40 protein-coding genes and 1 pseudogene are annotated in these 48,440 nt (G+C 67.3%); 25 read left to right on the top strand and 16 right to left on the bottom strand.

Going from position 1 to position 48,440, the window contains the following annotated elements; translation table 11 throughout:
• The 3 genes and pseudogenes from ABIR74_RS12175 to ABIR74_RS12165 form a co-directional block, all read left to right on the top strand.
• Window positions 1–201, top strand: a pseudogene (locus ABIR74_RS12175) (argininosuccinate lyase); the annotation flags it as partial.
• A gap of 171 nt (window positions 202–372) precedes the next feature.
• Window positions 373–738, top strand: coding sequence for a hypothetical protein (locus ABIR74_RS12170; RefSeq protein ID WP_348178485.1), 366 nt, complete (start codon window positions 373–375; stop codon window positions 736–738).
• Entirely contained in the window at window positions 735–1,430 is a 696-nt protein-coding gene (locus tag ABIR74_RS12165; RefSeq protein ID WP_348178483.1) for an SIMPL domain-containing protein, read from the top strand. Before ABIR74_RS12170 ends, ABIR74_RS12165 begins: the two co-directional genes overlap by 4 nt.
• A 91-nt stretch (window positions 1,431–1,521) precedes the next feature.
• On the opposite strand, the gene amt is transcribed toward ABIR74_RS12165, so the two are convergent.
• From amt to ABIR74_RS12150, 3 genes are all read right to left on the bottom strand, one after another.
• A complete protein-coding gene (gene amt / locus ABIR74_RS12160; RefSeq protein WP_348178481.1) occupies window positions 1,522–3,216 on the bottom strand; it encodes an ammonium transporter in 1,695 nt (564 codons plus the stop codon).
• Window positions 3,213–3,563 carry a P-II family nitrogen regulator gene (locus ABIR74_RS12155; protein WP_348178479.1) on the bottom strand — a complete coding sequence of 117 codons (351 nt, stop codon included), beginning with the start codon at window positions 3,561–3,563 and terminating at the stop codon, window positions 3,213–3,215. Before ABIR74_RS12155 ends, amt begins: the two co-directional genes overlap by 4 nt.
• 163 nt (window positions 3,564–3,726) lie before the next feature.
• Window positions 3,727–4,791, bottom strand: a complete 1,065-nt coding sequence (locus ABIR74_RS12150) for a glutamine synthetase beta-grasp domain-containing protein (RefSeq protein WP_348178477.1) — start codon at window positions 4,789–4,791, stop codon at window positions 3,727–3,729.
• Between the two features lie 307 nt (window positions 4,792–5,098).
• Here ABIR74_RS12150 and ABIR74_RS12145 point away from each other — a divergent pair, with 307 nt between their 5' ends.
• The 5 genes from ABIR74_RS12145 (at window position 5,099) to ABIR74_RS12125 (ending at window position 10,670) form a co-directional block, all read left to right on the top strand.
• On the top strand, window positions 5,099–6,361 hold the full coding sequence (locus ABIR74_RS12145) for an MFS transporter (protein WP_348178475.1): 1,263 nt from the start codon (window positions 5,099–5,101) through the stop codon (window positions 6,359–6,361).
• A gap of 118 nt (window positions 6,362–6,479) precedes the next feature.
• Complete coding sequence (gene glnA / locus ABIR74_RS12140) at window positions 6,480–7,907, top strand: type I glutamate--ammonia ligase (RefSeq protein WP_348178473.1); 1,428 nt, start codon at window positions 6,480–6,482, stop codon at window positions 7,905–7,907.
• A gap of 286 nt (window positions 7,908–8,193) precedes the next feature.
• Window positions 8,194–8,667, top strand: coding sequence for a CopD family protein (locus ABIR74_RS12135; RefSeq protein WP_348178471.1), 474 nt, complete (start codon window positions 8,194–8,196; stop codon window positions 8,665–8,667).
• Between the two features lies 1 nt (window position 8,668).
• A complete protein-coding gene (locus ABIR74_RS12130; protein ID WP_348178469.1) occupies window positions 8,669–10,114 on the top strand; it encodes a GAF domain-containing protein in 1,446 nt (481 codons plus the stop codon).
• Window positions 10,095–10,670 carry a response regulator gene (locus tag ABIR74_RS12125; protein WP_348178467.1) on the top strand — a complete coding sequence of 192 codons (576 nt, stop codon included), beginning with the start codon at window positions 10,095–10,097 and terminating at the stop codon, window positions 10,668–10,670. Before ABIR74_RS12130 ends, ABIR74_RS12125 begins: the two co-directional genes overlap by 20 nt.
• 23 nt (window positions 10,671–10,693) lie before the next feature.
• Here ABIR74_RS12125 and ABIR74_RS12120 read toward each other — a convergent pair whose 3' ends face one another.
• From ABIR74_RS12120 to ABIR74_RS12110, 3 genes are all read right to left on the bottom strand, one after another.
• Complete coding sequence (locus ABIR74_RS12120) at window positions 10,694–11,755, bottom strand: DUF4349 domain-containing protein (RefSeq protein ID WP_348178465.1); 1,062 nt, start codon at window positions 11,753–11,755, stop codon at window positions 10,694–10,696.
• On the bottom strand, window positions 11,742–12,245 hold the full coding sequence (locus tag ABIR74_RS12115; RefSeq protein ID WP_348178463.1) for a sigma-70 family RNA polymerase sigma factor: 504 nt from the start codon (window positions 12,243–12,245) through the stop codon (window positions 11,742–11,744). Before ABIR74_RS12115 ends, ABIR74_RS12120 begins: the two co-directional genes overlap by 14 nt.
• Before the next feature lie 117 nt (window positions 12,246–12,362).
• Entirely contained in the window at window positions 12,363–13,403 is a 1,041-nt protein-coding gene (locus ABIR74_RS12110) for an LLM class flavin-dependent oxidoreductase (protein ID WP_348178461.1), read from the bottom strand.
• A 189-nt stretch (window positions 13,404–13,592) separates the two neighbouring features.
• Here ABIR74_RS12110 and ABIR74_RS12105 point away from each other — a divergent pair, with 189 nt between their 5' ends.
• Complete coding sequence (locus ABIR74_RS12105) at window positions 13,593–16,295, top strand: GNAT family N-acetyltransferase (RefSeq protein WP_348178459.1); 2,703 nt, start codon at window positions 13,593–13,595, stop codon at window positions 16,293–16,295.
• Window positions 16,296–16,319: 24 nt separating this feature from the next.
• Here ABIR74_RS12105 and abc-f read toward each other — a convergent pair whose 3' ends face one another.
• A complete protein-coding gene (gene abc-f / locus ABIR74_RS12100; protein WP_348178457.1) occupies window positions 16,320–18,197 on the bottom strand; it encodes a ribosomal protection-like ABC-F family protein in 1,878 nt (625 codons plus the stop codon).
• Window positions 18,198–18,350: 153 nt separating this feature from the next.
• On the opposite strand from abc-f, the gene ABIR74_RS12095 reads away from it, so the two are divergent.
• From ABIR74_RS12095 to ABIR74_RS12065, 7 genes are all read left to right on the top strand, one after another.
• On the top strand, window positions 18,351–19,508 hold the full coding sequence (locus ABIR74_RS12095) for a hypothetical protein (RefSeq protein ID WP_348178455.1): 1,158 nt from the start codon (window positions 18,351–18,353) through the stop codon (window positions 19,506–19,508).
• A 281-nt stretch (window positions 19,509–19,789) separates the two neighbouring features.
• A complete protein-coding gene (locus ABIR74_RS12090; protein ID WP_348178453.1) occupies window positions 19,790–20,581 on the top strand; it encodes a trypsin-like serine protease in 792 nt (263 codons plus the stop codon).
• 44 nt (window positions 20,582–20,625) lie between these two features.
• Entirely contained in the window at window positions 20,626–22,626 is a 2,001-nt protein-coding gene (gene tkt / locus ABIR74_RS12085) for a transketolase (protein ID WP_348178451.1), read from the top strand.
• Window positions 22,626–23,078: an RpiB/LacA/LacB family sugar-phosphate isomerase gene (locus ABIR74_RS12080; RefSeq protein ID WP_348178449.1), complete on the top strand. Its 453-nt coding sequence runs from the start codon at window positions 22,626–22,628 to the stop codon at window positions 23,076–23,078. The genes tkt and ABIR74_RS12080 overlap by 1 nt, the downstream gene beginning before the upstream one ends.
• Window positions 23,071–24,180 (top strand): transaldolase, encoded by a 1,110-nt coding sequence (gene tal / locus ABIR74_RS12075; protein ID WP_348178447.1) that lies wholly within the window; start codon window positions 23,071–23,073, stop codon window positions 24,178–24,180. Before ABIR74_RS12080 ends, tal begins: the two co-directional genes overlap by 8 nt.
• Window positions 24,177–25,682: a glucose-6-phosphate dehydrogenase gene (gene zwf / locus ABIR74_RS12070; RefSeq protein WP_348178445.1), complete on the top strand. Its 1,506-nt coding sequence runs from the start codon at window positions 24,177–24,179 to the stop codon at window positions 25,680–25,682. Before tal ends, zwf begins: the two co-directional genes overlap by 4 nt.
• Before the next feature lie 132 nt (window positions 25,683–25,814).
• Window positions 25,815–26,666, top strand: a complete 852-nt coding sequence (locus tag ABIR74_RS12065) for a glucose-6-phosphate dehydrogenase assembly protein OpcA (protein ID WP_348178443.1) — start codon at window positions 25,815–25,817, stop codon at window positions 26,664–26,666.
• A 69-nt stretch (window positions 26,667–26,735) separates the two neighbouring features.
• On the opposite strand, the gene ABIR74_RS12060 is transcribed toward ABIR74_RS12065, so the two are convergent.
• The 4 genes from ABIR74_RS12060 to ABIR74_RS12045 all read right to left on the bottom strand — a co-directional run bounded on the left by ABIR74_RS12060 (window position 26,736) and on the right by ABIR74_RS12045 (window position 32,358).
• Window positions 26,736–27,467, bottom strand: a complete 732-nt coding sequence (locus tag ABIR74_RS12060) for an inositol monophosphatase family protein (RefSeq protein ID WP_348178441.1) — start codon at window positions 27,465–27,467, stop codon at window positions 26,736–26,738.
• 52 nt (window positions 27,468–27,519) lie between these two features.
• Entirely contained in the window at window positions 27,520–29,400 is a 1,881-nt protein-coding gene (locus ABIR74_RS12055; RefSeq protein ID WP_348178439.1) for a hypothetical protein, read from the bottom strand.
• 122 nt (window positions 29,401–29,522) lie between these two features.
• A complete protein-coding gene (locus tag ABIR74_RS12050; RefSeq protein WP_348178437.1) occupies window positions 29,523–30,743 on the bottom strand; it encodes a heme o synthase in 1,221 nt (406 codons plus the stop codon).
• The gene (locus tag ABIR74_RS12045) at window positions 30,733–32,358 is read right to left on the bottom strand and encodes a cbb3-type cytochrome c oxidase subunit I (RefSeq protein ID WP_348178435.1); all 1,626 of its coding nucleotides are present in this window, start codon (window positions 32,356–32,358) and stop codon (window positions 30,733–30,735) included. The genes ABIR74_RS12050 and ABIR74_RS12045 overlap by 11 nt, the downstream gene beginning before the upstream one ends.
• A gap of 55 nt (window positions 32,359–32,413) precedes the next feature.
• Here ABIR74_RS12045 and ABIR74_RS12040 point away from each other — a divergent pair, with 55 nt between their 5' ends.
• Entirely contained in the window at window positions 32,414–32,713 is a 300-nt protein-coding gene (locus ABIR74_RS12040) for a hypothetical protein (protein ID WP_348178431.1), read from the top strand.
• A gap of 7 nt (window positions 32,714–32,720) precedes the next feature.
• Here the strand turns inward: ABIR74_RS12040 and ABIR74_RS12035 are convergent, their stop codons facing one another.
• Window positions 32,721–33,881 (bottom strand): 4-alpha-glucanotransferase, encoded by a 1,161-nt coding sequence (locus tag ABIR74_RS12035; RefSeq protein WP_348178429.1) that lies wholly within the window; start codon window positions 33,879–33,881, stop codon window positions 32,721–32,723.
• Between ABIR74_RS12035 and ABIR74_RS12030 the strand changes: the two genes are divergently transcribed.
• Genes ABIR74_RS12030 through glgX form a run of 6 tightly spaced genes read left to right on the top strand, consistent with a single transcriptional unit; the run spans window position 33,880 to window position 42,235 of the window.
• Window positions 33,880–35,736, top strand: a complete 1,857-nt coding sequence (locus tag ABIR74_RS12030) for an alpha-1,4-glucan--maltose-1-phosphate maltosyltransferase (protein WP_348178426.1) — start codon at window positions 33,880–33,882, stop codon at window positions 35,734–35,736. The two genes, ABIR74_RS12035 and ABIR74_RS12030, sit on opposite strands and share 2 nt — an antisense overlap.
• Complete coding sequence (glgB, locus tag ABIR74_RS12025; RefSeq protein WP_348178424.1) at window positions 35,733–37,592, top strand: 1,4-alpha-glucan branching protein GlgB; 1,860 nt, start codon at window positions 35,733–35,735, stop codon at window positions 37,590–37,592. Before ABIR74_RS12030 ends, glgB begins: the two co-directional genes overlap by 4 nt.
• Before the next feature lie 10 nt (window positions 37,593–37,602).
• Entirely contained in the window at window positions 37,603–38,577 is a 975-nt protein-coding gene (locus tag ABIR74_RS12020; protein ID WP_348178422.1) for an ATP-binding cassette domain-containing protein, read from the top strand.
• On the top strand, window positions 38,574–39,353 hold the full coding sequence (locus ABIR74_RS12015) for an ABC transporter permease (protein ID WP_348178420.1): 780 nt from the start codon (window positions 38,574–38,576) through the stop codon (window positions 39,351–39,353). Before ABIR74_RS12020 ends, ABIR74_RS12015 begins: the two co-directional genes overlap by 4 nt.
• Window positions 39,350–40,117 (top strand): ABC transporter permease, encoded by a 768-nt coding sequence (locus ABIR74_RS12010; RefSeq protein WP_348178418.1) that lies wholly within the window; start codon window positions 39,350–39,352, stop codon window positions 40,115–40,117. The genes ABIR74_RS12015 and ABIR74_RS12010 overlap by 4 nt, the downstream gene beginning before the upstream one ends.
• Before the next feature lie 9 nt (window positions 40,118–40,126).
• On the top strand, window positions 40,127–42,235 hold the full coding sequence (gene glgX, locus ABIR74_RS12005) for a glycogen debranching protein GlgX (RefSeq protein ID WP_348178416.1): 2,109 nt from the start codon (window positions 40,127–40,129) through the stop codon (window positions 42,233–42,235).
• A gap of 16 nt (window positions 42,236–42,251) precedes the next feature.
• Here the strand turns inward: glgX and ABIR74_RS12000 are convergent, their stop codons facing one another.
• The gene (locus ABIR74_RS12000) at window positions 42,252–44,939 is read right to left on the bottom strand and encodes a diguanylate cyclase (RefSeq protein ID WP_348178414.1); all 2,688 of its coding nucleotides are present in this window, start codon (window positions 44,937–44,939) and stop codon (window positions 42,252–42,254) included.
• A gap of 104 nt (window positions 44,940–45,043) precedes the next feature.
• Here ABIR74_RS12000 and ABIR74_RS11995 point away from each other — a divergent pair, with 104 nt between their 5' ends.
• Window positions 45,044–46,057 carry a L,D-transpeptidase family protein gene (locus ABIR74_RS11995; RefSeq protein WP_348178412.1) on the top strand — a complete coding sequence of 338 codons (1,014 nt, stop codon included), beginning with the start codon at window positions 45,044–45,046 and terminating at the stop codon, window positions 46,055–46,057.
• A complete protein-coding gene (locus ABIR74_RS11990; RefSeq protein ID WP_348178410.1) occupies window positions 46,054–46,935 on the top strand; it encodes a transporter substrate-binding domain-containing protein in 882 nt (293 codons plus the stop codon). Before ABIR74_RS11995 ends, ABIR74_RS11990 begins: the two co-directional genes overlap by 4 nt.
• A 6-nt stretch (window positions 46,936–46,941) precedes the next feature.
• Here ABIR74_RS11990 and ABIR74_RS11985 read toward each other — a convergent pair whose 3' ends face one another.
• Genes ABIR74_RS11985 through ABIR74_RS11975 form a run of 3 tightly spaced genes read right to left on the bottom strand, consistent with a single transcriptional unit; the run spans window position 46,942 to window position 48,274 of the window.
• On the bottom strand, window positions 46,942–47,469 hold the full coding sequence (locus tag ABIR74_RS11985) for a phosphoribosyltransferase (RefSeq protein WP_348178408.1): 528 nt from the start codon (window positions 47,467–47,469) through the stop codon (window positions 46,942–46,944).
• Window positions 47,450–47,641, bottom strand: a complete 192-nt coding sequence (locus tag ABIR74_RS11980; protein WP_348178406.1) for a hypothetical protein — start codon at window positions 47,639–47,641, stop codon at window positions 47,450–47,452. Before ABIR74_RS11980 ends, ABIR74_RS11985 begins: the two co-directional genes overlap by 20 nt.
• A gap of 3 nt (window positions 47,642–47,644) precedes the next feature.
• Window positions 47,645–48,274, bottom strand: coding sequence for a hypothetical protein (locus ABIR74_RS11975; RefSeq protein ID WP_348178404.1), 630 nt, complete (start codon window positions 48,272–48,274; stop codon window positions 47,645–47,647).
• Window positions 48,275–48,440 lie beyond the last annotated feature (166 nt).

Raw genomic sequence — 48,440 nt, 5'->3', positions numbered from 1 at the left:
CTCGCGACGGATGCGGCCGAAGCCCTCGTGCTCGAAGGCGTTCCGTTCCGCGAGGCGCACGAACGCGTGGCTTCGAGCGTGCGGGACGGCTCGTTCGTGCCTGTCGGCACGGCCGCCGAGAGCGTCGCGTCCCGGGGCGCCCCGGGCCCCGGCGGAGTGCGTGAGGCGCTCGCCGAGGCGCGCTCCCGCTGGAGCCGGTGAGATCCTGCCCGCTGGCCCGTCAGAGCCGGCCCCGCATCCTTCTCGCTCGATCCGCAAACGAGCGGCGCAACCGGCTGTGACGCGAGACGGGTGCGGCGGCGTAGTAGGGGCATGAGCACCCTGACACCCGGAGGGAGATCGATGAAACGCGCAACCCTCGGAGCGATCCTGGTGATCGCGATTGCGATCGCGGCTGGTTTCGGCGTTTACGCCGCTATAGCCGGAGACGACGACGAGCCGAACGCCGGAGGAACGCCCGCCAGCCTGTCCAAGTGCAGTGCCGACGATCCGAACTGCCTCGCCCGGATCGGCGGAAAGGAAGGTAACTCAGCCGGAGATCCGGAGCCTTCAGGCGGCGGCGCAGCGGCAGGGAGTTGTCTCGTGGGCACCAACTGCGAGGACACCCCGGAGACGCCCACGAAGCCCGAAGACTCCGACACGGCCACCACGCCATCTACCTCGCTCGGCGTCTGTGCTCCCGATACGCCTGACTGTGTCGATACGTCTGTCACCACAACATCTGGAGGAGACGAATGAAACGCATAGCCCTAGCAGCCATCCTGCTCGTCGCCGCTGCGGCCGTTGCCGGCGTCGCCCGTCCCGAGGGCGCCCGCGCCGTCGAGGGTCCCTCCCAGACGGGTGACTCGATCACCGTCTCGGGGAACGGCTCTGTCTCGGCCGTCCCGACGACCGCCGTCTTCTCGTTTGGCGTCGACTCCCGGGCCGCGACGGCCAAGGGCGCGCTGGCAGCGAACTCACGGGAGATGCGATTGGTGATTGCGGCCGTCAAGGCGGCCGGTGGCAAGAACGTCACGACCCAGTCCGTCAACCTCTCGCAGGCGTTCGGGGCTGACGGTGCACCGAACGGTTTCGCCGCGTCGAACGTCGTCACCGCGACGATCGGACTCGACCAGGTCGGCGCCGTGATCGACGCAGCCGTCGAAGCGGGCGCGAACCAGGCCAACGGCCCCTCGCTCGGCGTCGCAGACCAGGAGAAGCTCTACCGGCAGGCGCTCAAGGCGGCTGTTGCCGATGCCCGCGAGTCCGCGCAGGTGCTCGCTCAAGCGGCTGGTCGGTCGCTCGGGAAGGTCACGGCGATCGTCGAAGGCGGCGGGACGTATCCCGTGCCGATGTACGAGAAGTCCGCGGTCTCCGACGTAGGAGTCCCGATCGAGGCAGGCACGCGCGAGACGACCGCGACGATCTCGGTCACGTTCGCGCTCATCTAGGTCGTTGCCGTAAGGAGCTGTCCCGGTGACCGGATATCGGTCACCGGGACGGCCTGTGCTCGTTCGGCCCCGTCTCAGACACAGGCGGCTTTCACTCGGCTGCCGCCGTACCGTCCGCCTTACCCCGCGCGTCCGCCGCCCGCAGGCGTGACGACATCGTCTTCAGCATGTTGACGGCGAGCTGGGGATTGTCCTGGAGCCGCCGCTCCACACTCTTCTTGTCGACCTCGAGGATGCGGGCGTCGCCGACCGCGCGCACCGTCGCCGACCGCGTCTCGTCCTCGAAGATCGCCATCTCCCCGAAGAACTCGCCCTCCTCGAGCGTCGCAAGTTGCTGCTCGGCGCCGTTCCCGTCCTTCTGGACGACCTCGACCTTTCCGGTCTGGACGACGTACATACTGTCGCCCCGCGCACCCTCGGAGACGATGATCTCGTTGTTCACGTATTGCTGGCCCACCTTGATGTTGTGCTCCGAGCCATAGCCGCCCGGCACCGGAATATAGAACTCGGGATAGCCCCACATGCCGTGCTCGGAAACGTCGAGGCCCATCTGCTCGTCCTCCGAGTGGGTGCGGATCCCGATCGTCACCTTGAAGAGGAACAGCACGAGGAACGACAGCGTGAACGTGAACGCGCCCACTGCTGCGAGGCCGATCACCTGCGTCCCCATCTGATGGAGGCCGCCACCGTAGAAGAGGCCGCCCTGCCCCGTTTCCAGATTGGCCGCAAGTGCGGGAACGGCGAAAAGGCCGAGCGAGAGCGTCCCCCACACACCGGACATGCCGTGGGCGGCCATGGCGCCGACCGGGTCATCGATCCCGACCCTCTCGACGAGAAGCGATCCGAGCACGACGATGATCCCGGAGATGAAGCCGATCACGATTGCGGCCCAGGGCGCAACGAAGGCGCACGCGGCGGTAATCGCAACGAGCGCCGCGATGGCGCCGTTCAACATCATCGAGAGGTCAGGCTTCTTGACGACGATCCATGACGTCAGGACAGCACCGAGAACGCCTGCCGCTGCCGCGAGGTTCGTCGTCAGAGCGACGTAGGCGAAGAAGCCGACGCCACCGAAGTCGACCGACAATGTCGAGCCCGGGTTGAAGCCGAACCAGCCGATCCAGAGGATGATCACGCCGAGCGTGGTGAACGCCATGTTGTGCCCCGGAATCGCGTTCGGCTTTCCGTCTGATCCGTACTTCCCGAGCCTCGGCCCGAGCAGGATCGCGCCGGCGAGGCCGGCGAGGGCGCCCTGGTAGTGGACGACGGTCGAGCCCGCGAAGTCCTGCATCCCGCGCGAGAAGAGCCAACCGTCCGGGCTCCAGACCCAGTGTGAGACCACCGAGTAGATGAGCGTGAAGACGGCGCCGAAGGCGAAGTAGACCCATAACCGGGTCCGCTCCGCCATCGCGCCCCACACGATCGCGAGCGAGACCGCCGCAAAGGCGACCTCGAAGAGGTATCCCGCCGCTGCCGGGATCGCGCCGAACCAGGAGAACGGAGCCTCCCCGATCGTGAGGAGCTCGTCCACCGTAGGGAAGAAGCCCGAGCCGCCGACGATCCCGTTGCCGCCGTCGCCGAACGCGATGCCGAAGCCGACGCAGTAGTAGACGATCGACGCGATCGCGAGAATGAGCACGTTCTTTGCGGCGATATGCCCGACGTTCTTCATTCGCGTCAGGCCCGCCTCGAGGAAGGCAAACCCGGCCTGCATGAAGATGACGAGGATCGCTGCGAAGATCACCCAGATCGTGCTGGCGGCGAACCCAACTTCCTCGAGACTCATAGCGCCTCGACCTCCTCGAGCTTCGCGCCGGTGCGGTTGTGGGTCACGTTCATGACGGGAGACATCCAGCAGATGCCGTCGCCGCTGACATGGCCGGTGCGGGCGGCGTCGGCGACGGTCACGAGAACCTTCTCGGCGAGCTCGTCGGCGACGACGAACGTCAGGTGCGCCTTCGGGAGGAAGCGCGACTGGAAGACGCGGCCCCGGTACTCGTGTGTGATCCCACGCTGCTTGCCGTGCCCGACTGCCTCGATGACCGTGACGCCGACGTGCCCGGTCTCGGACTCGACAGCGTCCATCACCGTCTCGACGCGGTCGCGTACCACGACCGCCTCAACTTTCATCATCTCACCCTCCTCGTTGGTCCAACGGAAGTCCCCACCCAGGGGGAGCGCTGAGGCGTCATTGCCTCCCGGGTGGAGCCTTCATCGGCCCCGCGAGGACGTGGTCCTCGATCCTCGCCCGCCGGGCGGAAAACGGCTCCGGCGGGCGTTCGTCCTTCGAGCTCGTCTAGCCCGTCTGGGCGAGGGCGAGCGGTCGCGTCTCCTCGAGAGCCGACTCGTCGGCCATCGCGATGGTCTCGACGATGCGCCCGGCGATGCGATACGGGTCGCCCTGCGAGTTCGGGCGACGATCCTCCAGGTAGCCGCGCCAGCCGTTGTCGACGAAGCTGTGTGGCACCCTGATCGAAGCGCCGCGATCGGCGATGCCCCAGCTGAACGTGTCGATCGACTGGGTCTCGTGGAGGCCGGTCAAGCGCAGATGGTTGTCCGGGCCGTACACCTCGATGTGGTCGTGCATGTGCCGCTCGAAGGCATCCATCAGGGCGAGGAAGTACTCCCTGCCGCCGACCTCGCGCATGCTCCGGTTGGAGAAGTTCGCGTGCATCCCGGAGCCGTTCCAGTCGACGTCTGCGCCGAGCGGCTTGCAATGCCAGTTGACGTCGACACCGTAGCGCTCGCAGAGGCGGAGAAGCAGGTAGCGGGCGATCCACATCTCGTCGGCTGCTCGCCGCGAGCCCTTGCCGAAGATCTGGAACTCCCATTGGCCCTTCGCCACCTCGGCGTTGATGCCCTCGTGGTTGATCCCCGCGCCGAGGCAGAGGTCGAGATGCTCCTCGACGAGCTGGCGCGCGAGCGAGCCGACGTTCTTGTGGCCGACGCCGGTGTAGTACTCGCCCTGGGGCGCCGGGAATCCCCCGCCTGCCGGGAAGCCGAGTGGAGCGCCTTCGACGTAGAAGAAGTACTCCTGCTCGAACCCGAACCACGTCTCCGGGTCGTCCGGGATCGCCGCCCGGCTGTTGCTCGGGTGGGGAGTCCCGTCGGGCAGAAGCACCTCGCACATCACGAGCGCACCGTTTCGGCGGGCCGGGTCGGGGTAGAGCGCCACCGGCTTGAGGACGCAGTCGGAGTCGCTGCCGTCGGCCTGCTTGGTGGAGCTGCCGTCGAAGCCCCAGAGCGGGAGCTCCTCGAGCGTCGGGAACTCGTCGAACGCCACGATCTTCGTCTTGCCGCGTAGGTTGGGAACGGGCTCGTACCCATCGAGCCAGATGTACTCGAGCTTGAATTTCTCCATCAGATACTCCTTCCTGTCGAACACGAAAACGCGCACAAAAAAAGCCCCAGGGCTCCCGAAGGGCACTGAGGCGTCGTCGCCACCCGAAGCGCCATCGTCGGCGACTCCGAGTACACACTGTAGAGGCTATTGCCCCCGGTGCGCAAGGGGCAAGCGTCGCGGCGCTCGTGTAGCGTTCGGTGCGAAGTGTCAGTCTCCGTCTAACAGCAGGCACGGCTCCGGCAGTCACGTTCTTCACGCCTGGCTCCCGCAGCGCCAGCCTGCTCCCGGGTCACCTTCCTGATGCGAGATCGACTGGAGCCGTTCCATGCACCGCCTTTCTGCACGCACCACCTGGTACGCCTACGAGGCCGCCACCTCGTTTCTGGCCATGCTCGCGTTCACGGTGACGGCCGTCTACTACGTCACCGAGGTCGGCATGAGCCCACTTCAGCTCGTACTCGTCGGAACGTCCATGGAGGTGGCGATCTTCGTCTTCGAGATCCCGACGGGGATCGTCGCCGACGTCCACTCGCGACGGCTTTCGATCGTCGTCGGCACGTTCGTCATGGGCATCGCCGTGACGCTCTTCGGAGCCCTGGATACCGTGTGGCCGATCCTCGCCGCAAACGCACTCTGGGGTGTCGGTTACACGTTCACGAGCGGGGCAGCAGATGCCTGGATTGCCGATGAGGTGGGCCAGGAGCGGCTCGCCCGCGTCTATCTGCGAGGCGCTCAGGTCGGACGCGTCGCCGCACTTGCCGGGATCGGTGCAAGCGTTGCACTGGCCGTCGTCGACCTCCGGTTCGCGATCGTCGCTGCCGGAGCCGGGACGATGCTCCTTGCCGCGTTCCTCGCGGTCGTGATGCCGGAGACGGGCTTTTCGCCGCTCCCCCGCGAGGAACGCGGGTCGCTCTCGCAGATGGCGCACACCGGTGGGCAGGGCGTCCGGCTCGTGCGGGCACGACCTGCCCTGCTCGCGATCCTCGGGATCGCCGCGTTCGCCGGCATGTGGAGCGAGGGGTACGACCGGCTCTGGCAGGCCCACTTCATTCGTGACATCGGCCTGCCTTCGTTCGGAGGTCTCGACCCCGTCATCTGGTTCGGAGTCTTTGGCGCGGGAACGATTCTGCTCTCGATCGCGGTCGCCGCACCACTCGGCAAGCGGGTGGAGGCCGCCGGGCTCGAGACGATGGCGAAGACGCTGTTCTGGCTCGATGCGTCGCTCCTCGTCAGCGCGCTCGTCTTCGGGCTGGCCGACCAGTTCTGGCTTGCCCTTGCCGCCTACTTTGCGGTCGGCCTCGGCCGGAACGTTGCCAACCCGATCTTCCAGACGTGGCTCAATCGCAACGTCGAGGAGCCCGGGGTCCGAGCGACCGTCCTGTCGATCACGAGTCAAGCCGACGCCGTCGGCCAGTGGACGGGCGGGCCTGCGATCGGGGTGATCGGCAACGCCTTCTCGCTTCGAGCGGCGCTTGCGGCTGGAGCCCTCTGCATGGCGCCCGCCCTAGGCCTCTATCGTCGAGCGGCACGACACCACGGAGAGGCGCCGGCGCTCGAGTCGCTCCCGCCGCCGGTTTCGGAGCGGTAACCGGTCGGCCAACGGCGGCCGACCCTGCTAGTCTCGGGAGGTCGATTTTCGAGGCAACGAGGCCTCAGGCGCTTGCTTGTGCCTGGGGCTTTTTTCGTTCTCAAGGGAGGAGCATCAGATGGCGCGACCCAGAAACGCAGCAGCGCCCGCGGCACCGAAGCGGGCGACGCAGGTAAAGAGCAAGGATCGGGCAACGTCGAACGTCGCCGCGCGACGCGCAGTGTTGAAGCGGATCAAGGACGAGGGCGTCGAGCACGTTCTCTTCTGGTTCACCGATCTCGAGGGCCACCTCAAGTCGTTCGCGATCACGCCGAACGAGATGGCGGATGCGCTCAACGACGGGATGGGCTTCGACGGCTCGTCGATCACGGGGTTCAACCGGATCGAGGAGTCGGACATGGTCGCGATCCCCGACCCGTTGACGTTCGAGATCATGCCGCGACCAGTCGACGATCACGGGCACGCGCTGGGGTCGAAGGTGGGCCGCATGATCTGTGACGTCGTCAAGCCCGACGGCACTCCGTACGAGGGTGACCCGCGCTACATCCTCAAGCTCGCGCTCGAGCGGATGCAGAAGATGGGCTTCGACACGTTCAACGTCGGCCCGGAGCTCGAGTACTTCCTGTTCGAGGACGACAAGGGCACCGAGACGATCGACGAGGGTGGCTACTTCGCGATGACCGTTCAGGATGCGGCGACCGAGGTGCGGAACGACACGATCACCGCGCTCGAGTCCGTCGGGATCCAGATCGAGTACCACCACCACGAGGTCGCCCCCTCGCAGCACGAGATCGACATGCGGTACGACAACGCGCTCTCGATGGCGGACAAGACGATGACCTACCGGATCGTCGTCAAGGAGGTCGCTGCCTGGCACGGCTACTACGCGACGTTCATGCCCAAGCCGCTGTTCGGCGAGAACGGGTCCGGCATGCACACGCACATGTCGCTGTTCAAGGGCGGCCGCAACCAGTTCTTCGACGCGAAGGACCCGAATCACCTCTCCGAGACTGCGAAGTCGTTCATCGCCGGGCTGCTCGTCCACGCGCGGGAGCTCTCGGCTGTGCTTGCCCAGTGGGTCAACTCGTACAAGCGGCTCGTGCCGGGCTACGAGGCACCGGTCTACGTGGCCTGGTCGCAACGCAACCGTTCTGCGCTGATCAGGATCCCGCTCTACAAGCCGGGCTCGGAGCAAGGCACGCGCGCGGAGATCCGCTGCCCCGATCCGGCATGCAATCCGTACCTTGCGTTCGCGGCGCTTCTGCACGCGGGCCTCGAGGGAATCGAGAAGGGCTACAAGCTCCCGCCCGAGATGACGACCAACCTGTATCGGCTCTCGGAGGAGGAGCGCGTCGAGCAGGGCGTCGAGGCTTTGCCAGGCTCGCTCGGCGAGGCGATCGAGGCGTTCGCGGTGTCGGAGCTTCTCCAGAAGGCGCTCGGGGAGCACATCTTCCCGCGCTACGTCGAGCTCAAGCGCACCGAGTGGGACGAGTACCGAACGCAGGTCTCGCAGTGGGAGCTCGACCGCTACCTCGCGGCACTGTAGATCCGCATTTCACGGGCGGCATCTCGCAGTTGCGGGATGCCGCTCGGCGGCAATTACGTGTCTTGACTGGACAACTGCGCCGAGAAGGAGCATTATCGTTCGTGCAGGCTGAGCCGCTAGGCGAGTGGCTCGCTTGCGACTGACGGCCGATCGCGGGACCCGAGAGGGGCCCGTGGTCGTTGTGGGGTCAATCTGCCGCTCCGCGACCGCGCCGACGAGGAGCATCCAGCCGATCAGCCGGTTTCGATCGTGACGACGAGACCGCCCGCGACGATAGCCTGCCTCTGTGCTCACCGTTCTCCGCATCGTCCACGTGATGTCCGCCATGGTCTGGGTGGGTGGGACGATCGTGCTCGTCTTCGTAGGAGTGCCTGCGATCCGCAAGCTCGAAGGCGAGGCGAGAGCAACCGCGATGAAGGCGCTCGGGCGGCGTTGGCGACCGCTCGGCTGGAGCGCGATGGGCGTGGCGATTCTTTCGGGCCTCTGGCTCACGGAGTTGCACGGCGGCTTCAACTCGGCGGCGCTTTCGACCGACTTCGACAAGACGGTGATCGTCAAGTCCGTGCTCGTCGTCTTCCTCGTCATCGGCGCGCTCATCCACGACTACATCCTCGGGCCGCGATTGCAGCGGGAGATGCGGGCGCAGGAGCCGCAGGCGCCGGCGACCCGACGCCGCCTGATCATTGTCGGCTGGTTCAACTTCTCGCTGACGATCGCGATACCGATCCTCGGCGTGATCGTTCTCGGCTATCTCGACTGACGTGGAGGACGCGGCTCGGCACCTCGCGCTCCTCACTCGTACGACCGAGGTCGTCAACTCCTCGCTCGACCTGCAGGAGGTCATGGAGGCGATCGCACACGAGGTGGCCGCAGCCCTCGAGACCGACTCCGCCTACGTCTACCTCTACGACGAGCGCACCGACGAGCTCGTGCTGCGCGCGACGCACGGGACGAGCGTCGCGGATGCCGGAAGGGTGCCGCGTATGCGGCGCGGCGAGGGCATCACCGGCGCCGCAGCTGCCGAGCGCGCCCCTGTGATGATCGCCTCCGACGCGCATCTCGACCCACGCTTCAAGGCGTTCCCGAACCTGCCCGAGGACGACTACGCATCGATTCTCGCCGTGCCGATTCTCGCCCGCGAGAAACTCGAAGGCGCGCTCAACGTACGCACACGCGAACCGCGAGCCTTCACGCAGGCCGAGGTCGATCTGCTGATGACGATCGCGGGTCAGGTGGCGCAGTCGATCGAGCACGCGAAGCTGTACTCCCAGGCGCAGCGGCGCGTGCACGAGCTGGAGGCACTCGCGCGGATCTCGGAGGCCGTCTCGGAGTCGCTCTACCTGGAGGAGTCGCTCCAGGCGATCGTGCAGACGACCGTCGAGTCGACGAATGCAACGGGCGCAGCGATCGTTCTCGAAGACGGGCGCATCGCCTGGCCTGAAGGGCGTGCCGGCAAGCACGCAGTGCGACTGCCGCTGCGCTGGCGTGGCCGGACGATCGGCGAGCTCGTCGTCGACCGGGATTCCCGGTTCTCCGACGACGACCGCCAGCTCCTCGAGGCGATCGCGAGCCAGGCGGCCGTGGCGCTCGAGCACGGTCGCATGGCCCTTCGAGGGGTGCTCGCCCAGGAGATCCATCATCGGGTCAAGAACAACCTGCAGACCGTCGCCTCGCTTCTGCGCCTCCAGGCGCGCGCCGAGAACGTCGACCCGCAGAAGGCGCTCGGCGACTCCGTCAACCGTATCCTGGCGATCGCAGCGGTACACGAGGTGCTGACGGAGCATCGCGAGGACGACGTCCAGCTCGACGAGCTGATCGACCGGCTCCGCGCCATGCTCGTGCAGGGGCTCGTCGCCGGGAAGGACGTCAGCTCATCCCTCGAGCCGGTATCGCTCGCGGGGCAGAGGGCGACGTCGCTCGCGCTCGTCTTCAGCGAGCTGTTCGGCAACGCCCTCGAGCACGGCGGGAACACGATCTCGATTACACTCACGGGGCTCGACGGTGAAGTCGTGCTCTCGATCGCCGACGACGGCGATGGCATGCAGGCTGCGGATGACAGCACCGGCCTCTCGATCGTTCGCGCGCTCGTTCGCGATGAGCTGCACGGTGAGCTGACGCTGGTCAACGATCCCGGGTTGCGTGCCGACGTCAGGTTCCCGGCACGCATTGAGATCGGAAAGGATGACCATGCGAATCCTGATCGCTGAAGATGAGACGATCATCAGGCTCGACCTGCGGGCGATGCTCGAGAAGGTGGGTTTCGATGTCTGTGCCGAAGCGAAGGACGGAGAGGAAGCAGTCACGCTTGCGCGCACCCTCGAGCCGGATCTCGCGCTCCTCGACGTTAAAATGCCGCGCCTCGACGGGATCGACGCGGCGCGTCGGATCCTCGAGGAGCGGCCAATTCCGATCGTCATGGTGACCGCGTACGGCGAGCAGGAGCTCGTGTCCCGGGCCGTCGAGGCCGGGGTGTTCGGCTACCTCGTGAAGCCCTTCCGCGAGACGGACCTGCTGCCTGCGATCGCGACCGCGCGGGCACGCCACGACGAGCTTGCAGCCGTGCGCGAGGAGGCGGACTCGCTCGCCGAAGCGCTCGCAGCGCGGAAGGCGATAGAGCGGGCCAAGGGTCTGCTCATGGAGCGGGAAGGTCTGAGCGAGCAGGATGCCTTCGCGCGCCTGCGCAAGGCGAGCCAGATCTCGGGGCGCCCGCTCAAAGTCGTGGCGGAGGCCCTCATCGCGACGCTCGACCCGAATGCTCCGTAGACCCACGACGCGGACGCCGCCGGCTACGAGTTCGAGAGCAACTGCTCGTCCTCGTGCTTGCGGATCCCGCGGCGCGTGAGCCACGCGAGTAGCGCGATCAGCGCCAGTGGGCCGACGATCACGAGGGCGTACAGCACGACCATCGCCTCGATTGCGAGGATCTCGACGGCACGGTCGACGGCGTTGTCGAACCGTGACGGGGCGGGGACGACGGCCGCCGACTCCGACGTCTGAAGCGTCAGCTGGATCGTCGCGTAGCGACCTTCGGCGGCGACCTGGGCGCTCGCGACCCGCACCTTCCCGAGCTCGCTGCGGGCAGCGTCTCGGCGGGCTTCGAGCGTTGCCCGGGTCTCGGCGCTGATGTCGGTCGAGGCGAGCCGTGCGGAGAGTCGTGCGATCTGGAGGCGGAGAGCGTTCTCTCGCTTCGTCAACTCGTCGACCTGACCCTGGAGGTCGTCGATCTGGATCTGCTGCCCGACGATCTTGCCGAGGTCCGAGAGCCGTACGATCGCCTGCTGTACGTTCGCGGTCGGCACCCTCAGCGTCAGAGACGACATGCCTGACTCGGTCGTCGCGTACGACGCCGTGACGAGATAGCCGCGGAGGTCACGCGTGATCCGGAGAGCCTGCTGGGTCGCATCGGAAAGCGCGTCGATGTTCTTCACCGATAGCGTCAGCTGCGCCGAGTAACGCTGGGCGCGGCCGGGCACCGGCCCCGGGGTAGCCGCATCCGCGCCACCCGTTCCGGCTTTGAGCGACGGGGCGGCCTCGTACGCCGGGGTCGTAGTCGCCCCCGGGGCGGTCGCGCTCTGCGAGGAGAGATCGTTGCGAACCGCCTCAACGCCACCGGGCCGCGAGCCCGAGTCGAGCAACCCGGCGACCCCGGCCACGGCGAGCAGCGCCACCGCCGTTGCGGGAACGGCGACCAGCGCAAACCGGCGTGGCGAGTAGTGCAGGAACCGTGCGAAGGGAGACGGCCGACGCACGGACTCGGCAGCGGCGATCGCCCGGACGCGCTCCCTCAGCGCGCCGTCGGCGGCGGGCCTCGTAGCCTGCAGCTCGGTCATCAGCTCAGCGGAGGTCATCGTTCCTCACCTTCTCTTCGAGTTTATGGAGCGCCCGGCTGAGCCGTGTCGAAACGGCCGTCGGGCTGATGCCGAGCACGCGGGCGGTCTGGTCGCCGTCGAGCTCGATCACGATGCGGAGTACAAGCACTTCGCGCTCTCCGATGCTCAGCGTTGCGAGCCCGGCTTGTAGTGCGGGCGAGAGTCCTTCGACAAAGTCTGCTTCGTGGGCCTCGGGCTCGGCTGCCGCCTGCTCGCGCTTGCGGCGGCGCGAATCGGCGCGGAAGGAATCGAGGGCTGTGGTGCGGGCGATGCCGAGCAGCCAGGTTCGGGCGGTACCTCGCCGCGGGTCGAACCGCGACCACTGCCGGAGGGCTTTCTCGAATGTCGCACCCGCAAGGTCGTCCGCGGCCGCGCGGTCGCGCGTGAGGTAGAGGAGGTAGCCGAAGACGTCGTCGAGATGTCGCTCGGCCGCCTCTGTGAAGGTCACGGGGGTGGCGGTGTGCGTCAAGGGTCTCGTCAGTGTCGCAGTGTGCACACCCGTTCTACGCCGCCGGGTGGCTGTCGCGTCACATGAGGAAACGGGTGATGGGCGAGGAGTGCCGCAGTGGAGGAGCGTACCGCGGAACTACGACGGCGCTCGGGGACGGCTCGGCTCGCTGCTCGGCATCGTCGACGGATCCGTTGTCAGGGCCGCCGCCAGGATCTCGTAGGAGTGCAGGCGCGCTTCGTGGTCGAAGATCGCCGAGACGACCATGACCTCGTCGATGTCCGCAAGCTCAACGAACCGCTCGACGCCGGCGGCGACGGTGGCGGACGATCCGACGACCGAGTGCGTGAGCATCGCGGAGGCCTGGGCCTTCTCGGCCGGGCTCCAGAACGCCTCGATATCGTCGATCGGGGGTGGATAAGGCCCTGAGAGCCCCCGGAACCGGTTCGCCCACGACTGTTGTGGCGTCGTGAAGAGTCGCCGTGCCTCCTCGTCGGTAGCGGCTGCGAAGACATTGAGTCCCGCCATCGTGTAGGGCTCTTGCAGCTGTCGCGAGGGGCGGAACTCGCGGCGATAGACATCGAGCGCAGCCAGCAGGTCCGTCGGGGCGAAATGCGAGGCGAAGGCATAGGGGAGACCCAGAGAAGCGGCGAGTCGAGCGCCGAACGTGCTCGAGCCGAGAATCCAGAGCGGAACCTCGAGACCCGCGCCCGGCACGGCTCGGATCGCCTGTCCGGGCTGGGGAGGCCCGAAGAGAAACTGCAGATCCTGCACATCCTGCGGGAACTCGTTGCCGCTCATCGTGTCCCGGCGCAGAGCGCGAGCGGTGAGCTGGTCGGTGCCGGGCGCCCTACCGAGCCCGAGGTCGATGCGGCCGGGAAACAGGGCCTCGAGCGTGCCGAACTGCTCCGCGATCACGAGCGGAGAGTGGTTCGGCAACATGATCCCGCCCGCTCCGACGCGAATCGTCGAGGTTCCCGCTGCGAGGTGGCCGACGACGACGGCTGTCGCGGCACTCGCGATCCCCGGCATGTTGTGGTGCTCGGCGACCCAGTGGCGGCGGTACCCGAGCCGTTCTGCGTGACGCGCGAGGTCGAGGCTGTTGCGGAGCGCGTCGCCGGCCGTCGAGCCGAGCGAGATCGGAGCGAGGTCGAGCACCGAGAGGGGAACAGGTCTCACCGGCGTGACGGTACCGATCGTGTCCTTCGCGATGCCGCGGCCGGACCAAGCGGCGTAACCACGATCTGCGCGGAGGACTCATGCGCGCGCGACCCGCTGCGGCGTCGAGATTCGGTCTGCTCCGACACGAAGCGTCGGGTGTGGTCGCGCGAAACGCGGGCGGGATCCCGGGCGCCCTAGGATGAAGGTGTGAGCGCCTACCCGGGCCATATGGAGACCGACGTCGTCCTTCGCGACGGGCGCACGGTGCACGTCCGTCCGGCGCGACCGGGTGACAGGGATCGACTCGAGGATTACTACCTCGAGCTCTCCGATGAGTCGCGGCGGCTTCGGTTCTGGGGCCCCGTGGTGAGTATCCGCGAGCGTGCCGAGGATGCCGTCAAGATCGACTACGTCGATCACCTCACGTTGCTCGCCTTTCATGGGCCGGACCTTGCCGAGGTCGTCGGTGGCGCCCAGTACATCCGCGAGGGAACAGCTCCTCGTGCGGAGGTAGCGATGTCCGTCTCGGACGAGCTTCAGGGCCTCGGTCTCGCCTCGATCCTCATAGCTCACCTCGCCGAGGCTGCGCACGAGAACGGAATCGAGTTCTTCTCCGCCGATGTGCTTCCGGAGAACCACAAGATGATCCAGGTCTTCCGGGGCACCGGGTTCCCGATCCAGATCCGCGCCCTCCCCGGCTCGATCGAGGTCGAGTTCCCGACCTCGCGAACCGAGGGAACGACGGAGCAGTACGAGGATCGCGAGCGGTCGGCGGCCGCAAATGCCGTACGCCGTGTGCTCGAGGCTCGTTCGGTTGCTGTGATCGGCGCATCTCGCGATCCGGCGACGATCGGCGGCCGGCTGTTGCGCAACCTGATCGCGCAGCCGTTCGCTGGCGTCGTGTATCCGGTCAATCCGACGAGTAGTGCGGTGCAGGGGGTTGTCGCCTACCGGAGCGTGACGGAGATCCCGGGGGAGGTCGAGCTGGCCTTCGTCGTCGTCCCGGCGGCGCGTGTGCTCGAGGTCGTCAGGCAGTGCGGCGAGAAGGGGGTCAAGGCGATCGTCGTGATCTCGGCCGGGTTCGGCGAGACGGGCGAGACGGGACGCGCCCTGCAGCAGGAGCTCCTCGACGTGTGCCGCACGACGGGGATGCGCATGATCGGCCCCAACTGCATGGGTGTCATCAACACAGACCCCGAGTTCAAGCTCAACGGCACGTTCGCCCAGGCATACCCGCCCGAAGGGCGCATCGCATTCATGTCGCAGTCGGGTGCGCTCGGAATCGCCGTGATCAACATGGCCAATCGCCTCGGGCTCGGGATGTCCTCGTTCGTCTCGATCGGCAACAAGGCGGACGTTTCTCCTAACGATCTCCTCTGCTACTGGGGTGAGGACGAGAGAACGGAGGTCGTGCTGCTCTACATCGAGTCGTTCGGGAATCCGCGACGGTTCGCAAACCTCGTGCGCCGGATCGGTCGGCAGAAGCCGGTCGTCGTCGTGAAGAGCGGCCGGAGCGCCGCGGGGCGAAGGGCGGCCTCATCGCACACGGGAGCGCTCCTCGCCTCGTCCGACACCACGGTCGATGCGTTGTTGCGTCAGGTCGGCGTCACACGCACGGACACGCTCGAGGAGATGTTCGACGTCGCAGCTCTCTTTGCGAACCAGCCTTTGCCGAGGGGCGCCAACGTTGCGATTCTGACGAACGCGGGCGGGCTGGGCATCCAGTGCGCCGACACGTGCGAGGCTCGTGGTCTTGTCGTCCGCGAGCTGGCGCCGGAGACGGTCGTCGAGTTGCGTTCGTTCCTCCCGGCCGCTGCCGGTGTCAGCAACCCGGTCGACATGATCGCGTCTGCGACCGCCGAGGACTACGGGCGGGCGATTCGAGTCATAGCGGCTGACCCCTCGATCGATTCCCTCATCGTGATCTACATCCCGCCGCTCGAGGTCGATGCACCCTCTGTAGCGAGGCAGATCGTCGACGCGATCGGTGCGATCGACGGCCGCGTGACGGCCCTGACGTGCTTCATGTCCGCCGAGGGGCTTCCCGATGCGCTCTCCGCGCCGGGCGTCCGCATCCCCTCGTACGCGTTTCCCGAGCACGCGGCGATCGCGCTCGCGCACGCCGTCGATCACAGCGCGTGGCGGGAGAAGCCCGTCGGAGCGATTCCGCACTTCCCCGGCATCCGGAAGGATGAAGCCGCCGCCGTGATCGCGGGAGCGCTCGAGCGAGGCGAGGGGTGGCTCTTGCCGGACGAGATCGCACGGTTGTTCGACTGCTACGGCGTGCCGACGGCGCTCACGTTCCGCGCAGGCAGTCCGGACGAGGCGGCCGAGATGGCAGCACACGTTGGCGGCACCGTGGTGCTGAAAGCGGTCGGGCCGCTCCACAAGACCGAAGTGGGCGCAGTGCGGGTGGGGATTGCCGTCGCCGATGTCGCCGCGGAGGCGGCTGCGATGGCGGCGCGCATCGAGGCCCAGGGCGAACCGCTCGAAGGCTTCGTCGTGCAGGAGCTCGTGAGCGGCGGGGTGGAGATGCTCGTCGGCATGACCGCGGATCCGGAGTTCGGTCCGGTCGTCGCCTGCGGAGCGGGCGGAGTGACCGTGGAGCTCACCCGTGACATTGCCGTGCGTGTCGCGCCCGTGACCGATCTCGACGCTGCCGAAATGGTGCGCTCACTCGCGACGTTCCCGCTTCTCGACGGATTCCGCGGCTCGACGCCAAAGGACGTGCAGGCGCTCGAAGACGTGATCCTGCGCATGTCGGCTATGGCCAGCGACCAGCCGGAGATCGCCGAGGTGGACTGCAATCCCGTGATCGTGCTCGACCGCGGAGCCACCGTGGTCGACGCGCGCGTCCACGTACGACTGTCGGTTCCCCAGCCACCCACCGCTGGACGTACCGACGTCTGACCGGTCTCGGGGTGACGCGGTCGGCTACGCCGACTCGAACAGCGCCTCCCAACGAGCGAGCAACTCCTGGAGCTCGTCACGCGCGGTGCGGTACTCGGTCAGCATGTCCATGTTCGTCCAGTCCTCGGCGAGCTTGCCCTCGAGCTGCGCCACGTTCGACTCGAGCGTCGTGATCCGGCGCTCGACCTGCTCCAGCTCCGACGGCCCCTTCTTCTTCACGGCGGCCTTCGCGACCCGGGGCTCCTTCGGGGGCGCGGTTGCAGCCGCGGCCGGCGCCGTGTCCTCCTCCCGCGCCTGCACGAGATCGGCCCAGCCGCCGTTGTACGAGCGCAGCGCGTGACCCTCGATCGCGACGGTCCGCTCGGCTACCGCGTCGAGAAGCGCTCGGTCGTGGGAGACGAGCAGCACTGCGCCGGGGAATGCCTCGAGTGCAGCCTCCAGTGCCTCGCGGCTCTCGAGGTCGAGATGGTTCGTCGGCTCGTCGAGTACGAGCAGGTTCGCCCCCGAGGCGACAATCACGGCGAGCGACAGCCGTCGACGCTCACCGCCGGAGAGCACGGTGACCTGCTTCTCCTGCTCGACGTAGCCCGAGAAGAGGAACTTGCCGAGCAGGTTCTGCGCCTGCGGTCGCGAGAGCCCGGTCATCGCGACCGCACAGTCCAGCACGGTGCCGCGCTCGTCGAGCTCCACATCGTGCTGGGAGAAGTAGGCGGGCTCGACGCCGTGGCCCATGCGGATCTTCCCCCCATCGGGCTGCCGATGGCCGACGAGCGTCTCGAGCAACGTCGTCTTCCCTGACCCGTTCGGGCCGACGAGCGCCACGTGCTCCTCGCGCTCGATCACGAGCGAACCGCCGTCGATCAGCTCCTTTCCACCCGCGGAAAGCCGGAGGCCCTCGATCTCGATCACGATCCTGCCGCTGCGCGCAGGCTTGAGAAACTCGAAGCCGAGGCTCCTTCGCCGCTGCGTCAGGTTCTCGAGCTCGCCGGCTGCCTGTTTCCGTTCCTGCTCGAGCCGGCCGATCTGGGTGAGCTTCGCCTGCGCCTGCTTCGCCTTCGACTTCTTGTAACGGAACCGCTCGACGAATCGCTCGAGCCGCTCGATGTCGGCGCCGACCCGCTTTACGTTCTTCGCTGCAGCCTGCGCCCGCGCCGCGCGTTCGAGGCGCCACTGGTGCCAGGGGCCAGAGAAGTAAAGGCCGCGACCGCCTTCGAGCTCGAGCACGGCCGTCGTCACGGACTCGAGGAACCAACGGTCGTGGGCTACGAGGATCACGGCCGCGTCGATCGTCGTCAGCTCGCGCTCGAGCCATTCGAGGCTCTCTACGTCGAGGTGGTTCGTCGGCTCGTCGAGCAGCAGCAGGTCAGGATCGCCCGCGAGCGCGCGGGCGAGGGATGCGCGTGTCAGCTCGCCGCCGGAGAACGTGGAGAGCTGCCGATCGAGATCGGCGTCGCGGAAGCCGAGACCGCGGAGCATTGAGGCGGCACGGTCGCGCCAGCCCCAGCCGCCGGCGTGCTCAAGTCGCGCCTGCGCCTCGCTGTAGCGCTTCAGTGTCGCGTCGTCGTGCGTGCCGGAGGCCATCGCCTGCTCGAGCTCGCGAAGCTCCTCCTCGATCCGAACGAGGGCGGAGGCGCCCGAGATCGAGTACTCGCGCAGCGTCAATCCACGATTGCGTGGCGGCCGCTGGTCGTGGAGCGCGACGCGCGCGCCCTTCTGCAGCGCGATCTCGCCGCCCTGGATCGTTGTCTCGCCGATGATTGCCCGCAGCAGCGTCGTCTTGCCCGCCCCGTTCTGGCCCGCGAGCGCGAGCCTCTGCCCCCGGTCGACCGAGAACGAGATCCCGTCGAAGAGGGGGTCGCCGGAGAGCTCCTTGCGGAGATTGGATGCGATCAGGACGGCCATGTGCGTCGTAAGGGTAGAGGCTCTGGTGTAAAGCGGTCTCTCGCCCCGATTCGAACCAAGGCTCGGAGGCATCCCCCGAACGAGTTGTCTCGGGGCACAAACCCTTGATGGAGGGACACGGTCGGCGCTCCGACGCCCGACATGTTGGGTGCGATGAACAATCAACTCCTGACGGTGGCCGAGGCGCCGTCTCCGCGAGTGGCGCCTTTCCCGGCCGGTTCAATGGTCGAGGCGGCGCCCGAGATGATCGCCGAGGCCGAAGCGGCGCTCGAGATCAACGACCACGCTGCCGCACTCGCGGCGCTCGAGGGCGTCTACGACTTCACGAGGACCTCTCCAGGACTCATGAACAGGGCGCTCCTCGCCGAATCGTGGGCACGGATGGCGACCGGGGACATCGGTGGCGCCGAGGATCTTCTCGCGCGCTCGAGCGACATCACGGCCAACCCCGAGTTCACCGAGCGCGACCGGGCCGAGGTGCTCTACCGGCTCGGCTGCTGCCGACTGCAGCGGTCGAAGGTCGGCAACGCGACCCAGCTCTTCACGCTCGCGCTCCATATTTGTCATACCTCAGGGGACGAGTCGACGAAGCTCCAGGCGCACATCCTGCAGTGGCGTGCCCGCTGCTGGCTCCGCCAGCACCTGCCGGACATGGCGCGCGAAGATGTCGAGCTCGCGATCGAGCTCGCCGAGGATCTCGGTGACACGCGAACGCTCGCCCACGCCTGCTTCCAGGCATCCGTCGTCTGTGAGCGTCAGAGCCAGTGGTTGCTCGCGCGCCTGTACGGCGAGCGAGCGCTCGATGCCTACGAGCAGCTCGGTGATCAGGTCAACTGCCACAAGGTCCTCAACAACCTGGGCGGCATCAACGTCCTGCTCGGCAGCGCCGAGAGAGGGACAAGCTGTCTCGGCCGCGCCGTCGACATCGCGCGTGGTATCGGCGACGACATCGGTGCTGCATACGCGCTCTCGACGCTTGCCCACATGACTCTGAAGCTCGACGATCCCGCCGGCGCGAAGAACTACGCGGAGCAGGCTCTGTCGGTGCTCGATGGCTACGAAGCGCATCTCGGAGAGCTCGGAAACGTTCTCCTCGTGATCGGTAGGGCGTCGCTCGAGGAGGGCGATCTCGGGCAGGCGGAGAGCTACTTCCGACGGGCCGACCTGGCCTTCGAGCAGATCTCGTCGATCGGGCACCGTGCCGAGGCCTGGGTTGCCCAGGGCGACCTCGCCCGGCTCCGCGGCGACACCGGTACGGCGGCTGACAGGTATCGCAAAGCCGCGACCGCATTGCAAGACGTCCACCTGTAGTTCCCATTCAATCCCTGCAAAGGAGGTGACCAGTATGAAGCGTTTCAATCTCACAGCGGTGATCGCGTTCTCCCTTCTCGCCGCCTCGATCTTCGCCAAGGTGAGGCCCGGCTACGGCTTTCACGACGGTTGGTAGAGATCGGAGCAGCTCCCGGGCTCGGTGCCCGCGCGACATGCTTTCCTGCGACGACCGAAGCGTAGGGCACCGAGCCATCGTTCGAACTGTTACTGGCCAGCAGCCCACCCGAGCCGGGGTGGGCCTCATCAGGAGGCACTCTGCGGTGCGTCACACTCGATTCCACTCAACCCTGCTCGCAGCCGTCTCGGCGGTGCTACTGCTCGTTGGCTCGGCGGCGGCCATCACTGGCGGCCAGCTCGACGGCGAGGGCCATCCGGCCGTCGGCGCGCTCGTCGCCGACATCCCGGGCGTCGGCCGTGTGCCGCTGTGCTCGGGCACTCTCGTTGCGCCGACCGTCTTTCTCACCGCCGGCCACTGCACGGCGGATCTTCCCGCCGTCGGTGTCGACCGCGTCTTGGTTTCGTTCTCGGCCGCGCTCGGGGCGAGCAATGCGTTGATCGGCGCCACCTATATCACCGATCCCGCGTACGGCCACGACCGCGGCGACCTCCATGATCTCTCCGTCGTCCTGTTGGACGATCCGCCGGTCGGCATTACCCCGGCTGCTCTCCCGACCGCGGGCCTCCTCGACGAGCTCCACCGCGGCGGCGCACTTCGCGGCCAACTGTTCACGAACGTCGGGTACGGCTACTCTGGCCGGGAGACCGGAAGCGGCCACCCGCGCTTCCTCTACGACGGCCAGCGGCGCGTCTCCACGTCGTCATTCTCGAGCCTGACCAAGAGCTCCCTGAAGCTGCAGGGCAACGGCAACGCAACGGGCCTTGGCGGCGTGTGCTTCGGCGACTCGGGCGGCCCCGCCTTCCTCGGGGAGTCCGATACGATCGCCGCGATCACGAGCAGCGGGAGCCAAACGTGCTCCGGTGCAAGCGTCTCCTACCGGCTCGACACCCCCTCGGCACGACAGTTCCTCGATCAGTTCGTCGCGCTTCCCTGACCCACGCGACCGGCGGCCACGGTGCTCCCGATATGCTCTCGGCCGTGGCCGCCAACGCTCTCACCGTCGATTCTCGAGCCCAGACGGTCGACACGATTCGCGCGCTCGCGATGGACGCGGTGCAGCAGGCGAACGCCGGGCACCCCGGCACCGCGATGGCCCTCGCTCCGGTCGCGTATCTCCTGTATCGCGACGTGATGCGCCACAACCCGGCCGATCCGGACTGGCCGGGCCGCGACCGCTTCGTCCTCTCTGCCGGCCACGCCTGCATCCTCCAGTACGCCTCGCTCCATCTCGCGGGCTACGACCTCACGCTCGATGACCTGAAGCAGTTCCGCCAGTGGGGTTCGCGCACGCCCGGCCACCCCGAGTGGGGCCACACCGCCGGGATCGAGACGACGACCGGGCCCCTCGGCCAGGGATTCGCGAACGGCGTCGGGATAGCGATCGCTCAGCGCTTCCTCGCTGATCGCTACAACCGACCCCACCACGAGATCGTCGATTCGTGGATCTACGCGATCTGCTCCGACGGCGACATGATGGAGGGAGTCAGCCAGGAGGCCGCTTCCATCGCGGGTCACCTCGGGCTCGGCCGGCTCGTCTATGTGTACGACGACAACCACATCACGATCGACGGCACGACCTCGCTCACATTCACGACCGAGGACAAGGGCAGGCGCTTCGAGGCTTACGGCTGGCACGTCCAGCACGTCGACGACTCCGAGGATCTCGACGGTCTCCTCGGCGCTCTTGCGGCGGCGAAGGCGGAAGAGGACAGGCCGTCACTGATCGTGCTTCGGACCCACATTGCCTATCCCGCTCCGAACGCGATAGACACGTCGAAGGCGCATGGGGCCCCGCTCGGCGAGGCCGAGATCCGAGCCACCAAGGAAGCGATGGGGCTCGATCCGGACGCGACCTTCGCGGTCTCCGATCTCGTGCGCGAGCACATGGCCCCCGTCCTGACGCGCGGCGCCGAACTGCAGCGGGAATGGGACGAGCGCGTGACCGCGTGGGCCGGTGCGTTCCCCGCCCTCGCGAACGAGCGCGAGCTCGACCTCCGCGGCGAGCCGCGCGACGGCTGGCGCGAGGCGCTACCCGTGTTCCCCGCAGGCGAGGACGTCGCGACGCGCGACGCCGGCCGCAAGGTGATGCAGGCCCTGAAGCCGTTCACTCCGACGATGGTGGGAGGCTCAGCCGACCTCGTCGCGTCGAACAACACCGAGTTCGAGGGCGCCGGGATCTTCTCCGCTGCACACGTCGGCCGCAACATTGCGTTCGGGATCCGCGAGCACGCGATGGGCTCCATCGTCAACGGAATCGCGCTCGACCCGGCGATGCTCCGTCCCTACGGCTCGACGTTCCTCATCTTCTCCGACTACATGCGTCCTGCCGTCCGCCTCTCGGCGTTGATGGGGCTTCGCACGGCCTGGGTGTGGACGCACGACTCCGTCGCCGTCGGGGAGGACGGCCCCACGCATCAGCCCGTCGAGCATCACATGGCGTTGCGGGCGATTCCGAACCTCTGGTATATCCGGCCCGCGGATGCGAACGAGACGTCGATGGCCTGGCGCATCGCCGTCGAGCGCCCCGACGGACCCGTCGCCCTCGCGCTCACGCGACAGAAGCTCCCGACGTTGGATCGCACCGTCGTCGGTTCGGCCGAGGGCACCCTGCAAGGCGCCTACACGTTGTGGCAGCGCGGGGATGGAGAGCCGGAGGCGATCGTGATCGCGACGGGCAGCGAGGTACACCTCGCGCTCGAGGCGGCCCAGTCACTCGACGCGAACATCCGCGTTGTCTCGATGCCGTGCTGGGAGCTCTTCGACGAGCAGGACGATGACTACCAGGACTCGGTTCTGCCGCCGTCGGTCGAGGTGCGCGTCGCGGTCGAGGCAGGCGTGACTCTCGGCTGGGAACGGTACGCGAGCGCGATTATTGGCATAGACCATTTTGGAGCGTCGGCACCGTATCAGCGCATCTTTTCGGAGTTCGGGATCTCGGCAGACGCGATCGCCGCCACGCTGGAGGCAGAGCTCGGGTGATGATCGCAGTCTCCTTCGACCATCGTGGGGTGATTCTTCGTGACGCGGTGTTCGCGGCGATCGCGGCGGAGGAGCATCAGGCACTCGATCTCGGCGTCGCGACAGACGCTGTCCGCGTCGACTACCCCGACAAGGCACTCGAGGTCGGGATGGCAATCCGGCGGGGAGAAGCGGACCGTGGCGTGCTCGTTTGCGGATCGGGCGTCGGCGCCTCGATTGCGGCGTCCAAGATCCCTGGCATCCGGGCCGCGATCTGCCACGACGCCTACTCCGCGCACCAGGGCGTCGAGCACGACGACATGAACGTGCTCTGCCTCGGCTCCGAGATCGTTGGCAGAGAGCTGGCGCAGGAGCTCGTCCGGACATTTCTGCGGGCACGCTTCATCGGCGGTGGCCGTTACGCAGACCGCCTCGAGAAGGTGGCCGAGCTGGAAAGGATGGCTGATGGCTGATTCAACACGGATGCGCGAGCTCGCCGAGGCAGGAGTCAGCGCTTGGATCGACTCCCTCTCCCGGGAGATGCTGCAGTCGGGTGCCCTTGCGCGGCTGATCGAGGAGGACTCGATCGTGGGTGTCACTTCCAATCCCACGATCTTCCAGAAGGCGCTCGCAGAGGGCGCCCTGTACGACGACCAACTCCGTGAGGTCGCAGCCGGGACCGACGACCCGGTCGAGATCTTCTTCGCGCTCGGCATGACCGATATCCGCGAGGCCTGCGACCTGATGCTCCCGATCTGGGAGCGCACGGCCGGTGTCGACGGCTGGGTCTCGCTCGAGGTCGACCCGACCCTCGCCTACGAGCGCGAGAAGACCTTCGATCAGGCGATCCGGTTCAACAAGGAGGTCGGCCGACCCAACCTCTACGTCAAGATCCCGGCCACCGAGCCAGGGCTCGGGGCGATCGAGGACTGCATCGCAAAGGGTGTCTCGATCAACGTTACGCTGATCTTCTCGCTCGAGCGCTACGCTGCGGTCGCGGAGGCGTACCTCCGCGGGCTGGAGCGTCTCGTGGCCGCCGGTGGCGATCCCGCAAGCGTCCTCTCGGTGGCGAGCTTCTTCGTCTCCCGCGTCGACAGCGAGGCAGACAAGCGGCTCGAGGCCGCAGGGCGTACCGATCTGCAGGGACAGCTCGCCGTCGCGAACGCGCGACTCGCGTACCAGCACTACCTCGATGTCTTCGGCGATGACCGCTGGGCGTATCTCGCCGGCAAGGGCGCGCGGCCCCAACGGTGCCTGTGGGCCTCCACATCGGCGAAGAACCCCGCCTACCGCGACGTGATCTATGTCGAGGAGCTGATCGGCCCCGACTCGGTCAACACGATGCCGCTGGAGACGGTTCGCGCCTTCTCGGATCACGGTGAGGTGAAGACCGGCAGCATCACGAGCGGAATCGGCGAGGCGAATCAACTCCTCGCCGACCTTGCAGCCGCAGGCATCGATTACGACGACGTCGTCGACACCCTCGAGGCGGAGGGTGTGCAGAAGTTCGCAGACTCGTTCGCAGAGCTCCTCGACGGCATTCGGGCCAAGGTGGGCTCGCTGGCATCCTCGTGAGCAACGAGGCCAACCCGCTCCTCGAAGGGCTACAGCTTCGCCGGCGACCCGAATCGTGCGCCGTTGTCATCTTTGGTGCGTCCGGCGATCTGACGAAGCGCAAGCTGTTCCCCGCGCTCTACGCGCTCGCCTACCGCAAGCTCCTGCCCGAGAACTTCGCGATCGTCGGCGTCGCGCGCACGCCGCAGACGTCGGCGAAGTTCGCCGCTGCGATGAAGAAGGCGGTGAAGCAGCACGCGCGCGATCCGTTTCGGCAGGACGTGTGGGACACGCTCTCGCGCGGCATGCGCTACGTCGGAACCGAGTTCGACGACGCCGAGGGAGAGGATCGCGTCGGGCAGATCCTCGAGGAGATCGACGCCGAGTACGGAACTGCGGGCAACCGGCTGTACTACCTGGCGGTGCCGCCCCAGGCGTTCGCGACCACGGTGTCCGAGATCGGCAAGCGCCGCCACAAGGAGGGATGGGTGCGGTTGATCGTCGAGAAGCCGTTCGGCCGCGATCTCACGTCGGCGCTCGAGCTGAACGAGCTCCTGCATACGTGGTTCCGGGAGGACGAGATCTTCCGGATCGACCACTACCTCGGCAAGGAGACCGTGCAGAACATGCTGGCGCTGCGGTTCGCGAACGGCATCTTCGAGCCGATCTGGAACCGCCAGTTCATCGATCATGTGCAGATCACGGTCGCCGAATCGATGGGCATCGAGGGCCGAGCGGGGTTCTACGAGTCTGCCGGCGTGATCCGTGACATCTTCCAGAACCACCTCCTGCAGCTCCTTGCGCTCACGGCGATGGAGCCGCCGATCGACTTCACCGCCGACTCGGTGCGCAACGAGAAGGTGAAGGTGCTGAAGTCGATGCACACACCAGGCCCGAAGTCTGTCGTCCGGGGCCAGTACGGAGCAGGGTTCGTCGAGGGTGTCGAGGTCCCCGGTTACCGGGAGGAGGACGGCGTTGCCCCGGGCTCGCTGACCGAGACGTTCATCGCCGCGAAGCTCTACGTCGACAACTGGCGCTGGGCCGACACGCCGTTCTACGTCCGCGCTGGCAAGCGGCTCGGACGCCGCGAGACGACGATTGCGATCCAGTTCCAGCGCGCACCGCACCCGCCGTTCGAGGCGATTGCCGGAGACGGGTTGCGGCCGAACGTGCTCCTCATCCACGTTCAGCCCGACGAGGGTGTCTCGCTCGCGATCGGCGCCAAGGTGCCGGGCGCAGGGATGACGATTCGGACCGTGCATATGGACTTCCTCTACGGCGGCGCCTTCCGAACGGGCCTCCCCGAGGCCTACGAGCGGTTGATCCTCGACGCAATGCTCGGCGACGCGACGCTCTTCACCCGCGAGGACGAGGTCGAGGAGCAGTGGAAGCTCGTCGACGCGATCCTCGGCGGCTGGTCTCGCGACCGGCCGAACTTCCCGAACTATGCGAGCGGCACCTGGGGCCCACGATCTGCTGACGACCTGATCCACCGCGACGCCCGCTCGTGGCGCCGGCACTAATGCCCCGGCCCAGGACGATACGCGTGTGTGCCTCGCCGGTCGGTGGGGCATCCGCTCGCTTCCGGGACAGGCATGCGCCTGTTCCCTACGGGGGTGCCGTGGCGCGTCTCGCGGCGCGGTACTGAGCGTCTCATGGGCGTCGTCTCGGATATTGAACGGCAACTCGGAAAGCTACGCGTGCTCGAGGAGGCCGATGGAGTGCCGGAGCTCCGCACGAGCACGATGACCCACATCGTCTGGTGTCCGCCGGAATGGTACGCCAAGGCGAGTGTGACGCTCGCGGGATTGGCCGAGCGACATCCGGCACGCACGATCATCCTGATCCCCGAGGCGGGAAGGAAGAGCGAAGTGAGTGCGCAGGCGGAGCTGCAAGGGTTCCAGCTCCCAGGGATGGCGCACGAGGTGCTCTCCGAGGTGATCCGGGTCAGGCTGCGCGGTGACGCCGTCCATCATCCGGGCTCGATCATCACGCCGCTTCTCGTCTCCGACCTGCCGGTCTTCTGTCGCTGGCGGGGGGAGCCGACCTGGGGAACGGGTGAGCTGGAGGAGATTCTCGGCGTGACAGACAGGCTCGTTGTCGACTCGAGCGAGTGGCGTCGACCACCCTCGGCCTACGTCGAGCTTGCAACGCTGTTCGAACGCACCGCCGTCTCCGACATCGCGTTCTCGCGTTCACTGCCGTGGCGGAGAAAGCTGGCGGATCTCTGGCCCGAGATTGCGTCGATTGTGAAGCTGCGCATCGAGGGGCCGCGCGCCGACGCCGAGCTCGTCGCGGGCTGGCTCCGTTCGAGATTGAAGCGGGAGATCTCGTTGACCCGACGTGAGGCGGAGACGATCCGGGCAATCTGGGTCGACGGTCAGGCCGTCGGGGCCGGTGGTGAAGCGCTCAGTTCGAGCGAGCTGCTGTCGGGCGAGCTCGACTGGTTCGGCCGCGACCCGGTGTACGAGGCAGCGGTCCGGGCAGCTCTGCCCGCCTCGATCTAGTGTTGCTTGGCTCTGGGGTGGGCTCTGGCGGAGCGAAGCAATTCCGGCTCGACGTGGCCGCAAGGGCGATTAGCGCACCGCTTCGAGCAGAGCGCCGTGTAGATGCCCGTTCGAGGAGATCGCAGTGCCGCCGTCAACGCGAGCGGCGCCTGCGAAATCGCTGAAGCGGCCACCCGCCTCCTCGACGATCGGCTGGATCGCCGCGAGATCCCAGACCTTCACCCCGACGGCGTCGACGGCCCCGTCGACGGCGCCCTCGGCCACCAGCATGTGGGCCCAGAAGTCGCCGTAGCCGCGTGCGTGCCAGGCATAGGTTGCGAGCGACGGGATCGGCTGCTCGAGCGCGAACGAGAGGACTGCGTCCTCTATCTGACGGATCGCAGAGACGCGGATGCGATCGTCGTTGACCCAGGCGCCGCCGCCACGCTCGGCGTGCCAACGTCGGTGGAGTGCCGGTGCCGAGACGACGCCGAGCAGGATCGCGCCGTTTTCCTCCAGCGCGATCAGTGTCGCCCAGACCGGAATCCCCCGCGAATAGTTGCGCGTACCGTCGATCGGATCGACAATCCAGCGCCGCGTACCCGTTTCGGTGGTGCCGAACTCCTCTCCCAGGATGCCGTCATCCGGCCGCTCCGCCGCGAGGCGTAGGCGGATCGCCTCCTCGACGGCGCGGTCTGCCTCGGTGACGGGGGTCAGATCGGGCTTCGTCTCGACCAGAAGATCGGTCGCCCGGAACCGTCCGAGCGAGATCTCGTCGGCCGCATCCGCGAGCTCGAGGGCCAGAAGCAGGTCGGGGCTCATCTGAGCCCCGAGCCTACTCGACGGCCGAACCCGGCCGATTCGGTGACGTGCGCTACTTCTTCTTGGCAGCGGCAACGCGGAACTGCGGCTTCGCGACCTTGAGCTTGACCGGTGTCGACCACGCCATCTGCGGCTTCTTGAACTGCGCCTGGTTGAGGCCGCGCACGCGGTAGTACCACGTCCCCGGCGCGAGATCGAGCACGGCCGACGTGGAGTACGTCGAGGTCGTCCCCTGCGCGCGCCATGGATACTTCGTCCGCGACCACTGCACCTCGTAGGAGCTCGCACCCGTCGCCGGCTCCCAGTTGATGAGAGGCGTCGAGAAGACGACGGGCTGCTTCCCCGCTGACGCGAGAAGTCGTCCGTTCGGCGCGAGACCGCTGACGTACGGCGTGGTCGAGGACACCCGCACCGGCTCGCTCGCCTTGCCGAACGACGCGACCCGGCCGGACGCGCAGGCATCCTGCGGCAGATCGACGTCGATGTACTTGCGCGAGTTGTCTGCGAGCGTTCGCAGCTCGACCGGAACGACGGTCCAGTAGTAGCGCGTCGAGGGGAAGTCGATGTCGGGGAGGTCGACCTTGGCGATGCTGGCTACGTTGCTTGCGCTCGCACCGCTGCTCGCGCTACCCCCGCTGCCCGAGCCTGACGAGCCCGAGCTTCCGGCCCCGCCTGTCGTTGGCGCGCTTCCCTCGCTCGTCGCGACGGGGAATCCGTCGGCACCGAGCGTTGCTCCTTCGCTCGTCCCGTCGGCGATCCAGCCGCCCGCCGCGGTGGTGATCTCGGCGTCCGAGAACGGGAGCTTGAGTGGGCCTGTCGTACGTGGGGCGTAGGCAGGACTTCCGGTCACTGCGCCGCGGTAGACCAGGTTGACGCAGTCGATGTCGGTCGAGGCATACGTGCGGAAGAGGCGATACGGCTTGCCGTCGAGGCCCTGGTTGCCCGTCCAGGTGAGCGCGGGCATCAGTTCGAGCGACGCCGGCTTGGCGGGCGTGCTCGAGCGGTCGGAGACGGCGACCTGGAGGGTTAGCTTCCCCGCGGTCAGGTCAGGGTTCGACGCTGTGTAGACCGGGCTCCACGGTCCGTAGGAGACGGCAGGGAGGCCATTCGGAATCTCCCCGAAGACCTGCCGTACGGCGCGGACGCGCCAGCGTGCCGTCGCCCACCAGGCCTTGTCGGAGTGCCAGGTGTAGAACTCGCGCTCGTCCGCGACGTTCGTGTGCGTCGCGATGACCTTGCTGATCTGGGGGAACCACACCTGGTAGCTCGTTGCGCCGGACACCGGCGTCCAGCGGACGAAGCCGGGCTGACTGGAGAGCGGGGTCGCTACGCCGGGCCAGCGCATGTTGAACGCGTACGGCTTGCTCCATCCGGTCGGGCCGCTCCGGGTGATCGCACGGACATGCGTGTAGAGGGCGTACGGCTGTCCGGTGAACCAGGGCAGCGCCATATCGACCGAGACGGCCGGTACGCGCAGGATCCGAATGCTGGTCGCGAGCGCCGGGTCGGTGGTCGCGGTCGTCGGTGCGGGCGTGCCGCCGGTGCCGGTCGTCGAACCGGAACCGCCGGAGGTAGAGCCGCTAGCGCCGCCGCTGCCGGTCGTCGGCGCGGGCATGTTCACCGGGACTGCCGCGCAGCCGGTGCCGGGCTTGACGCCCGTGCGTACGTTCGACCAGACGATTGTGCTCTCCGCGAACGACTTGCTCGTCCCGAGCTCGAACTCGTAACACAGCGCGCCCCTGACCGGCTTCCACGCGAAGGACGGCGTACGGGAGAACGCGTGGGACAGCGGCTCCGACGGGCGAAGCAGGAATCCGCGCAGGTCCTTCGGCGGGGCCGACCGCATGGTCGACGTCGCAAGTGCAGCACCGGAAACGAGCGTGGCTGCGGCCACGGCGGCGCAGCAGATGAGAACAAGGCGGAGTTTGGGCATGTGGACTATGTCGGCAACTCCGCTCCTCCTGCCCTCCCTCGGACGGGGGATGCCTTCCCCTATCGGGGGTGTCGATCGCGCGTGACGTTACGAGTCGTCTCGGGGGCGTCGAACCGTGACGCTCAGACGAAGAGCGGATCGACCGCGGCCGCGACGAAGAGCAGTGCGAGGTACGCGAGCGAGTAGTGGAAGAGCACCACTGCCCTCCGCCGTGAGGTGTCACGCCGGAGCTGCCAGGCGAGCACGAGGAAGTAGGCGCCGAGGAGCAACGCGGCAACGGTGTAGACCGGCCCGAACCAGTAGCCCACGGCAACGGTGAAGGCGACCATCACGACGGAGTAGAGAAGGATCTGCCGTGTCGTCTCACGATCGCCCTTCGTGCCCGGCAACATCGGAACGTTTGCGGCGGCGTAGTGCTCCTTGATCATCAGTGCGAGCGCCCAGAAATGCGGGGGCGTCCAGAGGAACACGATCAGGAATAGCCAGAGCGCTGGAAGCGTGAGGTCGCCGGTTGCAGCCGCGAACCCGACGACCGGCGGCACAGCACCAGCGGCGCCACCGATGACGATGTTCTGATCGGTGGATCGCTTCAGGTAGCCGGTGTAGACGACGACGTAGAACAGGCCGCCGATGAGCGCAAGGACCGCCGTGAGGACGTTGACGGTGGTGGCGAGCAGTGCAAACGACAGTGCCATCAGCACGACGCCGAACTCGAGCGCGCGGGGCGCTGCAACGCGACCGGACGCGACGGGCCGGGCGGCCGTACGTTCGCCCATCAGCTTGTCGATGTCCGCGTCCATCACGTGATTGAGTGCGCTCGAGCCGCCGCAGGCAAGCGCGAGCCCGACCATCATCGCGACGAAGTCCCAGCCGTTCGGCCATCCTCCTGCTCCGACGAACATTCCCGCCGCGCCCGTGAGTAGCAGCAGCGACATGATTCGCGGCTTCGTCAGCGTGATGTAGTCGCGCCACGGGCCGAGCGCCAGGGGATCGCCCCGGAACGAGACCACGAGAGCGACGAGCGAGGCGGCGAGCGATGCCCCCGCAGACGCGACATGAATGACATTCGCCCAGGCGGCGCCGTCGCTCCACGCCACCAGCCCACCGCTCGCGATCGCGACCAGGAGGAAGGCGAGGGCCGAGATCGTGGCGGGAAGCAGGCGGGGATACGCGAGCCGCGCGACGACCACGGCCGCGACGAGAAGCGGCACCGCGACGAGCGCAGCTGCCCAGTGCCCGCGCCCGGAGTCGATCGTCGCGCTGATCACGACTGCGGCCGTTGCGATGGCGGCCGCCATGATCGCGCCGCGCAGGAACGGCCCCGCTGCGCTGTCAGATCGCATTGCGTGTCCGGATCGCTTCGCGAAGGTCCGAGAGTGGCCGGGCACTCCCGACCTTCGGAAGCGAATCGAAGTTGTGCGGCGGCGGTGGCGAGGTCGTGTACCACTCGAGCGTGTCCGCGAGCCACGGATCGTTTCCCGCGCGCCGCGCGCTCCTCGAGCGGAGCACGGCGAGGAGGAAGAAGCTCGCTCCGAGCGCGGTCACGAACGCACCGATCGTCGAGATCGTGTTGTAGGCCGACGTGCTGCCGTCTGCACTGAAGCTCGTCGCGCCGCGCGCCTGGCCCTCGTCGCCGAGGAGGAACTGGACGAAGAACGTGCAGTTGAATCCGATGAAGAGGAAGACCGCCGCCCAGCGTGTGAGCGTCGCGCCGAGAAGCCGACCAAAGATCTTCGGCCACCAGTACACGACCCCGCCGAGCATCGCGAGGAGCGCCGTTCCCCAGATCAGGTAGTGCGCGTGAGCGACCCCGAACGCGGTACCCCGGAGGTCGCGATCGTTGCCGAAAATGGCGAGGACGAGGGCCGACAGCAACCCGATCCCGAAGAGGCCGATTGCGCCGCACGCGAAGAGCAGCGGAGCCGTCCAGCGCAGCGACCCGCGTGCCTTCCAGAGCGTGCTCTTGAGGAGCCAGAGCGCGACGACGGACGGGATAGTGGCAACGATCGCGAGGAGCAGCAGCACGACGCTCGGCTTCGCACCGATGCCGGTCGAGTACGCGTGGTAGAGCACGAGCGCTATCGTCAGGCCGGCGATGCCGACGAGGGCCTGTCCGAGGAGCCGCGCATTCACGACCGCTCTGCCGGCGAACACGGAAACCACCTCGGCCAGGATTCCGAAGATGGGAACGAGGGCGGCATACGCGAACGACTGCCCGAAGAGCCAGATCAGCTTCGGCTCGACCGTGTCACCGTCGAGGAAGAAGTCGAAGGTCCCCGAGAACGAGCGCTCGAGGAGGATGAACAGCAGTCCCAGAGCCGCGATCGGCACGAGCACGAGGGAGAGCCACGACCAGACGTAGACGGCCCAGGCGAACATCGGCGTGTTCGACCACCCCATGCCCTCCATGCGTTGCGCGCGGATCGTCGCGATCAGATTGATGGCGGAGAGGAGGAGGGAGATCGCAAGCAGCAGTAACCCCATCAACCAGACGTCGACACCGTTACCCTGCTGGGCGAGCGCGAGCGGAGGGAGCCCCGTCCAGCCCGCCTGAGAGGCGCCGCCACCGGCAAACGCCGAGAGCGTGACCGCGCCGCCGCCGAACACGAACAGCCACAGAGCGACAGCGGCTGAGCCGGGCATCGCGATGCAGCGGGCCCCGATCATCAGCGGCACGAGGTACGTCGCGAGGCCGGTCACGACAGGGAGCAGCACGAAGAAGACGAGCAGCGTCCCGTGCATCGTGAGCACACCGCGGTACGTTCCGCTACCGAGGATCGAGGCGTCCGGCCGCGTCATCTGCAGGCGCATGAGGATCGTCAGGACTCCCGCAATAACGAAGAAGACGCCGGCCGAGCCCAGGTAGAGGGCGCCGATCCGCTTGTGGTCGACGGACACGAGCCAGCTCGCGACGCGGCCGCGATGCCAATCGGCTGCCGGCTGGGTGGTGCTGCTCATCGAAAGCTCCTCGTGATCTCGCGGTCAACGTGCACGGAGATGTCATTCTAGGGGCATGAGCGAGACGACTCGACAGCGAACCCGCGTTCAGCTCCCAGTTGATGTGACCCGACCCTTCGATGTGTTCGTCAACGGGGTACCCCAGCGGGAGGGGGCCGACTACATCGTCCGCGGCGGCTGGCTCGTCTTCGAGCGGCCGATGAAGGAGGAAGGGAAGCTCGGGCTGATGCGCTGGGCGTCGATCATGCTCGGAATCGCCGGCTCGTACCGGCAGAACGATTCCGTCGATGTCGCCTACGAGAGGGACGGCCGCAAGGTCGTGGCCGCAAAGATCCCCGTCCAGCCGTACGAATGACCCGGGCTCATGCCCGTCCCGAAGCTTCCGCGGAGGCTCGGAGGCGGGCTGCCGCGGCAGCATCGAGCTGACCGGACTCGAGGCGCCAGCACCAGTTTCCCCCAACCTCGCCCGGCCGGTTCATCCGCGCCGCGCTCCCGAGTTCGAGCACGTCCTGGGCCGGGATCATCGCGAGATCCGCGCGAGATGAGAGGGCCGTCTCCACGAACCTCCAGGGCGACCCGCCCGGGAAACGGCCCGCCAGGGTGTCGGTGTCGTGCGTCGACGTGTACACGACCTGCCTCGTGCGATGGTTCTCGAGTCGGTGAGGGTTGTCGGGAGGACCGTCGAACGCCCAGAGGATCACGGCCATCCCGGGAAAGTCGAGTCCGTCTCGAAGCTCGACGACGTCTGACGTGATCAGGCCGAGGTCCTCGGCGATCACCGGGAGCCGACCGAGGGCGGCTTCCGCTGCCCGGAAGACGCCGGCGCCGGGGCCGGGCTCCCAGTGTCCTTCCCGTGCGGACTCGGCCTCGGCCGGCACCGCCCAGTAGTCGGTGAAGCCCCGGAAGTGGTCGATCCGGAACACGTCCACGAGCGCGAGCGTGCGCCGCATTCGCTCGATCCACCAGCGATAACCGTCTCGCGCGAGGGCCTCCCAGTCGAAGAGAGGGTTGCCCCACTTCTGCCCGCGGTCGTTGAGCGGATCGGGCGGAGCTCCGGCGACGAACGTAGCGGGGAGGAAGATGGCCGGGTGCGCGAGGTGATCGCAACTTCCGCCGGCGACGTAGATCGGGACATCGCCGATCAGCCGGACCGAACGATCGGAGGCATACCTTCGCAGTGCCGACCACTCCCGTTCGAACCGCACCTGGTCAGCAAGAGCGTCACGACCTGCGAAGTCCATCCAGTCGCTGATCCAGAAGCCGTTGGCTCGCTCGAACCGCCGGAGGGCGGTGCGACCGACTGGTTCGTCGGGGTCGGCAAGGAGTCCCGACCAGGCCGCGAAGGCCGAGGCCGATGAGTAGGGAGAGCCGTGTGCATCGGGTGGACCGAGCGGCAGAACCTGCCAGAATCGTGCGCCGGCGGCCTCCAGCCAGTCGACGAAGGCGTACGCCTCGGGGCCAAGGCGACCGCCCGGAAGGGAGGTCGGATGGAGGTTGACACCGACAGTTCGCGTGAGCCACATGCCCAGACTGTCTACCTTGTCCTGGATGGCCGCGCCACGCATACAGATCCAGGACCTCCGACCGTGCGTCGACGGAGGCCGGTATCCCACCAAAGTGAGTCTCGGAGACACCGTCTCTGCCTCGGCCACGGTCTTTCGCGACGGCCACGGCAAGGTAGGCGGCGTCCTGCGGTTCCGACGGTCCGGAACGCGGCGGTGGCAGGAGGTCGCGCTGCAGCCGCGAGGAAATGATCGCTTCGAAGCCGCATTCGTTCCCGACGCTCTCGGGCCGTGGGATCTGCGGTTCCAGGCGTGGGCCGACCCGTACGCGACCTGGCTCGACGAAGTCGATCGTAAGCGGGCAGGCGGCCAATCGGACCTCGGCGGCGAGTTGTCCGAAGGTGAAGCGCTCTTCGGAGAGGGGACGGTGGAGGAGTGGCGCGACGCTGCGGTGGAGCTCGCCGCTCGCAAACGTCACGGGTCGGCGAAGAGCCCCGTCGTCGGCGTCGACGTCGAGCGCGAATTCGCACGCTTCGGGGCCTGGTACGAGCTCTTCCCCCGCTCGTGGGGCGGGTTCCAGGGCGTCGCAAACGTCCTCCCCGATCTCGCGGCACTCGGCTTCGACGTCATCTATCTGCCTCCGGTTCACCCGATCGGGGTCGCGCATCGCAAGGGCCGCAACAACGCGGAGGCGGCGCGTAAGGGAGATCCCGGTAGTCCCTGGGCGATCGGAGCGGCGGCGGGCGGTCATGATGCTCTCGACCCCGATCTCGGCACCGACGCCGACTTCGACGCGATGGTTGCCGCTGCGAGCGACGCCGGGATCGAGATCGCGCTCGACTTCGCGATCCAGTGCTCGCCCGACCACCCCTGGCTCGTCGAGCATCCGGAGTGGTTCGAGCGGCGCCCGGACGGCACGCTCAAGTACGCCGAGAACCCGCCCAAGCGCTACCAGGACATCTACAACGTCAACTGGGACACTTCCGATCGCGAGGGGCTCTGGAACGCGCTGCTCGACATCGTGCTCGGCTGGTGCGGTCGGGGGATCAGAGTGTTCAGGGTCGACAACCCCCACACGAAGCCGTTCCCGTTCTGGGAGTGGCTGATTGCGAAGGTGCGCTCCGTCTACCCGGACACCGTCTTCCTCGCCGAGGCGTTCACGCGGCCGGCTCCGATGACGACGCTCGCCAAGGTCGGCTTCAGCCAGTCGTACACGTACTTCACGTGGAAGACCACGAAGGCCGAGCTCGTGGAGTTCGTCGAGCAGGCCCGCTCGTGGTCGACGTTCTACCGCCCGAACCTGTGGCCCAACACTCCGGACATCCTCCACGAGTACCTCCAGAAGGGAGGTCGGCCCGCGTTCGAGGCGAGGCTCGTCCTCGCCGCCACGATCGCGCCGAGCTACGGGATCTACTCGGGGTACGAGGCGTGCGAGAACACGGCGGTGCGTGAAGGGAGCGAGGAGTATCTCGACTCCGAGAAGTACGAGGTGAAGAAGCGGACACTCGCAGGCCCTCTGCTGCCGCTGATCAGGCGGATGAACCAGATCCGACGTGCCCATCCGGCTCTGCAGCGGTTCGAGAACCTGGTCTGGCTCGAAACGGAGAGCGACGACCTGATCGCCTACGCGAAGCAATGGGGCGACGACACGATCGTCACGGTCGTCAATCTCGATGTCGGGGAGCGACGCGAGGGTCTCTGCATCGTCCCCGACGCGCTCGGCCTGCCGCCCACCTTCGCAGCGGCGGATCTGCTGACGGACGAGGTGTATGCCTGGCGCAGCGGCCGGAACTTCGTCGGCCTCGAGCCGGGGGGATCGCACGTGATCTGGGTCGGCTCCGGCGCGGTCGCCACGAGAAAGCGGTCGAAGCCGTGAGCGGCCTTGGCGACCTCGACCTCTACCTCGCGGGCGAGGGGCGGCACGAGCGACTGTACGAGGGCCTGGGTGCTCACTGGCTCGACGAGGGAGGAGTGCGGTTCGCTGTCTGGGCGCCGAATGCCCGCGGCGTCTCCGCCGTCGGCGATTGGAACTACTGGAGCGAGGGAGCCGATCCGCTCCGCCCCCTCGGCTCGTCGGGAATCTGGGAGGGCGTCGCTGAAAACGCAGCCGAGGGCCAGCGATACAAGTTTTCTGTCGCGGGGGCCGACGGCGTAACCCGCCTCAAGGCGGACCCGTTCGCCGCGTACGCAGAGGTGCCCCCGGAGAACGCGTCCGTCGTCTACCGCAGCCGGTATGCCTGGTCGGACGACGACTGGCTCGCGCGACGCCGTGCCACCGATCCACTCGTGCAGCCGTTCTCGGTCTACGAGGTGCACGCCGGGTCGTGGCAGCAGGGGCTCTCCTGGCGGGATCTCGCGACCGAACTCGTCCCGTACGTCGTCGGACTCGGATTCACCCACGTCGAGCTGATGCCCGTGATGCAGCATCCATACGCGCCGTCGTGGGGCTACCAGGTGAGCGGATACTTCGCGCCTCAGTCGACCTTCGGAACGCCCGACGACTTCCGCGCTCTCGTCGACGCCTTTCACGCGGCAGGGATCGGCGTGTTGCTCGACTGGGTGCCGGCTCACTTTCCGCGTGACGAGTGGGCGCTTGCCCGCTTCGACGGCACGGCCCTGTACGAGCACGAGGATCCACAACGCGGGTCGCATCCCGACTGGGGCACCCTCATCTTCAACCTCGGGCGCAACGAGGTCCGGAACTTCCTGCTCGCGAACGCGCTCTACTGGGTGAAGGAGTTTCACGCGGACGGCCTTCGGGTCGACGCCGTCGCTTCGATGCTGTACCTGGACTACTCCCGCAAGCCCGGCGAGTGGGTGCCGAACGAGCACGGTGGCCGGGAGAACCTCGAGGCGGTTTCGTTCCTGCGTGAGCTCAACGAGGTGCTCCACGCCCGCGAGCCCGGCGTCGCCGTGATCGCCGAGGAGTCGACCGACTGGCCGGGTGTCTCGCGGCCGACGTCGTCGGGCGGGCTCGGGTTCACGTTCAAATGGAACCTGGGTTGGATGAACGACACGCTGTCGTACGTCCAGCACGACTCGATCCACCGGCGCTTTCACCATGACGAGCTGACGTTCTCGCTGGTCTACGCCTGGGATGAGAACTTCGTTCTCCCCCTGTCTCACGACGAGGTCGTCCACGGCAAGCGATCGTTGCTCTCGAAGCTGCCGGGCGACCGCTGGCAGCAGCTCGCGACGCTTCGCGCGCTCTACGGGCTCATGTGGTCGCATCCCGGCAAGCAGTCGGTCTTCATGGGCGCCGAGCTCGGTGAATGGGAGGAGTGGTCGGAGGGCCGCTCGCTCGACTGGAGCCTGCTGGACGACCCCGATCACGCCGGTGTCCAGGCCCTCGTGCGCGATCTGAACGCGATCTACCGCTCCTATCCGGCGCTCTGGGAGATCGACTTCCGGCCCGAGGGGTTCGCCTGGCTCGCAGGCGATGCCCGCGACGAGAACGTGATCGCGTTCGCGCGTTTTTCCTCCGACGGCCCTCCGCTCGTCTCCGTCGTGAATCTCTCGCCCGTCGTGCGGGAGGGCTGGCAGTTGCCTCTCCCGCGGGGCGGCCGCTGGGTCGAGGTGCTGAATACGGACTCGCGGTTCTACGCCGGCTCCGACGTCGGGAACGGACTCGGTATCGACGCAGCGGCGATTCCGCTCCACGGCCAGCCGTTCTCGGCCTCGGTGACGCTGCCACCCCTCGCGACCGTGTGGCTGGTCGAGGCTGTGACGTAGTCTGGGCTGCATGCAACGTGACAACAGCATCGTCGTAGAGAAGCTCGTACGCGAGTTCAAGAAGGGGCCTCGCGCGGTCGACGGGATCGATCTCTACGTGGCCCCGGGTGAGATCTACGGCTTCCTCGGGCCGAATGGAGCGGGGAAGTCGACAACGGTTCTGATGCTGACGACATTGCTCCCGCCGACAGCCGGGAGCGCACGTGTCGGTGGGTACGACGTTCGCACCGAGGGACCGAAGGTGCGCTCCGTGATCGGCGCCGCGCTGCAGGAGGCGGCGCTCGACCCGCTGTTGACCGGCCGCGATCACCTCAAGCTGCAGACGATGCTCCAGGGGATCCCGAAGGCCGATCGCAAGCCGCGCCAGGAGGAGCTCCTCGACCGCGTCGGGCTGACGGACGCCGCCGACCGTAAGGTCGGTGGTTATTCGGGCGGCATGAAGCGCCGCCTCGACCTTGCGCTCGCCCTCGTCCATCGGCCGGCCATTCTCTTTCTCGACGAGCCGACCACGGGCCTCGATCCACAGAGCCGCACCGCTCTCTGGGAGGAGGTCGCCCGGCTTGCGCGCGAGGACAACGTCACTGTCTTCCTGACCACGCAGTACCTGGAGGAGGCCGACGTGCTCGCCGACCGCGTCGGGATCATCGACAGCGGCAAGATCGTGGCGGAGGGCACGCCAATGGCCCTGAAGCAGGAGATCGGCAGGCCGTCGATCCACACCACTCCGTGCCGGGAGGAGGACAGGCCGCGGATCGCCGCGCTGATGAGTGGCTTCGGTGAGCCACTGGGGAGCGAACGCGACCTCGTCGTGCGTCTCCGCGAGGGGATCGGGCTCGTCGACGTGATCAGGGCGATGGATGCCGAAGGTGTCGTCGTCGACGACATCGAGCTCCGCGCTCCGACGCTCGACGACGTCTTCCTCGCGAAGACCGGCAGGACCCTCGAGGGAGCTGCGACCGGGGAGGACGGGGCGTCGGCTCGATGAGCTCTCCGCTGCTGACGCAGGTCGGTGCACTCGCGCAGCGTTCGATCATGCGCACGGCGCGACAGCCGGCAAGTGCGATCCCGCCGCTGATCTTCCCGGTGGCGCTGCTGCTCATGAACTCGGGAGGCCTCAAGGCCTCGACAGAGCTACCGGGCTTCCCGACCGACTCGTTCTTCGCCTTCGCGCTTGCCGTCCCGTTCATTCAGGGAGCGCTTTTCTCGACGATGAACGCCGGAACCGATCTCGCGCGCGACATCCAGACGGGCTTCTTCTCACGGCTCTCGCTGACGCCCGTTCGCGGCTCAGCGCTCCTCGCCGGCCAGATCACCGGCATCGTCGTGCTTGGCATCGTGCAGGCAGTGTTCTACATTTCCGTCGGGCTACTCCTCGGGGTTCGCTTCGCCTCCGGGCCGGCGGGGATCGCGCTCCTTCTCGTATACGCGGCCCTCGTCGCCGTCGGCTTCGGGGCGCTCGGCTCGTTTCTCGCGCTCCGTACCGGGTCGGGCGAGTCGATCCAGGGGCTCTTCCCGGTGCTCTTCGTCTTCCTGTTCATCTCCTCGATGAACACGCCACGCGACCTGATCGCCGTCCCGTGGTTCCACTTCCTCGCGTCGATTAATCCCGTCTCCTACCTGATCGAGTGCGTCCGGAGCCTGATCATCACGGGCTGGGATGCGCGAGCGCTTGCGCTCGGATTCTCGATCGCATTCGTGCTCGCGATCGTCGCACTGATCGCTGCGAGCTGGGCGTTGAGTCGAAGGATGGAGCGCACATGAGGCTCTGGGGGGTCGTCTCGGGCGTGGCCTGGCGGACGTTGAAGATCGTGATCACGACCCCTTCGCTCCTCGTGCCCTCGCTGATGTTCCCACTGTTCTTCTTCGTTGCCTTCGCCGGTGGCCTCTCGCAGGTTCAGAACGTGCCGGGCTTCGACTACCCGAACGGGTACACGGCCTTTCAGTTCGTCTTCGTCCTTCTACAGTCCGCGGCCTTCGGCGGGGTCTTCACCGGCTTCGGTGTGGCCCGCGACTTCGAGGGCGGCTTCGCCCGCCGGTTGATGCTCGCGTCTCCTAACAGAACCGGCATCGTCCTCGGGTACGGCATCGCCGCGATGTTGCGCTGGTGCATCACGGCGACGCTGCTGACGGCGATCGCGTTCGCGTCCGGGATGACGGTCGGTGGTGGGCCCGTCGACTTGATCGGTCTCTACACGCTCGCCCTGGTCATCAACATGTGCGGATTTTTCTGGTCGGCTGGAATCGCGATGCGGCTGCGGACGATCCAGGCAGGACCGCTGATGCAGATGCCCGTGTTCCTGCTTCTCTTTCTCGCCCCGGTCTACGTGCCACTCGCGCTCCTCGGTGGCGCGATGCACGCTGTGGCGAAGTTCAACCCGATCACCTATGTGCTCGGAACCGGTCGGGGGCTCCTTGCCGGGGACCCCACCCAGGTCGCACTGAGCTTCTCCCTGGCGCTCGCCCTTGCTCTCGTTTTCTCGGTCTGGGCGCTCCGGGGGCTGCGCTCGGCGGAGGCCGCGGGGTAGGGTCAGTCGATGCGCGCATGGCCTGGACAGCCGTTTCCTCTCGGCGCGACGTGGTCCGGGAACGGCACGAACTTCTCACTCAGCTCGGAGAACGCCGACCGCGTCGAGCTCTGCCTCTTCGACGACAATGACGTCGAGACGCGCTGCGTGCTCGGGCGCCACACCGCGCACACCTGGCATGGCTATCTCCCCGGGGTCGGCCCGGGTCAGCGCTACGGTTACCGCGTTCACGGGCCGTGGGCGCCCGAGCGCGGGCACCGGTTCAACCCACACAAGCTTCTGATCGACCCGTACGCAAAGGCGATCGACGGGCCCGTCCTCTGGGATCGAGGACGCACGCTCGCCTACGCCGACGGCGATGACCTCCTGATCGACACGAGCGACGACGCGGCGGCGATCCCGAAGTCGGTCGTGATCGACGAGTCGTTCGACTGGGAGGACGATCGGCTCGTCTGTCGCCCGTGGAACGAGACGGTGATCTACGAGCTTCATGTCAAGGGGTTCACACAGCTGATGCCCGGCGTCCGTGAGGATCTTCGCGGCACGTATGCGGGGCTTGCCTCTGACGTAGCGATCGCGCATCTCGTCGACCTCGGCGTCACCGCGGTCGAGTTGCTGCCGATCCACCACATTGCGGACGAGCACTTCCTCCAGGATCGCGGCCTGACGAACTACTGGGGCTACTCGACGATCGGCTTTCTCGCCCCGCACAGCGGGTACGCGGCAACGGGGACGCGCGGGCAACAGGTGCGCGAGTTCAAGGGGCTCGTCAAGGCGATGCACCGCGCTGGAATCGAGGTGATCCTCGACGTCGTCTACAACCACACCGCCGAGGGCAACCATCTCGGCCCGACGTTGTCGTTCCGGGGCATCGACAACTTCTCCTACTACAGGACGATGCCCGACGATCCGCGCATCTACAAGGACTTCACGGGTACCGGCAACTCCCTCAACCCCATGAACCCGTCGGTTCTGCGGCTGATCATGGACTCCCTGCGGTACTTCGTCACCGAATGCCACGTCGACGGATTCCGCTTCGACCTCGCCTCGGCGCTCGCGCGCGAGTTCCACGACGTCGACCGGCTCTCGGCCTTCTTCGACATCATCCACCAAGACCCCATCCTCTCGCAGGTCAAGCTCATAGCCGAGCCGTGGGACGTCGGCGAGGGTGGCTATCAGGTCGGCAACTTCCCCGTGCTCTGGACGGAGTGGAACGGGATGTACCGCGACGCGATGCGCGACTTCTGGCGCGGCCGCACGGCGGTCGCGTCGTTCGCACGGCGGTTCACCGGCTCGAGCGACCTCTATCAGTCCGACGGCCGCAAACCCTTTGCCTCGATCAACTACATCACCTGTCACGACGGGTTCACGCTGCGCGACCTGGTCACCTACGAGGAGAAGCGCAACGAGGCGAACCTCGAGGGTAATCGGGATGGGACGGACGACAACCGATCGTGGAACTGTGGCGTCGAAGGGGAGACCGACGACCTCGAAGTGACCGAGCTTCGCGATCGGCAGCGGCGCAACTTCCTTGCCACTCTGCTCCTCTCGCACGGCGTCCCGATGCTGCTCGCGGGCGACGAGATCGGTCGCACGCAGCAGGGCAACAACAACGCCTACTGTCAGGACAACGAGATCAGCTGGATCAGCTGGGTGGAGGACAGCTCCGCCCGCACTCACCTCGCATTCGCGAAGCGGCTGGTTGCGCTCCGCCATCAGCACCCCGTGTTTCGGAGGCCGTCGTTCCTCACCGGGTTCGAGCACGAAGACTCGGGTGCCCCGGATGTTTGGTGGTTCAGGCCCGATGGGCGGGCGATGACGCGCTCCGACTGGGATCGCGGAGACGCCTCGGCGCTTGGGGCGTTTCTCAACGGAGCCGAGATCATGGACGAGACCCGTGAGGGAGATCCGATCGTCGGCGACTCGTTCCTCATCCTCTTCAACGGGTGGCGCGACCGGTTGACGTTCACGCTACCGCCCGTCCGTTTCGGGCGCCGCTGGGAGTACGGGCTGTCGACGGCCGAACCGGACGTTGCTGCCGGAGCGTGGGTGCTACGGGCACGCGGTCAGGTAGAGGTCGAGGGACGCTCGATCGTGCTCTTGCGCCGGACTGGCTGACGCAGCACGCGTTCCGCTAGGGAGCCTCGAGAACCCGAATGCAGATGTCGACGACGGCCGGGTCGAACTGGGAGCCGGCCTCCTCGAGGAGACGCAGGTGCGCCTCCTGTGCTGGGAGCGCGTCTCGGTAGGGACGCGTCGTCGTCATGGCGTGGAAGGCATCGCAGACGATGATGATCCGCGCCTCGAGCGGGATTTCCTCCCCTGCTAGCCCGTCGGGGTACCCGTGTCCGTCGTAGCGCTCGTGGCAGGCGCGGACGATCGGACGCACGTGCTCGAGCTGCTTGATCGGCGCGAGGATCTGCTCGCCGAGGGCCGGGTGCGTCTCGATGATCTCGCGCTCCGCGCCGGTCAGGGGCCCGGGCTTGGAGAGGATCGCCGAGGGAATCCCGATCTTGCCGATGTCGTGGAACAGTGCACCCAGCTCGACGCGCTTGAGCGTCGCCGCGTCGAGGCCGAGTTCCTCGGCCACTCTGACTGACATGTCGCGGATCCACTTGGCATGTGTGGACGTGTACTCATCCTTCGCTTCGAGCGCGTTCGCGAGCGCCTCGACCGTCGCGAGGAACGTTCGCTCCAGGGTTTCGAACGAGAGCGCATTCGTCAGTGCGAGCTGCGCCTGCCCGGCGATCGCGCTCAGGAGCTCGAGCTGTCGATCATCGACGCTGTCCGCGCCGTCGAGCGCGAATGTGATCGCACCAGGGCCGCCGTCGAGGTCGATCGGGACAATCGCAAAGGCGTCCGCGAGGGCTCCCGGGAAATGCTGGTCGACCAGATTCTGGTAGTCGGCGAGGGTGAGTACGAAGGGATCCGGGCCGCGAGCGAACGTCTTTGCCACGCTCGCCGGTAGGCGGTCGCCAACCCGGGCAAGACCGGTGACGCCCGGTGCCGCCCAGGCTCCCCGGCAGACGACGTCGCTTCCGGCCTTCTCGCTCTCGGGCAGCCAGACGGAGGTTCGCTGGACACCGAGAACTCGCGCGCCACCACGTGCGATCCGCTCTACGACCTCGTCCAGCTGCATCCCGGAGGACAACTCGCGCGAGAGCTCGAGCAACGCCTTGGCGCCCTTTGCTTCGCGCCGCTCCGCCTCGTAGAGCCTCGCGTTGACGAACGCTGCTGATGCGTGCCCGGCGAGAACCTCGAGCAGGCGCTGGTCGTCAGCATCGAACTGATCGAGCCCGAGCTTGGAGATGACGAGAACCCCGACCACATCCGCGCCGTAGCGCAGAGGAACGGCCAGGAGCGATTCCTCGATGTTGGCCGTGCCCTCGATGTGCTGACCGATGGCGCAGTGGGCTGCGTCGCCCGTGAGAAACGCCTCGCCCGTGGCGGCGACGTGTCCGGTCACCCCAATGCCGACCTTCGTCGCGAGTACGTCGAGAGCGGCCCCGCTGCCCTGCGTCAGGTCACCGCGGAACGCGACCGGGCGCAGGTCGTCTCCGTCGCGGAGGAAGATGCGGCAGTTGTGGTAGTCGATCAGCTGTCGAAGCTCGTCGCATACCGTCGCGCCGATCTCGTCGCTCTCGAGCAGCCGCGTGAGCCTGCTCGAGACGCCGTGCAGCATCTTCAGATGTGCGAGAGAGCGGACGTCGGCAGGGCGAGGAGCCAGCGTATGGGGTCGCTCGCTCTCGTCCTCGTGGAAGACGACGATCCGGTTCTTTCCTCGCGCCTTCGCGGTCATCATGGCGAGCTCCGCGCACGCGACGAGCTCCCGTGGGTTCGCTGCGTGCTTCGGCCCAACGGCGATCCCGACCGAGACGGTCATCGGGCCGACGTGGTCGAAGCTTGCGACGGTGAGCCGCTCGGCCAGACGATTGGCGAGTGCTTCTGCCACGGTGAGATCGCCCCCCGGGACGATGATTGCGAACTCCTCACCGCCGGTCCGGAAGACTTCGTCACCCTGGCGGACGGCTGCGCGTAACTCGACTGCGAGCTCGGCAAGCACGCTGTCGCCCTCGGCATGGCCATAGATGTCGTTGACCCGCTTGAAGTCGTCGAGGTCGAGCATGAGCAGCGCGACGGTCCCGCGCTCGGCCGAGGTTCGAACGAACTCATTGCGTAAGCGCTCGTGGAATGTTCGGTGATTCCAGAGGCCCGTCAGCGGGTCTGTCTGGGCCTGGAGCTCGAGCGTCGCTCGCACCTGGGCGTTGTCGAGTGCAAGAGCGGCCGCGTCCCCGAAGCGGACGGCGAGCTGGAACTCCTCGTCGGTGAACTCCGTGAGGCCGACGCGGTAGATGTTGAGCGCCCCCTTGATTCCGCCACGTGCGATCAGCGGCACCGCCATGAGCGATTCCGGATCGGATGGTGTGCCCTCGACGAAGCGGACGCGCGGGTCGAGATCGGCACGGTTCGAGAGGACGGGCTCCCGGTGCTCGACGGCCCATCCGGTGATGCCAACACCGAAGGCAAACGGGTCGTCGGCGATCACCTCCTCGGCGTAGTCACCGCGTGCGAAGACGCCTCTCAGTTCGCGCGCCGACTCGTCGGCCTCGTAGAACGCCAGGTCGTCGTAGGGGATCAGCTCGCCGAGCGTGTCCGCGATGCGCTCGAGGAGCGCGTCGAGCGATTGTTCGGAGAGGACGTCGTGGAAGACGTCCGCGAGTCGACGGTACGAGTCGACGAGGGCAAGTGTCGAGGCCGGACCGCGGTCACCGGCGCGCAGTTGCGCGGGCGACGGCCCACGGGTGTTAGGAGGCGGAGTCACAACGACTACCGATTCATCGGCGTCTGTTCGATCGGGCTTGAGGGTCGGCAGGGCAATGCCGATGTGGGCAGGAGATGCCGACCGTCATGTCGAATCACTTTTCCGTGAAATGCGGGGCCTTTCTCGCGATAGCGGCCTGCGCCCTGGCGCTGCCCCCCGCTGCTGGAGCAGGCGTTCAGATCTGGTTCTCCGCGGCGGGCAATCCCGTTCCCGTTGTCCGAGACGGGACAACGATTCGGGCCGCGGTGGAGCAGCTCCTTGCAGGTCCGACTCCTGCGGAGCGTGGGCAGGGAATCCGCTCGGCTGTCCCACTCCGCACCCCGCTTCTCTCGGTCACCGTCGAGCGGCGAATCGTCACGGTCGACCTCGGAGCGCGGTTCGCGGCTGGTAGAGACGAGGCGGCGCTCGGGGGTCGCGTCGGGCAGCTCGTTCGCACCGTGCGGGCAATCCCGAGCGTTCGTGGCGTGAGGATTCTCATCGAGGGTGGCGTACCCGTTGGGCTCTTCCCGGGGTATGACCTACGTCGGCCGGTCGCCGCGCCCGCGGAGCGGTCGACACCTGCACCGCAGACCCGCGATCTGCAGCAGCGGCTCGTCGACCTCGGCTTTCTCGCACCGTCGGGCGTGACCGGGATCGCCGACGTCCAGACGTCAACCGCCGTGCTGGGCTTCCAGAAGTGGGCCAATCTGTCGCGTGACGGCGCGCTCGGGTCAACGACTGTCGCGACGCTCGTGCGCGCGACGCGCCCGTCGCCCGCGCTGCGAGTCCCGGGCCGGCGGATCGAGGTGCAGCTCCGCCGTCAGGTGGGGCTGCTGATCCAGGGCAACAAGGTCGTCCGAACCGTTCACATCTCATCGGGTACGGGTGGCCTGACGCCCCGTGGGTCGTTCTCGATCTATCGCAAGGAGCGGTACTCGTGGTCGGTTCCATTCAAGGTCTGGCTCCCGTGGGCGAGCTACTTCACCGGCGGGATCGCATTTCACGAGTTTGCGCCCGTACCGACGTACCCCGCATCGCATGGGTGTGTGAGAGTGAGCCGCTACGACGCCCCCATGCTGTTCGGGTTCGCCGAGTCGGGCACGCGAGTCGACGTTTTCGACGAGGCCGCTCTTTCATGACGCCCCGTACCGCGATTGGTGCATTCGCGAGCGCCTTCGGAGTGGTGGTGGGAGTGGTCGGCTTCGCCGCAGTCGCGGCGGCGGTACTCGTAGCGCTCGGTCTTCCGGCGCAAGGTCGTGCGGATGATGGACTGCCGCCCTCGTCGAGTCCGGAGCCGAGGCCGAGCACGCTCGTTGTCGCGCTCGACCTCCGCGACCCCGTGCGACAGGCCGGAGTCGTGAAGGGCGGCGACGTTATTCTCGCGCGCGGTCTCGAGATCGACATCGCGCGGGAGATTGCTCGGCGGGTGGGGATCCCCAGGGTTCGGTTTGTCTATGTCCGATCGGCCACACGATTGCTTGCGGCGACGGCTCCGCCATGGCACTTCGGGATCGCCTCGATTCGGGCGACTCGGGGATCCGCAGTCGCGGCTGAGCTCAGCGATCCGTATCTCGTTACCGATCAAGCCGTTGTGCTCAGACGAGGGCTGCCTCGTCTCACGACGCTTGGCCAGCTTCGCGTGCTGCGGTCGTGCGCCCTCCGGGGATCGGACGGCGCCCGCGCGCTCGCAGACGTCGTGGTACCCGCTCTCAGCCCGGCGTTGCCGTCTCGTCCGGATCGTCTCTTCCAGCTCGTCCAGACCGGGGCCTGCGACGCCGCGCTCGTCGACGCGGACGATGTCGGCCGGTTCGTTGCCGGGCGCGGGGCGTTGCTCGGTCCGGTGGCCGCACGTGTCGCATACGGCAGCGGCTTTTCCGTCGCGATCACGAGAGGTGGGCCGATCGGGGCGGCCGAGGTGGGGCGGGCGCTGTCGAGGATGCGGGCCGACGGCACCATGCACCGCCTCGCGCGGACGTGGCTGCAGATCGATCCTGCCCGCCTGCGCGTCCTGCGCTGAGCGCGGCTACTCGGCGACGCCACCCGTCACGGGTGGCAGAGCACTCCAGGGGAACGTGATCCAGCGGTCGGTGCGTCGCCAGACGTACTCGCACGCGACGGTCGAACGCGATTTCTCGTAGAGGACCGCGACGCGCGCTTCTGCCACGCGTCCCGCACAGAAGTCCCGCACGAGCTCGAGGGTCGCCCCCGTATCGGCGACGTCGTCGGCGATGAGGACACGGGCCGAGCCGAGGTCGATCAGGTCGGGTACGGGAGGCAGCAGCATCGGTAGCTCCAGACGCTCGTCGACGCCTGTGTAGAACTCGACGCTGATCGTCGCCGTGTTCTTGACTCCAAGGGCATACGCGAGCGCCCCGGCGATGAGCAGCCCTCCGCGTGAGATGCCCAGCACGAGATCGGGGATCCAGTCGTCGGCGAGGAGCGTCTGTGCAAGCTCGCGACTCCCGTTTCCGAGGTCGTCCCACGTCATCGTCTCGCGCTCCACCGGAAGACCGTATCGGGTCAGGCGCCTGTCAGTGCCAGGGTCCGTCATCGGGCCGTCGACGAATCCAGCCGAGCCAGAGCAGGACTGCGAGCACAGCCAGAGGTAGGACGATCGCTGCGGCAATCCAGCCGATCGGGCCTGCAGCACCTGCCAGCAGGAGGAGGACAGGAAGCCCGATGAAGAGCCCGACGGCGACGAGGATCGCTGTTCCGAGCGACATCGCTCAGCGTGCCGCCGACACCGTGATCTCGTTCACGGCGGCAGCGCCTCCCTCGGGCATCGAGGTGATCCAGAGCATCAGGTAGCGACTGCTGCGGGGCTCGAGGGCGAATGTCGTCCGTGCCCGCAGTGACCGCTCCGTCGAGACCGAGACGAACGGGCCGTCGGGTGATGAGCCGACCCTGACCTCTGCTGTGTAGCCGGGAGTTTCCGTCGCGACGACGATCCGCGTCGCCCTGACCGGGCGCCCTGCATCGACGAGGAGGCCCACACCGGTCTTGGCGAACGACCGTCGATAGCGCTCGCTCTTCCAGGCTGTCGAGAGAACACCGTCGGTGGCGAGTGGTGCGGTGCCGTCGTTCTCGGATTGGTCGCCGTCCGGGTCGTAGGCGCGGACTCCCCTGGCCGAGACGCGAACGCTCGCCGGTGCGGCGGGAGCCGGTTCAGCGACTGTGCGCGCTGGTGTCGTTTCAACCGGCACCGTCTGGCGCAAAGCATCGTCCGAGCGGACGCTCGATAGCACGACCGCGGCTGTGCCGGCGAGAAGTGCCAACAGACCGGCTGCCCCGAGAGCCCGGGTGATTGCGGCTCCGTTCGTCCGTGCGCGTGTCGAGGCGAGGCCCACTCGCTTCATCGTTGCACTTCCCGTCCGTCCCCGCGACCTCGATGTCGGTGTCGGCTGCGACGGCGCTTACCACGGAGTCGAACGGCCCCTTGGCGCGGCCGCCGGGGGCGTGCTCACCGCCATCGACACGGTACTCAGGCTGCGTCCCGTTCCTTGTCGAGACGATGGGTCTTGA

Origin of the sequence: Gaiella sp., assembly GCF_039915195.1 — a bacterium.
GTDB lineage: Bacteria > Actinomycetota > Thermoleophilia > Gaiellales > Gaiellaceae > Gaiella.
Note: the sequence above shows the minus strand (reverse complement) of the source record. Positions and strands in the feature narration are given on the sequence as shown.

Coding starts and splice junctions, on each gene's coding strand:
- ABIR74_RS12060 (WP_348178441.1), bottom strand. CDS start 27,467: ATGAGCCCCGACCTGCTTCTGGCCCTCGAGCTCGCGGATGCGGCCGAC.
- glnA (WP_348178473.1), top strand. CDS start 6,480: ATGGCGCGACCCAGAAACGCAGCAGCGCCCGCGGCACCGAAGCGGGCG.
- abc-f (WP_348178457.1), bottom strand. CDS start 18,197: ATGGCCGTCCTGATCGCATCCAATCTCCGCAAGGAGCTCTCCGGCGAC.
- ABIR74_RS12045 (WP_348178435.1), bottom strand. CDS start 32,358: ATGAGCAGCACCACCCAGCCGGCAGCCGATTGGCATCGCGGCCGCGTC.
- ABIR74_RS12155 (WP_348178479.1), bottom strand. CDS start 3,563: ATGATGAAAGTTGAGGCGGTCGTGGTACGCGACCGCGTCGAGACGGTG.
- ABIR74_RS12030 (WP_348178426.1), top strand. CDS start 33,880: ATGCCCAGACTGTCTACCTTGTCCTGGATGGCCGCGCCACGCATACAG.
- ABIR74_RS12125 (WP_348178467.1), top strand. CDS start 10,095: ATGCGAATCCTGATCGCTGAAGATGAGACGATCATCAGGCTCGACCTG.
- ABIR74_RS12020 (WP_348178422.1), top strand. CDS start 37,603: ATGCAACGTGACAACAGCATCGTCGTAGAGAAGCTCGTACGCGAGTTC.
- ABIR74_RS12150 (WP_348178477.1), bottom strand. CDS start 4,791: ATGGAGAAATTCAAGCTCGAGTACATCTGGCTCGATGGGTACGAGCCC.
- ABIR74_RS12080 (WP_348178449.1), top strand. CDS start 22,626: ATGATCGCAGTCTCCTTCGACCATCGTGGGGTGATTCTTCGTGACGCG.
- ABIR74_RS11975 (WP_348178404.1), bottom strand. CDS start 48,274: ATGAAGCGAGTGGGCCTCGCCTCGACACGCGCACGGACGAACGGAGCC.
- ABIR74_RS11985 (WP_348178408.1), bottom strand. CDS start 47,469: ATGACGGACCCTGGCACTGACAGGCGCCTGACCCGATACGGTCTTCCG.
- ABIR74_RS12015 (WP_348178420.1), top strand. CDS start 38,574: ATGAGCTCTCCGCTGCTGACGCAGGTCGGTGCACTCGCGCAGCGTTCG.
- ABIR74_RS12035 (WP_348178429.1), bottom strand. CDS start 33,881: ATGTGGCTCACGCGAACTGTCGGTGTCAACCTCCATCCGACCTCCCTT.
- ABIR74_RS12145 (WP_348178475.1), top strand. CDS start 5,099: ATGCACCGCCTTTCTGCACGCACCACCTGGTACGCCTACGAGGCCGCC.
- amt (WP_348178481.1), bottom strand. CDS start 3,216: ATGAGTCTCGAGGAAGTTGGGTTCGCCGCCAGCACGATCTGGGTGATC.
- glgX (WP_348178416.1), top strand. CDS start 40,127: ATGCGCGCATGGCCTGGACAGCCGTTTCCTCTCGGCGCGACGTGGTCC.
- ABIR74_RS11980 (WP_348178406.1), bottom strand. CDS start 47,641: ATGTCGCTCGGAACAGCGATCCTCGTCGCCGTCGGGCTCTTCATCGGG.
- ABIR74_RS12095 (WP_348178455.1), top strand. CDS start 18,351: ATGAACAATCAACTCCTGACGGTGGCCGAGGCGCCGTCTCCGCGAGTG.
- tal (WP_348178447.1), top strand. CDS start 23,071: ATGGCTGATTCAACACGGATGCGCGAGCTCGCCGAGGCAGGAGTCAGC.
- ABIR74_RS12010 (WP_348178418.1), top strand. CDS start 39,350: ATGAGGCTCTGGGGGGTCGTCTCGGGCGTGGCCTGGCGGACGTTGAAG.
- ABIR74_RS12065 (WP_348178443.1), top strand. CDS start 25,815: ATGGGCGTCGTCTCGGATATTGAACGGCAACTCGGAAAGCTACGCGTG.
- ABIR74_RS11990 (WP_348178410.1), top strand. CDS start 46,054: ATGACGCCCCGTACCGCGATTGGTGCATTCGCGAGCGCCTTCGGAGTG.
- ABIR74_RS12120 (WP_348178465.1), bottom strand. CDS start 11,755: ATGACCTCCGCTGAGCTGATGACCGAGCTGCAGGCTACGAGGCCCGCC.
- ABIR74_RS12050 (WP_348178437.1), bottom strand. CDS start 30,743: ATGCGATCTGACAGCGCAGCGGGGCCGTTCCTGCGCGGCGCGATCATG.
- ABIR74_RS12165 (WP_348178483.1), top strand. CDS start 735: ATGAAACGCATAGCCCTAGCAGCCATCCTGCTCGTCGCCGCTGCGGCC.
- ABIR74_RS12055 (WP_348178439.1), bottom strand. CDS start 29,400: ATGCCCAAACTCCGCCTTGTTCTCATCTGCTGCGCCGCCGTGGCCGCA.
- ABIR74_RS12040 (WP_348178431.1), top strand. CDS start 32,414: ATGAGCGAGACGACTCGACAGCGAACCCGCGTTCAGCTCCCAGTTGAT.